The organism is Bacillus sp. DE0042 (genome assembly GCF_007680225.1).
Classification (GTDB): domain Bacteria; phylum Bacillota; class Bacilli; order Bacillales; family Bacillaceae_G; genus Bacillus_A; species Bacillus_A wiedmannii.
Genome location: NZ_VEJP01000004.1, coordinates 186737 through 244407, shown reverse-complemented (window position 1 = coordinate 244407; position 57671 = coordinate 186737). Strand labels below are relative to the sequence as shown.

49 protein-coding genes and 5 pseudogenes are annotated in these 57671 nt (G+C 33.8%); 10 read left to right on the top strand and 44 right to left on the bottom strand.

Annotation, left to right across the window (positions count from 1 at the left end):
- Positions 1-40 precede the first annotated feature (40 nt).
- On the top strand, positions 41-2026 hold the full coding sequence (locus FS802_RS17620) for a peptidase G2 autoproteolytic cleavage domain-containing protein (RefSeq protein ID WP_144525281.1): 1986 nt from the start codon (positions 41-43) through the stop codon (positions 2024-2026).
- Between the two features lie 168 nt (positions 2027-2194).
- Here FS802_RS17620 and FS802_RS31640 read toward each other — a convergent pair.
- A pseudogene (locus FS802_RS31640) lies at positions 2195-2335 on the bottom strand (ArpU family transcriptional regulator); the annotation flags it as partial.
- A 383-nt stretch (positions 2336-2718) separates the two neighbouring features.
- Between FS802_RS31640 and FS802_RS17610 the strand changes: the two are divergent.
- Positions 2719-3345 (top strand): annotated as a pseudogene (locus FS802_RS17610) (Rpn family recombination-promoting nuclease/putative transposase); the annotation flags it as partial.
- 47 nt (positions 3346-3392) lie between these two features.
- Here the strand turns inward: FS802_RS17610 and FS802_RS31635 are convergent.
- The 3 genes from FS802_RS31635 to tnpB all read right to left on the bottom strand — a co-directional run bounded on the left by FS802_RS31635 (position 3393) and on the right by tnpB (position 5288).
- Complete coding sequence (locus FS802_RS31635) at positions 3393-3521, bottom strand: hypothetical protein (RefSeq protein WP_260989088.1); 129 nt, start codon at positions 3519-3521, stop codon at positions 3393-3395.
- Positions 3522-3600: 79 nt separating this feature from the next.
- A complete protein-coding gene (locus FS802_RS17605; RefSeq protein WP_098655078.1) occupies positions 3601-4053 on the bottom strand; it encodes a hypothetical protein in 453 nt (150 codons plus the stop codon).
- A 116-nt stretch (positions 4054-4169) separates the two neighbouring features.
- Positions 4170-5288, bottom strand: coding sequence for an IS200/IS605 family element RNA-guided endonuclease TnpB (gene tnpB, locus FS802_RS17600; protein ID WP_088610482.1), 1119 nt, complete (start codon positions 5286-5288; stop codon positions 4170-4172).
- Between the two features lie 924 nt (positions 5289-6212).
- On the opposite strand from tnpB, the gene FS802_RS17590 reads away from it, so the two are divergent.
- The 3 genes from FS802_RS17590 (at position 6213) to FS802_RS17580 (ending at position 8634) form a co-directional block, all read left to right on the top strand.
- The gene (locus FS802_RS17590) at positions 6213-6695 is read left to right on the top strand and encodes a thioredoxin family protein (protein ID WP_098655077.1); all 483 of its coding nucleotides are present in this window, start codon (positions 6213-6215) and stop codon (positions 6693-6695) included.
- Between the two features lie 39 nt (positions 6696-6734).
- Complete coding sequence (locus tag FS802_RS17585; protein ID WP_144525280.1) at positions 6735-7880, top strand: DUF418 domain-containing protein; 1146 nt, start codon at positions 6735-6737, stop codon at positions 7878-7880.
- A 229-nt stretch (positions 7881-8109) separates the two neighbouring features.
- The gene (locus FS802_RS17580) at positions 8110-8634 is read left to right on the top strand and encodes a GNAT family N-acetyltransferase (RefSeq protein WP_088610376.1); all 525 of its coding nucleotides are present in this window, start codon (positions 8110-8112) and stop codon (positions 8632-8634) included.
- Positions 8635-8744: 110 nt separating this feature from the next.
- Here FS802_RS17580 and FS802_RS17575 read toward each other — a convergent pair whose 3' ends face one another.
- The 16 genes and pseudogenes from FS802_RS17575 to FS802_RS31890 all read right to left on the bottom strand — a co-directional run.
- Positions 8745-9431: a CPBP family intramembrane glutamic endopeptidase gene (locus FS802_RS17575; RefSeq protein ID WP_098655075.1), complete on the bottom strand. Its 687-nt coding sequence runs from the start codon at positions 9429-9431 to the stop codon at positions 8745-8747.
- Positions 9432-9478: 47 nt separating this feature from the next.
- Positions 9479-9706, bottom strand: a complete 228-nt coding sequence (locus tag FS802_RS17570) for a hypothetical protein (protein ID WP_000391816.1) — start codon at positions 9704-9706, stop codon at positions 9479-9481.
- Positions 9707-10006: 300 nt separating this feature from the next.
- The gene (locus FS802_RS31175) at positions 10007-10180 is read right to left on the bottom strand and encodes a hypothetical protein (RefSeq protein WP_186367222.1); all 174 of its coding nucleotides are present in this window, start codon (positions 10178-10180) and stop codon (positions 10007-10009) included.
- Positions 10170-10385, bottom strand: a complete 216-nt coding sequence (locus FS802_RS17565; RefSeq protein ID WP_144525278.1) for a hypothetical protein — start codon at positions 10383-10385, stop codon at positions 10170-10172. Before FS802_RS17565 ends, FS802_RS31175 begins: the two co-directional genes overlap by 11 nt.
- A gap of 128 nt (positions 10386-10513) precedes the next feature.
- A pseudogene (locus FS802_RS17560) lies at positions 10514-10812 on the bottom strand (DUF2325 domain-containing protein).
- Positions 10809-11192, bottom strand: a complete 384-nt coding sequence (locus tag FS802_RS17555; RefSeq protein ID WP_098655074.1) for a hypothetical protein — start codon at positions 11190-11192, stop codon at positions 10809-10811. The pseudogene FS802_RS17560 and the gene FS802_RS17555 overlap by 4 nt, the downstream one beginning before the upstream one ends.
- A gap of 165 nt (positions 11193-11357) precedes the next feature.
- Positions 11358-11933: a hypothetical protein gene (locus tag FS802_RS17550; RefSeq protein WP_098655073.1), complete on the bottom strand. Its 576-nt coding sequence runs from the start codon at positions 11931-11933 to the stop codon at positions 11358-11360.
- 16 nt (positions 11934-11949) lie between these two features.
- Complete coding sequence (locus FS802_RS17545) at positions 11950-14160, bottom strand: lysozyme family protein (protein WP_144525276.1); 2211 nt, start codon at positions 14158-14160, stop codon at positions 11950-11952.
- Complete coding sequence (locus FS802_RS17540) at positions 14157-18173, bottom strand: type IV secretion system protein (RefSeq protein WP_144525274.1); 4017 nt, start codon at positions 18171-18173, stop codon at positions 14157-14159. The genes FS802_RS17545 and FS802_RS17540 overlap by 4 nt, the downstream gene beginning before the upstream one ends.
- A 30-nt stretch (positions 18174-18203) precedes the next feature.
- The gene (locus FS802_RS17535; RefSeq protein WP_144525272.1) at positions 18204-20303 is read right to left on the bottom strand and encodes a VirB4 family type IV secretion system protein; all 2100 of its coding nucleotides are present in this window, start codon (positions 20301-20303) and stop codon (positions 18204-18206) included.
- A 2-nt stretch (positions 20304-20305) separates the two neighbouring features.
- Positions 20306-21220, bottom strand: a complete 915-nt coding sequence (locus FS802_RS17530; protein WP_098708040.1) for a hypothetical protein — start codon at positions 21218-21220, stop codon at positions 20306-20308.
- A complete protein-coding gene (locus FS802_RS17525; protein ID WP_098655068.1) occupies positions 21221-21571 on the bottom strand; it encodes a PrgI family protein in 351 nt (116 codons plus the stop codon).
- 59 nt (positions 21572-21630) lie between these two features.
- Positions 21631-22050, bottom strand: a complete 420-nt coding sequence (locus FS802_RS17520) for a hypothetical protein (RefSeq protein ID WP_048563135.1) — start codon at positions 22048-22050, stop codon at positions 21631-21633.
- A gap of 960 nt (positions 22051-23010) precedes the next feature.
- On the bottom strand, positions 23011-23922 hold the full coding sequence (locus FS802_RS17515) for an Rpn family recombination-promoting nuclease/putative transposase (protein WP_098822961.1): 912 nt from the start codon (positions 23920-23922) through the stop codon (positions 23011-23013).
- A 129-nt stretch (positions 23923-24051) separates the two neighbouring features.
- Complete coding sequence (locus tag FS802_RS17510) at positions 24052-25365, bottom strand: DUF3854 domain-containing protein (protein ID WP_098654902.1); 1314 nt, start codon at positions 25363-25365, stop codon at positions 24052-24054.
- A gap of 13 nt (positions 25366-25378) precedes the next feature.
- A pseudogene (locus FS802_RS31890) lies at positions 25379-25635 on the bottom strand (LPD1 domain-containing protein); the annotation flags it as partial.
- A gap of 610 nt (positions 25636-26245) precedes the next feature.
- On the opposite strand from FS802_RS31890, the gene FS802_RS17500 reads away from it, so the two are divergent.
- Positions 26246-26383, top strand: coding sequence for a DUF3956 domain-containing protein (locus tag FS802_RS17500; protein ID WP_080377444.1), 138 nt, complete (start codon positions 26246-26248; stop codon positions 26381-26383).
- Between the two features lie 149 nt (positions 26384-26532).
- On the opposite strand, the gene FS802_RS17495 is transcribed toward FS802_RS17500, so the two are convergent.
- Together FS802_RS17495 and FS802_RS17490 are read right to left on the bottom strand one after the other, a co-directional pair.
- On the bottom strand, positions 26533-26724 hold the full coding sequence (locus FS802_RS17495; protein ID WP_048563546.1) for a hypothetical protein: 192 nt from the start codon (positions 26722-26724) through the stop codon (positions 26533-26535).
- 605 nt (positions 26725-27329) lie between these two features.
- Positions 27330-27608 (bottom strand): hypothetical protein, encoded by a 279-nt coding sequence (locus FS802_RS17490; protein WP_016135680.1) that lies wholly within the window; start codon positions 27606-27608, stop codon positions 27330-27332.
- 719 nt (positions 27609-28327) lie between these two features.
- Between FS802_RS17490 and FS802_RS31165 the strand changes: the two genes are divergently transcribed.
- A complete protein-coding gene (locus tag FS802_RS31165) occupies positions 28328-28516 on the top strand; it encodes a hypothetical protein (RefSeq protein ID WP_186367227.1) in 189 nt (62 codons plus the stop codon).
- Between the two features lie 1221 nt (positions 28517-29737).
- Here FS802_RS31165 and FS802_RS31630 read toward each other — a convergent pair.
- Positions 29738-30019 (bottom strand): annotated as a pseudogene (locus FS802_RS31630) (hypothetical protein).
- A 727-nt stretch (positions 30020-30746) separates the two neighbouring features.
- Here FS802_RS31630 and FS802_RS17480 point away from each other — a divergent pair.
- Positions 30747-31220 carry a CDI toxin immunity protein gene (locus FS802_RS17480; protein WP_144525270.1) on the top strand — a complete coding sequence of 158 codons (474 nt, stop codon included), beginning with the start codon at positions 30747-30749 and terminating at the stop codon, positions 31218-31220.
- An 867-nt stretch (positions 31221-32087) separates the two neighbouring features.
- Here FS802_RS17480 and FS802_RS17470 read toward each other — a convergent pair.
- The 12 genes from FS802_RS17470 to cpaB form a co-directional block, all read right to left on the bottom strand.
- A complete protein-coding gene (locus tag FS802_RS17470) occupies positions 32088-32834 on the bottom strand; it encodes a YrrS family protein (protein ID WP_144525268.1) in 747 nt (248 codons plus the stop codon).
- Positions 32835-33070: 236 nt separating this feature from the next.
- Positions 33071-33505, bottom strand: coding sequence for a sodium:proton symporter (locus tag FS802_RS17465; RefSeq protein WP_098654898.1), 435 nt, complete (start codon positions 33503-33505; stop codon positions 33071-33073).
- 2256 nt (positions 33506-35761) lie between these two features.
- Complete coding sequence (locus tag FS802_RS17455) at positions 35762-36385, bottom strand: hypothetical protein (RefSeq protein WP_098654897.1); 624 nt, start codon at positions 36383-36385, stop codon at positions 35762-35764.
- Complete coding sequence (locus FS802_RS17450) at positions 36382-36927, bottom strand: hypothetical protein (RefSeq protein WP_098707770.1); 546 nt, start codon at positions 36925-36927, stop codon at positions 36382-36384. Before FS802_RS17450 ends, FS802_RS17455 begins: the two co-directional genes overlap by 4 nt.
- A gap of 98 nt (positions 36928-37025) precedes the next feature.
- The gene (locus tag FS802_RS17445; RefSeq protein ID WP_098707769.1) at positions 37026-37226 is read right to left on the bottom strand and encodes a hypothetical protein; all 201 of its coding nucleotides are present in this window, start codon (positions 37224-37226) and stop codon (positions 37026-37028) included.
- Positions 37227-37298: 72 nt separating this feature from the next.
- Positions 37299-37502 carry a hypothetical protein gene (locus FS802_RS17440; RefSeq protein ID WP_046956595.1) on the bottom strand — a complete coding sequence of 68 codons (204 nt, stop codon included), beginning with the start codon at positions 37500-37502 and terminating at the stop codon, positions 37299-37301.
- Positions 37503-37568: 66 nt separating this feature from the next.
- Entirely contained in the window at positions 37569-37772 is a 204-nt protein-coding gene (locus tag FS802_RS17435) for a hypothetical protein (RefSeq protein ID WP_087983662.1), read from the bottom strand.
- Positions 37773-37813: 41 nt separating this feature from the next.
- Complete coding sequence (locus FS802_RS17430; RefSeq protein ID WP_098654152.1) at positions 37814-38680, bottom strand: hypothetical protein; 867 nt, start codon at positions 38678-38680, stop codon at positions 37814-37816.
- Position 38681: 1 nt separating this feature from the next.
- Positions 38682-39614, bottom strand: a complete 933-nt coding sequence (locus FS802_RS17425; RefSeq protein ID WP_098654151.1) for a type II secretion system F family protein — start codon at positions 39612-39614, stop codon at positions 38682-38684.
- On the bottom strand, positions 39607-41040 hold the full coding sequence (locus tag FS802_RS17420; protein WP_144525266.1) for a TadA family conjugal transfer-associated ATPase: 1434 nt from the start codon (positions 41038-41040) through the stop codon (positions 39607-39609). The genes FS802_RS17425 and FS802_RS17420 overlap by 8 nt, the downstream gene beginning before the upstream one ends.
- Before the next feature lie 16 nt (positions 41041-41056).
- Positions 41057-41878 (bottom strand): CpaE/TadZ family protein, encoded by an 822-nt coding sequence (locus FS802_RS17415; RefSeq protein ID WP_098720713.1) that lies wholly within the window; start codon positions 41876-41878, stop codon positions 41057-41059.
- 16 nt (positions 41879-41894) lie between these two features.
- Positions 41895-42755 (bottom strand): Flp pilus assembly protein CpaB, encoded by an 861-nt coding sequence (gene cpaB / locus FS802_RS17410; protein ID WP_144525264.1) that lies wholly within the window; start codon positions 42753-42755, stop codon positions 41895-41897.
- Positions 42756-43128: 373 nt separating this feature from the next.
- Here cpaB and FS802_RS17405 point away from each other — a divergent pair, with 373 nt between their 5' ends.
- On the top strand, positions 43129-43320 hold the full coding sequence (locus tag FS802_RS17405; RefSeq protein WP_088112865.1) for a hypothetical protein: 192 nt from the start codon (positions 43129-43131) through the stop codon (positions 43318-43320).
- Between the two features lie 185 nt (positions 43321-43505).
- On the opposite strand, the gene FS802_RS31155 is transcribed toward FS802_RS17405, so the two are convergent.
- The 7 genes from FS802_RS31155 to FS802_RS17370 form a co-directional block, all read right to left on the bottom strand.
- Positions 43506-43667: a hypothetical protein gene (locus tag FS802_RS31155; protein ID WP_000358424.1), complete on the bottom strand. Its 162-nt coding sequence runs from the start codon at positions 43665-43667 to the stop codon at positions 43506-43508.
- A gap of 130 nt (positions 43668-43797) precedes the next feature.
- A complete protein-coding gene (locus FS802_RS17400) occupies positions 43798-46143 on the bottom strand; it encodes a hypothetical protein (RefSeq protein ID WP_144525262.1) in 2346 nt (781 codons plus the stop codon).
- Positions 46144-46266: 123 nt separating this feature from the next.
- Positions 46267-47529 (bottom strand): S-layer homology domain-containing protein, encoded by a 1263-nt coding sequence (locus FS802_RS17395; RefSeq protein ID WP_144525260.1) that lies wholly within the window; start codon positions 47527-47529, stop codon positions 46267-46269.
- A 224-nt stretch (positions 47530-47753) separates the two neighbouring features.
- On the bottom strand, positions 47754-48149 hold the full coding sequence (locus tag FS802_RS17385; RefSeq protein WP_144525258.1) for a DUF4320 family protein: 396 nt from the start codon (positions 48147-48149) through the stop codon (positions 47754-47756).
- A gap of 25 nt (positions 48150-48174) precedes the next feature.
- A complete protein-coding gene (locus tag FS802_RS17380; protein WP_098654144.1) occupies positions 48175-48624 on the bottom strand; it encodes a hypothetical protein in 450 nt (149 codons plus the stop codon).
- A 16-nt stretch (positions 48625-48640) separates the two neighbouring features.
- Positions 48641-50140 carry a hypothetical protein gene (locus tag FS802_RS17375; protein WP_098654143.1) on the bottom strand — a complete coding sequence of 500 codons (1500 nt, stop codon included), beginning with the start codon at positions 50138-50140 and terminating at the stop codon, positions 48641-48643.
- Positions 50141-50159: 19 nt separating this feature from the next.
- Positions 50160-51113, bottom strand: coding sequence for a hypothetical protein (locus FS802_RS17370; protein ID WP_098654142.1), 954 nt, complete (start codon positions 51111-51113; stop codon positions 50160-50162).
- 2778 nt (positions 51114-53891) lie between these two features.
- On the opposite strand from FS802_RS17370, the gene FS802_RS17365 reads away from it, so the two are divergent.
- Positions 53892-54632 carry a MerR family transcriptional regulator gene (locus FS802_RS17365; protein ID WP_098654141.1) on the top strand — a complete coding sequence of 247 codons (741 nt, stop codon included), beginning with the start codon at positions 53892-53894 and terminating at the stop codon, positions 54630-54632.
- A 34-nt stretch (positions 54633-54666) separates the two neighbouring features.
- Here FS802_RS17365 and FS802_RS17360 read toward each other — a convergent pair whose 3' ends face one another.
- Both FS802_RS17360 and FS802_RS17355 read right to left on the bottom strand, forming a co-directional pair.
- Complete coding sequence (locus tag FS802_RS17360) at positions 54667-56121, bottom strand: FtsZ/tubulin family protein (RefSeq protein ID WP_088610522.1); 1455 nt, start codon at positions 56119-56121, stop codon at positions 54667-54669.
- A 14-nt stretch (positions 56122-56135) separates the two neighbouring features.
- On the bottom strand, positions 56136-56549 hold the full coding sequence (locus FS802_RS17355) for a hypothetical protein (RefSeq protein ID WP_046956052.1): 414 nt from the start codon (positions 56547-56549) through the stop codon (positions 56136-56138).
- Positions 56550-57671: the final 1122 nt, after the last annotated feature.

Sequence of the window (57671 nt, the reverse complement as noted above, 5' to 3'; positions counted from 1 at the left end):
ATTCATTATATATGATTGGTGATTTCTTGGAGGTGAAGATGTGTCAAATAAAAAAGATAATGACGAATTAACGTCTAATCAACATTTATCTGCTGCCGCATTTGATCCGAATCTTATTGGACCTACACTACCACCTACTCCAACATTTACAGTACCAACTGGACCTACCGGCGTTACCGGACCTACCGGTGATACCGGACTGACCGGCAATACCGGACCTACCGGTGATACCGGACTGACCGGCGTTACCGGACCTACCGGTGATACCGGACTGACCGGCGTTACTGGACCTACTGGCAATACCGGTCCTACCGGCATTACTGGACCTACTGGTGATACCGGTCCTACCGGCGTTACTGGGCCTACTGGTGATACCGGTCCTACCGGCGTTACTGGACCTACTGGTGATACCGGTCCTACCGGCGTTACTGGACCTACTGGTGATACCGGTCCTACCGGCGTTACTGGACCTACTGGTGATACCGGACCTATCGGCGTTACTGGACCTACTGGTGATACCGGACCTACCGGCGTTACTGGACCTACTGGTGATACCGGTCCTACCGGACCTCCTGCCCCACCACTAGTTTGTGAATTAACTGGTACTATTGGCGGATGCTCCTTTGAAGGAAGCCCTATAGAGAATGGAGATTGTGCATTCGCAGAAGGATGTGGTACAACTGCAAATGGAGATTCCTCACACGCGGAAGGATGCGGTACAGAAACAAATGGTGATTGTTCTCATGCTGAAGGTTGTTGTTCGGTTGCTAATGGAGATTGCTCACATGCCGAAGGGGGGGAAACTGTAGCAAACGGAGATTACTCACATGCCGAAGGAAATGGCACAACAGCAGGTGGATTTGCCTCACATGCCGAAGGTCAGAATACAACTGCAATTGGATTTGACTCACATGCCGAAGGAAGTGGCACAAAAACAAATGGATTTGCCTCACATGCCGAAGGTCAGAATACAACTGCAATTGGAGATTCCTCACATGCCGAAGGAAATGGCACAACAGCAGGTGAGTTTGCCTCACATGCCGAAGGATTTAACACAACAGCAAGTGCTGGTGCCTCACATGTTGAAGGATTTTTCACAACAGCAAGTGGATTTGCCTCACATGCCGAAGGTCAGAATACAACTGCAATTGGAGATTCCTCACATGCCGAAGGAAGTGGCACAACAGCAAGTGCTGGTGCCTCACATGTTGAAGGATTTTTCACAACAGCAAGTGGATTTGCCTCACATGCCGAAGGATTTTCCACAACAGTAAGTGGATTTACCTCCCATACAGAGGGCTTTCAGACATGTGATAATGGCTTAATAGGCGTCCATGTTATGGGTCAAAATGGTGGACCCAATCCTGCAGTAGATCTTCCATTTTCTTGGTATCTAGTCAATGGAGCAGCTCAATGTGATATCACTGGTGTAGTTGCAAAAATTTCAAATGATGGATCTGCTTGCTTTGATAGTAATGTAACAGCTAGCGCATATATAACATCTGCTGGTGCTTGTGATTATGCTGAAATGTTTGAAACAATTGATGGTCAACCAATAGATGTTGGATACTTTGTTACGCTAGATGGCGAGAAGATACGAAAAGCAAATGCGAATGATGATTATATTTTAGGAGTTACGAGTTCTCGTCCTGGCATATTAGCAGATACTCAAGATCCTACATGTTCTAAATACTTACTAGATGAATGGAATCGGGAGATATATGAAGAGGTTGTAAAAGAAGCGATAAAAGATGGTAAAGGAAATATAATTGTGCCAGAACACGTAGAAACCAGAAAAAAAGTCAATCCAAATTGGAACCCTGATATCCCCTGTAGCTCAAGGCTGACTAGACCTGAATGGGTAGCTGTTGGTTTAGTTGGGAAGCTACTTGTTCGTGATGATGGTACCTGTCAAGTAAATGATTATTGTAAATCCAATGATGAGGGGACTGCCACAGCATCAAATAACGGATATCGTGTTATGAAACGGACAGGACCAAATCAAATAATGATTTTAGTTCGGTAAAAATTAGAATGATATCTTAATCGTGTAAACTGTACATTCAGCAATCTATTTTAAACAAACAAGCCCTACCATAGGCAGAGCAAGTAAGATGAGTTACATGTATCATATAAAATCTACCTTAACGTTACAAAAAATCATAATTTCATTTTCACTATAATTAAACCGAGGTTATATAATCCCTAAAGCAGTAGCTATCAAACGGATAGCTACTTTTTTATTCTCATAAAAGTTATCACGTCTCATCATCAACTCGTTATAAACATAGGAATCTTTCACTTTCTCATTCCCTAAATACTTTAACTCAATAATGATGCCCCCACTCGAGCCTGTTCTTCTTGATTTTTCATCCGAACGCATAATGCTTTGTGTAGTTTTAAAATAAAGTTTGATTAAAAATACCTATTACCACTTTTACTCTACGGAATGTAAAAAGAATCTAATTTGAAAAAAACTAACCAAAATAGATTCTTTTTCAGTATATTTAAGATTGTCTTTATAAAAATGGTTGATTAAAATTACACATATTAACCTTACTAGTTGATTCTCTGATTAATAAAACGTATAAAAAGTTTGGAAATTGTTACACCTATACGTTATTTTCCCCCTTTTTTATAAGTATCGTTTGAAATTTTATCTATATTATTTAGTCTAAATGTCCAGGTTCTATCTGTTATATGCACCTTCTATAAACCCAGCTAAATAATAATCATGATATGATTAAGAGAAGTTTATATTATTGGGGAAGGCTATATACATCCCAACTTCAAAAAGGAATGCCATACAGCTCTCTTCATAAAACAATTACAATCAATTTGTTAAATTTCGTTATGTTTCCTGAATACGAGGCATTCCATACAACAGGAATCCTATGGAATCAGCAACAACAGAAAATCTTAAGTGATGATATCGAAGTTCATATCGTGGAGATTCCAAAGCTCATACAACAGTGGCGTAACGAACAAGTAAATCCCTGGGAAGATTCGTTTGTTCGCTGGTTATTACTACTTTCAGCGAATGAAGATGAAAAATTAGCCCAAACATTGGAGGATATTGCGATGAACCAAGACCCGATTTTACAAAAAGCCATGAATAAATGGGAACGTATGAGTCAAGATTCTTCTTTCCGACAAGCGTATGAAGCAAGGGAAAAAGCATTGATGGATGAAGCTGCAAAGTTTGCTTATGCAGAACAAAAAGGGATTGAAAAAGGGAAAATGCAACTAATACGTGGTATGCACAAAAACGGGATGCCAATAGAAGATATTGCAAAATTTACAAATTTACGTATTGAAGAAATACAAGGAATTTTACAATCCTAAATAAATTAACAAATAACACCTACAGATATATCTGTAGGTGTTATTTGTTAATGATCACCCCCGCCTGGAAGGTGATGCCCACCAGCATTTCCATGTGCATATTTCCAACTTACACCTGGTTCATCAATATAATAACCAATGTTTCCATCTGCGTATTTATAAATCATATATTTCATTTAAATTTCTCCCCCTTTTGGTTAATACTTATATAGTCGTTTAGATCAAAATTAAGTGTCTTATCTCTTGAGGATTATTTTAGTGTTTTCGTTGTTTAGCCATGTTGATAAATGGTTCATATGTACTCGTTATATTAAAAGGAGGTCCGAAACCATATTTACCTTCTTCTGCATGATGACCGTATGTTACAATGCCTACCCCTTTCGTGTTGCTTTCAGGAAAATAGATAAGGACTTTAGCTTCTTCGGAGTTAGATAGGTGTAGAGAAGTATATATTTTGTCTATTAAGTGTTTATTAATTCTATTGACCGCACTTGTTCCTCTTGTGACCCAACCAATATCATCATAAATATGTAATAAATTATTTTTTATATCAACATATAACTCAAAATAATTACATCCCATATTGTAAAAGTTTTCTATAATTAAATGGAATCGATTATCACTAATATTGGGAAATAAAAATACATCATAAGTTTCACTAGCAGTAATAACAATAGCTTGTTCATTATTTGGTGATTTTTTAAACATGATAAATTCCTCCTCAAGAATATTTTCATATTTTGAACTACTCACCACTTAACGTCCTTATGGACTGTTTGAAGTGGGAGATTCCTAAGTACAGAAGCCTAGTGGCTTCTAATTCATTAGGCTATCCCCGTAGTTCCTACGGTTAGAAGCCTTAAAGCTTCATTTTCAAGATTGATACTTGCGTTAATATCTCTATCGTGATGACTATTGCACTCAGGACAATCCCATTCACGAAGATTTAGATTCTTAACGTCTTTATTTTGATACCCACAACAAGAACATAATTGGCTTGAAGCAAATGTTTTGGATACCGGAATGACTTGTTTTCCATACCATTTTGCCTTGTATTCTAGCAACGTTCTAAATTGTGACCAAGATACTTCACTAATCGCTTTTGCTAACTTATGATTTTTTAACATATTCGATACTTGCAAATCTTCTATACCGATAACATCGTGGTTTTTGATGATTTCAGTTGAGATTTTGTCCAAGTAATCTTTTCTAGCATGAGCTATGTATTCATGAATTCTAGCTACCCTTACTCGTTGTTTATTCCAGCGAGAAGATCCTTTCATTCTTCTAGAAAGAACACGCTGTGCTTTTGCCAACTTCTCTTCCAATGAGCGAAAAAATTTAGGATTTTTATAGATTGTTCCATCTGACAAAATGGCGAAATCTTTTAATCCTACATCCATTCCAATATAAGAATGTGTTTTCGGAAGTTCTTGCACTTCTGTTTCAACTAACAATGACACAAAGTATCTGCCAGAAGGGTTCCGTCTAACCGTAGCATTTAAAATACGTCCCTTTACTTCACGACTTTTGGCAAATCGAACAAGACCTAGTTTTGGCAATTTCATTTTGTTTCCCACAACAGCAATGTTTTCATTTGTTTGTTTTGTGGTATAAGATTGTACGTTGTTCTTTTTAGATTTGAAACGCGGGGCACTGTTTTGTTTTTTAAAAAAGCGTGTATAAGCATCCGCAAGGTTGCGAACAGACGATTGAATAGCAATACTATCCACTTCTTTTAGCCAAACAAACTCTTTCTTCATGGCAGGAAGTTTGGCAGAGCATGTACCATATGTCAAACCTTTTCCTGTTTCTTTGTATGCATTATCCCATAGAGATAGGAAGTGATTGAATACAAAACGAGAACAACCAATCGTTTTATTGATCAGGATCGCTTGTGCTTTATTTGGATAGATACGAAATTTATACGCTTTATTGATCATCCTTCGTTTCACCTCCATTTCGATATATATCTATTATATGCCAAACGTACATTCGATTGATAGTGAAGTGATTATGACAAATTGTCCGGTAACACTTTACATATGTCGAACAATTAAGATGACTTCCTGCCATCTCTTGTTCGAAGCCAATTCATCTCCCACCTACTCGCTGGGCTACGTCCTTCACGCTCCTTGAGGAAGGAGTCTTCTTGGCTAAATTGATAAATAAATTGTAATAACGGTAAGTTATTGTTTAATTATATTTTATTTTACATAATATTTATAATATTTAAATTTATATATTTTGAGATAGAAAAATATTTAGTTTTACAAAATATACAAAATGTTAAACTTATAAAACCCAGTGATATCAGTATGTGTGCATGAAGTCACTGGGTTTTTATTGGGATATTTAATGGTGTGTTTTACAAATTATAAAAAGATAAAAACTTAGCTTTACTTTTTAAATATTATCCGTCTTAAAAAATGACCAATGCTCATAAAGGTACACTATAAGATAAAGCATATTTTTACAGCACAAACCACTTCAAAAGGTATCAATATGTAATTAAGATATACTTCATAAATATACACACTTTTTGAGAGGTTGTTTGTTGCATAATTTTACGCTTAATAATGGTGTATATTGTCCCTATAATTTGGATAAACAAGGAGAATCCCCTTATTGTTATGGGTATTAATTTTTTATTGTTAATCTGGTACGTAAAATTATATAAACTAAGTTATTCCTTTGCTTTTCTTTTAATATTCTTATAGCATTCTATATGAATCTTATGTTATTATATGGATAGAAAATTTGTTTCCATTGTTTATACTCTATTGTACGTAGCGTGAAGGACAAACCTTACGCCCTGTTAACTCGGGCGAGGTTTGTCCTTTTTTTACTTTAAGGAGGAATTTACTATGAAAAAAATCTACAAAATCGGAGCAGTTATAACAACTTTATGTGTTATTGGTATCGCAATCTTTACTTTAACTAAAAATGAATCAGTCAAAACAGAAACTATATCGCCAGAAAAAACAATTGTATCTGCTGCAGATGTAAAAGAAGCACCTGAAAATATAAAAGATATTTCAAAAGTAGAATTAAAGCAAAAAATACAATCCCATGAAGAGTTCATTGCTTATTACTATCAACCAACCTGTCATTTTTGTAAAAAAGCTGCACCAGATATCAATAGTATGTCAAAAAAGCATGAGAGAACCATCTATCGTATTGATATCTCTACACCAGAAAATCAAAGTGCCTTTCAAGAGTTCGACATTCCAGGTACTCCAGTTGTTGTAGCTTATAACAGAGGTGAAGAAGTTGAACGTTTAGAAGGAGCAGTGTCAGCTGCTACATATGATGGATTCTTTGCAAGACGTAACTCGAGTGCTATCTAGTATAGTGCTCGTTTTTCTTTGTACGAAAGGAGAATTAACATGCAACAAAACGCCCGTATTCAATCTTTAGACATAATAAGAGGTATAGCCATACTATGTATCCTTTTTGCGAATCTACCCACTATGACGGGACTAGATCCCTTTAATCATGCAGGTTACTCCGGTACAAATAAAGCGATTCGTTTTTTAGTAGATTTGTTTATACAAGCAAAGTTCTACACTATTTTCGCATTCTTATTTGGAGTAGGATTTTACATTTTTATGAAAAATACAGAAGCAAAAGGATATCACATGTATAAGTTGTTTATTCGTAGACTGTGTATTTTACTAGTCTTCGGTTTACTCCACTTCACCTTTCTATGGTATGGAGATATTCTACATGCGTATGCTATAGCAGGATTTATTCTATTGTTCTTTTATAAGCGATCTACTAAGCTTATTTTTATAGCTGGTTGTAGTTTCCTAACGGTTAGTTATGTATTACATATTATTATATTTTTACAAGCAGGTTCTTCTATTCCTGAAGTACCAACTTACTATCAATATATGTTTACTGGCAACACTACCAACCACACGGTAAATCTATTTACACATTATTTATATCAAGTAAAAGCACGTTTGTTTTTTCTGATGATAGAGGAACCCCAACAACTACTAATTGAGATTCCGGAATATATAGGCTTATTGTTAATCGGTTTATGGGCTGGTAAGAAAGATATTTTTAAAAGGGTTCCGGAATTAATACAGCACATTATATTTTTACAGTGGAGCTCGTTATGCATTTCATGTCTTCTCTCTTGCCCTATTATCTACTACTTTATAAAAACGGATGTCTATTACTCTCACGATATACAAATATGGATTCTATTTGGAGGGAAAATGCTAGCTATATTCTATATTTGTACCCTACTTAGAGTTTGTGAGAATAAAAAATATATAGAGTGGCTGTACCCCTTTATGAACGTAGGTAAGTATGCTTTAACGAATTACATTAGCCAAAGTATACTAACGCTTGTCATTCTTTCGTTGTATTTTAAAGATGTCTCACACATATATTACTGGCAACTATGTATCTTCGGGATTTTAATTATCCTTGCTCAAATTATATTCAGCACAATTTGGAGTACATATTTCCGCTATGGTCCTATTGAGTGGATATGGAGAAAAGGAATTTACAAAAAATAGCATATTTTTCTCCATTCACATGCAATTAACTGGAAAAAATGATAAAATATTATATGAAAGATTAAAGATATATTTGTGGTTGTAAAATGATGTTATTAAAATTAAAGTAGATTAAGTCAGAGTAAGGCACCTTTTGGTGCCTTACTCTGACTTGATCCTATATTTCTCTTAAAATCAATTTAACCTAATATAAAGTATTAATAATTTAATTATAAAGATAGGTGATAACATGTTTAGTATTAACAATAACCCTCGAAAAAGTAAAATACACAAAGTTAAATTACAAGTACCTGGTGATGTGAAATATGAACTTCAATCTACATATAACCTGTTATTAAAGGAAGGATATCAAGTTTTATCTGTACTCAATATTAAAAATGGTGGTATTATTGTGTACCGTCATTTATATGAAAATACCAATTTATACGAAGAAAACTCAATTGTGTTAAAAATTCGATTGATTACAAATAAAGGAACGGTTTTCCCCGAACCATATCTGGACGCACATTATATATCGGCAAGAACCACTATAGACCTTGCTGATATATTTATTGAAGAACCGATACGTAACTTGGGATTGGGAAGCATATTAATGAAACATTTACTACAAATAGCAGTAGACTCACAGGTAGACAAAATAACCGGTCTTATTGTTAGTGATGATAGTCATCATAAAGCCAAACAAATTAATTTTTATACGAAACATGGATTCGAGATATCTGGTAATCGTCTTTTATGGAAGCAACGTACATAAAAATCAAAAATGTTAAATTTACAAAAAAGAGGATACTATACCTTTTATTGGGTATAGTATCCTCTTTTAAAACATCCTATTTCAATGTAATATGTGCTAGCACCACACTTTTATGAAGAAATCTGAAGTGTGACAACAATTAAGTTCATACTAGCATGTACAACAAATGATACTAGTAACCTATTAGTACGCACATATACTAGAGCAAGTACAAGTCCAATTAGAAAGTATCCAAATATAAATGGAAAGTCAAAATGCATAATGGAAAATAACAATGAGCTTATTAATATACTCCAAGTTTGTTTAAACTTTTGAGTTAAGATATTTATGGCCGCATAACGAAAAACAAACTCTTCTACTAAAGGTGCAAGAAGAACAATTGAAATAAGTGCAATAGGAGATATTGCTGCAGCAGCGACTGTATTAGACGTATTTGCTGATTGATTAGTTAACTGAAATATACTTTTATCTAACATACTACCTATTATCTGCCCAAGAAATACTAATATGATTCCAACTAAAATCCATACAAATGAGCTTCTTGATAATTTAATCGATAACTTTGTATCTTTCATTAACTCTTTTCTATATATAAGAAAAAAGATTATCAACGTAAGTGAAAACCCAGTTAGTTCCCAATGCACTAGAAGTTGTTGGATTGCTTGCTGTTGGTTTCCCTGAATATCATACCAGCCCGTCTTCGCTAGCAATTGTACACCTACAATCCCAACAAATTGAGTCATTAAAAAATATATAAGTATGATATAACCTGATTTATGTATATTACTATTATTCATGTTTATGTATTTACCCTTCACTTTTTTTATTTAATTAACGATTTTATTTAAATCTGGTTTTCCAACTGATCTTTTGCCCACACCAATGCATCTGATAATACATTTGGAAGGACTTTACCTGACGTCTCAAATACACACTCAAATTCTGGGCAAGGCTGAATATCATAATCATTCGGACAAACATCTAAATCAAACAATTGGATACACCAATTTCCGTCTACCGAATAAATATTTATTTGGTGTAACTCCCGAAGCTCTTTTATTAACTCTTCCATTCTTAATCTCCCCTTTTCTACAAGATAACTATTTTGTTTAAATTTACCTTAATTCACATCTAGTTTTCTTAACATTCGAATTAATAACTGTATAATATAATTAAATTATTTGTATGAGAGGTGATTATTATGAACTGGAAACAAAAATACAATCCAAAATATCTCTTTTACCGCATGTATAGTTATATTTATAAAGCCCTTGATGATATATCATGGTCCTTAAAATAATTTAGTTTGTTATGAGTACACATTTTCTGTGTGCTCTTTTCACATTTCTATAAAATAACGCTTTTGTTTAAATTACAATCGACCGTGTTTTGTTAAAAATTTTGCTAATTCATCCAAATATTCATTAGCAAAATCTGATGGTTCTTCATTAATATGACTAAGGATTGAAGCCAAGTTGTGATATACAGTTTCCGCTTCATCCAACTGCCCTTCTAAATAACCTTTTTTGTACTCTTTACTTTCCATCCTTCATTCCACCTTTACTGTTATTACAGTGTTTTTGATTTAATAAATGTCGGCCAACTTTTTTTACCCATCTTGTTCCACAAGTTAAATGAGAACCATCATCTAACTCCATTGTTAAAGCTAATCCATCGTACAGAAACTCAATAATTTCACCTTCATGCCTTACACCATCTTCGTCATAAACAACTCTATCTTCGACAACCATTTATTCACCCTGTTTCTCAATAAAATTCAAATTTTAGTAAGTTAAGTAATTACTAATTTGATATAAAATTATATATAATAATTAAGTGATTTAATGCCCAAACAGTTATCTCAGACTACCTACTAAAATCAAGCCGCTTGCAGATGCTTTAAACCCATTTCTAATGCACCGGTTCCACCAAATCCTTGATTAAATAAAAGTGGGACATCATACTTCTTTGCGTATTCTTTTGCTACATCAATAGATACATGGCCACATGCACCTTTCTGCACTACAATAACATCGCATTTTTTATAACACTTCGAAACGTTTTCTTTACGCCTCCGTGATTTTTCCCATCACGGAAGATAACCTGGCAGTCTCTTTTTTTGGCCAATTTCTCTAACGTCCTTCCATTTGATCCACCTAAAACTAGAATTGTACTCATTCCCACTCACTCTCCTTATCTTTCTTCTTTATGTATGTACTTGGTGATGTTAATAAAACAAGTGTACAAGCAACAATATTCATTAACACGAAACAAATCATTAATAAAATAACGAAAATCGGTGACAACAAGATGAGAATAAAGCCACTTACTACCAAACAGATGAAAATAAAGCCATTGCTCATATCTTCATAACCATCTAATCCTTGTACAATATTCAAACTATGCATCCATACTGTGATACTATCCCAATTTTCTAGTAACAGATAGCCACCACCCAACAGAAAAGCCCATCCAAGCAACGTTCCTAACAAGCCGGAATTTCGTCCTATATAATATCCCGAAACAAAATTCGCAGCTGTTCCAATTAACATCCTCATTTGTATCCCTCCATATTTATCTCATTTTAGCGCTATATACAAATTTCGTTTAACCATGGTTTTATTATATTAGAAAATTAGGAATATTCAATAAATAATTTTAGGTACTCTTTATTTTTTTTATAAAAGGGTTGTGTTTTTTCTTCCACAACCCTCATTTCCTTCTTAATCCACAGGTACTTCTTCTTGGCCATGTGGAATTTGTTCGATTGGCGTTACAATTTGTGCATATTGGTTTACCTGCACTTTAAATTGTCGTGGTTCTAAGAAATTTACCTGTTGAATTAAAACTTCAATATGAAACGTGTCTACTTTTTTCCCACGGTCAATTTTGGTAATTCGCGCATTGTAAAACTTATCCCCATTTAGGAAATATCGTTGTACAGCTTCTGTAGCAAGCATACGCTCATTGCTTGTCATTTTCATTGGTTCAATACCAAATCCAGCCTTTGTAAACAAATACGGGACATCATAACTACTATTAGAAATTTTTCGTAGTAAATCCTCTACTGTTTTTGTTTTCGCAACATATTCCTCTTCTTTTGTATCAAATCCTTTTGGTTTATCTCCAAGCATCTCTATTTCATCTTGATTTACCTGCTCTTCCTCTTGTACTTGTGATTTCATCATATAACGATGAATAGTATTATAGGTAGCAACGCCTACTACTAACACAATAATCCCCAATATAACTAAGTACTTACGAGGCAGATTCGCTAGCACATTTATGACTTTCTTCATTTCTTCACATCCCAAATCAGTCTATAACATTACGAATTTGCGTCATATGTTGACCTCTTGCCGTATAGTTTAGACCTGTTATTAGTACACCTTTGTTATCGCCAATATGAATCATTTTTTGATTCCCCATGTAAATTGCAACGTGCCTTGGGTTTTCATAGAAAATAAGGTCACCTGGTTGTGCATGATTGATGTCTGGTACTTGTTTACCTTGTCCGACTTGAGCACCTGTCCAATCTCCAAGTTGTACACCTATACTTGTTCTAAAGACATACTGTGTAAATCCTGAGCAATCTGACGTGCCACCTGGTGGATTACGATCCCCTAGTACATATCTCACTTTCCCTTGTCCTAGCCATTTTTTCGCTTCTTCCAATACCTTTTGTCGTTTAGCATTTGTCATTGTAGGAGAACCACCTGATGATAATCCTGGGTCATCATTTTTCTTAAAGAACTTCATTGGATCCGTTGGTTGGTCGTTAATACGAATTTGGAAATCTAAATGGACAGCATAACCTGCCATATTAAGAATCCCAGTATTTTTATCATAGTTAGAGCCACCCATTTCTCCAATGATTTGTCCTTTTGTTACCATGGTTCCTGGTGCAACTGATATTTTACTCAAATGTAAGTAACGGGATACAATACCATTTCCATGCTCTACATAGACTCCTAGACCACCACCGTTTACATTTCCTGTTTGGGCTGTTACAATACCTGCTTCCATCGACCACACTGGGTCTCCAGCTTTTCCGGCGGTCATGGCCCCAATATCTACAGCATTATGCTGCTTTCCACCACGAACCGCATCGAATGTATCTGTAATACGACCTGATTTTGTTGGCCATTTCCAACCTTTATCAGAAATCCATTCTCCATCTCCAGACGCAACACAACCTAAATCCTTGTAAAATTTCAAAACTTTGGATACGTAGGTGTAATCCCCATAGCACGCTCCAACTTTGGTTCGGAAGTTATTTGGATCAGAGCAACCAGCCGGGTTTAAATTTGCCTTACTTCTTGAGAACTCAATAGCTGTTTCCTCTGAATAGCCACCCTTTGCTAAAGCATAGCTAATGAAGCCTGAGCCAAAATTATAGGACTGTAAGGCAAGGGCTATATCTCCATTCGCCTGTCCTAACACATCTTTAAATTCCAATACACCTGCTTCAATAGAAATATTTGGATCTTTAATGCACCCCATACGCGCATTTCCTTTTATACCTATACAAGATGAACTTAAATCTCCATAATGCCCCTCTGATGCTTGCATTGGGTCACTTCCTGCTCCGGCTGACTCCTGCATCATTTGAGCTGCGAGAATACCAACATATTCAGTAACACCATGTTTTTCCGCCATCTCTTTAATTTTAGGAAGATACCCTGTTACCTTTTCATTAAGATTGACAGGCTCCCCGCCAGGACTAACAGAGCCTACACACATACCACCAACAAATCCACCAGTACGTGCAAGGTGTCCATACATACCTTCTAACATTCCTGCTGCTAATATCTCACGTGCACGTTCTTTTTGACTTTCACTGAATTTTGCCAGTTCCATTGCCTTCTCTATCCCGTGAGAGGATGTAGTTACTTTCTTATTCCCACTCGCATTAATCTCATCTATTTTTTTCTTAAAATCTGTATCTCCTAAAATCTTTTTTACATCTGGTCCAGAATGACTCTCAGATTTTGTTTTTTGCATCTCCTTTTTCTTTTTTTCGCAAGGTCCATTTGGTCCTGCCTCGTATACCTCTTTTTCCGTATATTCTTCATATTGGATATCCAAAAAATATGATATAGCATCATGCGGATCTTTACCAGTCAAATCATTATCATATCGCGCCATGTCAAAAGCGACAATCTCTTTCCAATCCACATTCAGGGCCATTGAGACTTCCATATATTTTTTGACTTGTTCCTCTGTTTTACTGTCATCTTTTGTAATCGGTACAAAAGATGCTAAAATGACACACACCACAATAATCAACGACATAATGATAGCCGCGGGTAATCCAATCACGGCTATTACTGACCCTACGATTTTTAACGTCGCCTTTTTTAGCAGTTTGGCAGCAACTTTCGCTGCTGCCCTCCCTGCTTTTCCTGCCAATTTTGCCATCTTCCCGCGAGCTTGCATCCCTTTCTTCTTAATAAAGTGAGAAGCTACATCTTTTAAGGGATTACTTTTTTTCGGTTCATTTGGATCGTTTGGGTTCTGACTCATAGACTTGTCACACCATACTTTCCATGCTCATGATTTCGTCTTTTTCGCTGTGCTAAACGTGGGTTTGGCGCAAATGGAATCAGATTTTGCGGGTCATGTTCTGATAAATTCAGGTGTGTCTCTGCACGTACGATTTCGTCTTGTGTGTGTGTAACCAAGACTTCTTCTCTTGGTTTAATGCTACTATCTTTTACTTCACAATTTCTTTCAATTCTTTGGTTTGTTTGTAGACGTGTATCACCTTTTCCAAATGGAGAAACACGTGAAACCGTACCATCTGTTGTGGTAGCTACCATATAGCTACGATCTCTTTCTACGACCATTTGTACATTCTTATATCCACCCTGATCCAAATCGGACATGTAGAAATTCCCATTGTCTACTTTATGATTCACAGTTAGTGGCGGTTTACTAAATGCTGGTTTCTGTTGTAATGGTCTTGGATTTTGATTTCCTACCAATTGATTTGGATTTACATTAATCGAGCGATTAATACTGATTTTCCCACCACTTTCATCTTGTATATACGCTGGAGAAGCTTTCGTACCATTTCGGTACTGTGTTAACTGCCCATCCGTAATATTTAAATCTTGATATACCATTTGTCCGGAACGAATGCTACTATCTCCACTACCATAACGAGATACAACTTGTGTCATCCCACTGGAATCTTTTGCTTCAATCCATGATTTGTTATTCGTCGTAACTAAACGTACAGCCCCTTTAGCAACAGATTGCGTTCCTGTATGGTCTGTGGTTGTTGGTACCATTCTCTGAATCTCTTGAATTTCTTTTGCTTCTGTTTGAACAGCTTTGTTATAAGGATTATATTTACTTACCATACGTGAAGTTGCTTGGTAAGCACCTGCACCACCAATAACACCTGCGGCGTAACTTAAGCCTTTTGTCACATTGTAATGGCGTTCTGCTGCATCCCCACCTAATGAAGTATTAACAGCAGCATTAGTCCCACTTATCACTCTTTGTACTGCATTCCCTCCGGATTGTTGTACAGCACTCGCGGCACTAAAGTATGCATTTGATACGTTTTCTAATCCCTGTATATGCGCAAGGTGTTTGGCACCTTCCATCATACTTATACCTACCATCTTACTTTGCTGTGTCATACGTCCCACTGCGGAAGTTGGGATAGACATTTTACCAGCACTTTGTGCAATATTTGCTACACTTGTTGATGCATCGGCATAAGAGCGTTCAATTTCCGCAACAGAAAGATCTCCTGCACGTGCGATACTCGCTTGCGTTTGTGTCGCTGCGTATACAGCTTTATTAATCGCGCCACCTGTCGCAACGCCATGTGAACGAACACCTTGAATCGCACTAGTAATTCCAGAACCTACTTGTTGGCTCACCGTTCCAAGAGTTGCATGATTTTGTAGACCTTTCGTTAATTCAGAAGCAAAGGTACCCTTATTAATATACGATTGATTATGTAGACTCTCACCCCTCGTATCTTTTGCCTGTACGGGCATCGCTCCCGCTTGTACTGCCGCTTGCTGAGCGACTGTTTTAAATTCATTTCCTTTTTCATTCAAGTGTGCCTGCCACGCTTCTAATTTTTGCTTTGGATACATAGTTGGAGACAAGTTTTTCATAAAGTTTTCCTTGTTCTCAGCTGCATAGCCTTGTTTAAAGGATTCTGTAGAGGCTTGTACCAGGTTCCCAACATTACTTACTTGTTTCGTTTTCTGGCTTCCTGTTCCACTTGTCAAACCGTGCGTTTTCACACCGTTGACTGCCTTCTGAATGCCTGCTGCACTAGATACACCCATAGCATTTAAGCCAGGATTTTTTTGTAACTGTTGTGATAAATGAGAAGCGAAAGCTTCTTTATTCGCATAGTTTGTACCGTCTTTTTGCTGTACAATACCAGCTGATTCCGCCGCTTGTTGTGCATAATTTTTAAATCCTTGTACTTTTTGATCTAAATGCTTATTCCATGCTGCTTCTTTTTCTTGTTGCGGCATATCTGCAGGGAACTGTTTCATGAATCCAGCCTTATGGTCTGCACTATACGCTTTCTTAAATGCAGCAGTAGAAGCACCGACAAGAGCACCTACTTGTCCCATATTTTGATGGCCACTTTCTAACGTTTCTCCTTTTACACCCTCGACTGCTTTTCCAACTTTCCCTAATGCAAGTCGAGAAGCAAACGCATCTTTATTCACATAGGACTTATCAAACAGATTATTTCCTTGCTTATCCTTCGCATTAACTGGCATGGCACCTGCTTTTGTCGCCGCCTGTTCTGCGTGGTTTCTAAATCCTTGTACTTTTGTGTTCAGATGGTCGTTCCAGTGTTTCTCTTTCTCTTCCGCTGACATATTTTCTGGTAACTGACTCATAAACGTATCTTTATGGTCTGCCTCATACCCCTTTTGGAATGCATTCGTTGCAGCGTTAACTAAATCTCTAGCGTTTCCATATGGAGTAGCGTTCTTCTTCATACCCTGTAAAACTTGTTTACGCTGATTTTTGAAATGAGACATTTGATCACTATTTGTTTTCTCTACTTTTTTAGCAATCTCTGCATCGGAAGCATTAGGGAATGCTTGTTTTAAGCGGCTTGCAACTGCAGAATCAGGATTATCCGCTTTCCAATTTTCAAAATCTTTTGTAGCTAAATCCTGTGCGATATCTTCATCGGTTAGTTCCGGATACGATTCGCCATTTAGATTTGAGTACGTGTCCGCACCCTTCTTTACACTCGAACCAATATGTTTTCCTAAGGCTACAGCCCCTTCGCCGACTGCAGCAACACTTCTACCAGCCACTGCACCAGGAGCACCACCTAATGCACTTCCAACTTGCGAGCCTACTACCATCGCTCCCGGTCCAAAACCAGCTCCCGCTGCCATACCCGCAATTCCTGTCGCTGCTTTACCAATTGAACTTCCAATTTGGCCTGCTTTTAACATACGAGCTGCACGAGATGTTGTACCAACATCTGTCCCTAAGTTCGCTCCTAATGCATCTTTCGGGTTATCAGCATCTTCTTTTGTCTTTTCTTTATCCCCTTTATCATCCGGTTTTACTTTTGAATTACGGTAGTCATCTCGAACACCTTTAACCAGTCCAGCCACACTTGCCAAAGCACCCATCCCCATCATCGTACCCGCTCTATGAATACCACCTGATGCATTGGTGCTAAGGCCAATAAAGCTTTTTACAATCTCACCAACTGGGATAAACATGGCAAGCAATACTAATTTTATAATAGGATTTTGTGCACCCCCAATAAGCGTAATGACTAACCATAAGGTAATTGCGTGAATCGCTTGAATTAATACTGCCCCCATAAACTCACGAATCCAATATAACGTCTGTTGTTTCTTTTGTGGGAACAACCACATTCCTACCATTACAGGGCCTAGTAACATTAATACGTACAGTGTCACCGCACGCATTAAATAATAAAAGTTTGCCCATATCATTAATCCAGCTTCAATAAATAGTCCGAATATGATAAACATATAATCGTTTTCATGACCTTTCATTGAGAGCTCTGTAATTGTCTTATAGTCAGACAGCCCCGACTTTAACAAAGGTATTTGTTGATCCGGGTTGAAATTCCCGTTATTTACTCCATTTATCGCCTCTTTAAATTCCGATGTAATCCAATTGTTTAGATTAAATACAAAATTATAAAAGAAATCTAAATGCCAGAGGCAAATCGAGATAATCATTAAGTCTTTTGCATATTCAATTAATGCCGTCCGATTATTTGGATTTATAGCCGTTGCGGAATATTTTGCTGCTGTAACAACTACACTGACGAGGACACAAAAAGCAACAAATTTAAACATGACAGGCATACCGGTATCTAATACATTGGTAACCGCATTCTTTTCATATAAAAAATCTAGATTAGCATTATCTCCACCAAAGACTAGAACTGGAATAGTATCCATAAATCCATAAATAGGCGCTAGGAGGGTCTTTACCATATGGATAATAAGGCCACCCACCCAATCTATTATTTTCTCAAGCATAATTTCACCTTCCTTTTCAAAGGTACGCTATTATCCTGCGTACCCTTGTCCTTTCTTCATATTATTTAAAAGCTCTTGTAGTACCGCTTCATTCGATTCAATGAACATCATTTCTTTGTCTGATGGATCTGTTTGAATCCAAACCGAACTATCCCCTACACGGAAGATTCCTTCTCCTTTTCCTGGGTTGTTTAGGATAATATCTAATTCCCCAGCAGTTAAGTTAAAGTTCTCTTGGATTTTTTTCTTATCAATCTTATTTTGCTCTAAGAAGAAATAAGAGAAAGTAGATTGCAAGATACCACGTGCTTTCACATTTTCTAAAATACGAACAAAGTCCTGACTCGCCCAACACATACCAGCATTTCTTTTACGTGAACGACGTGCTACTTTTTCTAAGAAGTTAACCGTTTGTTCATAATCAATAAACTGCCACATCTCATCCACATATAATACTTTTCGTTTGATAGCATGTTCTGGACTCTTAATCCAATGCTCCCAAATATAGTTCAAGATAACGTGGAAAGCGATTGGTTTTAAGAATCCTTCTTCTAAATGACTAATATTAAAGTTAACAACACGTGATTCATTTAATTGTGTTTCTACACCACGACCAAAATGACTTTGTCCATCAAATAATGGTTTTGAACCATCACGTAAGAACGGACGAATCGCGGCGATTAACTCTTCTGCCTTCACATCGTCTCCATGATTTTCTACTATAACATCGTAGATTTCTTTTAACTCTGGCTCTGGCTTTCTCACTTGTGACTGAATTAATTGGCCATCCACTTTCTTCACTTCATCTGTATATAAAGATGAAGTGTGGGAAGTAATGCCATGTCTCTCAAACACTTCACGAATTGCATCTTCTAGCATTGTACGCTGGAATACATTTAATCCTGGTTGATCAAAATCTTGTCCTCGAATAATAATGTCCAAGAATCCTAGTATTTCATTGATTTTCTCTAAAATCGGTACAAATCTTACATACTTGACGCCATCACGCTCTACGAGTTCCTTCTTATCGTATTGTTCAAGCGCTTCTAGCTCTTCATCTTTATCTGTAATCTGAAGTTCTGTCACTGCAATTGCACAAGGGTTAATAATGATATTACTTTCTGGTGAAATATTTAAGTTAATACCACCTAGACGTTTTGTAATTTTTACGAATTCTCCCTCTGGATCAATAATCATTGCATGCGTATCTGCAAGTGAAGTTTCACGAGCTAATTTCATTTTTAAAAGTAAACTTTTCCCCGAACCCGAAATCCCGGTCACACCAATGTTATAGTTTGGCGGGCGATAATCTGCATTACCAAATGAATTCAAAAATTCTACTTGCCCAGTAATTTTATTCTTTCCTATTGGTATTCCACCATTAAATCTCCCGGATCCTGATACAAATGGTGCAAACGTACATAACGCACGTCTATCGATATTTCGATAGGTATCTTGCAGCGTATTCGGTGCCCCTAGTGGCATAGTAGCTTTCAAACCACTTTTCACACGGTTCCAAGTACTTGCTATCTTAAAGTGAGATGCTTGCATTTCATCTTCAATATACTCACATAAAACGTCCAATTCTTTCTTTGATTCCGCGTAAGCAACACCCATTGTACTCACCATATAGGAGTCATTTTCATTGAACTGGATTTCATCCATTAAATTGTTTGTATCTTGAATTTTTGCATCTAAGTCTTTTTCTTGGTCAATGTTTCCTCGTGTACGTTGGAAAGAAAGATTGGAACGTAGCATCGTAAGCTGCATATCTAATGATCGCATTGCTTTGGTTTTTGGTTCTTTATGAATATCGATCATTACATCTACTTCCCCAGCTGAAGTTAACATGTTGAGCCAATTGGTTTGCATCATACGCGGGTATCCATCACGTGGAATATAAAACGGACGGAAGAACGTATTACTTCCTAAAGATTGTTTAATTACCCCATAATCTTCTGCATCAATTTTCATTCCTTCTGGAGCAATAACATCAAACACTGTTGTTTGATTTTCTAATTGCGTCGGTACTTCCTCTTCTTCCAACTCTTCCTCCTCTAGCTCCAATTCATCCTTCTCTTCTGCTTCTATTTTTTTCTTTTCCTTTTTCTTTTTTCCGAATAACCTCATGTTTACGCCACCCCGTTATTAGATTTTTCTGCTTTTTCTTCCGCTAGCACTTTCTTCATTAACTCTAGTTTTCTTTCATTTGTTTCCCCTGTTGAATAGAGGGAGAAATTCTCGTTTTCAATTAAGTCCTGGAAACGCGCTTTTACAGCTTTACGACGATTAAACGCTACGTATAAAAGTTCTATTAATTTATCTTTCGTTAACATTTCTACATTAATTTTTGCTTTTGATAGTAGATTTCGAGAAGCGTTATAACGACGATATAATTCGTTAAATGCCTTATCTACAATCTTTTCTTCTAGCTCGTCCTCTGTATCAGCAGTAATCGTACTAATATCAACTTTGTATGGATAAATTAAATAACGCTTTTGTTCATATCGAGGTTGCGAACGTTGCCAGTACTCTAAGTTATCGATAACTTCTTGACCATATAGTACTGTCTCTGGTGTAAGGTCCTTCGCACCTTTCATCGTTTCTGTCATTTTTCGTACAGGATCTGTTAAATCTACAAACTTACTTTGAATATATACTTTTGTATTAAACTCTAATGTGGTTAACCATGATTCAATTTTGATATCAATCGCTTCTTGTTCCATATTGGAGAGCAAGTAATAATTAACTGGATGCGCTTCCGCAATCAAGATAAATGTGTCATCATGATAACGAATCATATGATTGTCAATTTCCTTAATGTCTTCTACAAAAGCGTTAAAGAAATCAACATTATCCTCATCAACTTCTGATGCAGCAGGCATATTCTTTTTATTTTTCTTTCCACTTTTTTCAGCAGTGTGTTTCTCTACTCCGCCTTGCTTTTTCCCCTTTTTCTTAGACCCAAACAGCGGTTTTCCGTTCATTTTCCGATAAAAGAAAAATCCTACAATGGCTATCGCCGCAAAATATATCATTTCCAACATCTATAAATTCTCCTTTGCCCATGTAGTTGGCTCGTACCCTTTTCTCCACTTCCCTCTTTCGGAACGGCTACGCATTCTGATAAGTAAAAATCTATCTAGATACATGTGTTGTTTTTCTTTATAAATAAAAGCAAACGCTATTACACCTACTACCGTTGGTAGTGCTAAAATTAAGCAAATAAAAAACGCTACTACCGCATCAATAAGTGCAAATAGCCGCCATAAAAATGGTACATATAAATAAAGGGATGCCCCGCCACCCAATAGATAAATCAATTGGCGTTTGCTCAGCACACCTAATAGTGTTTTTTGTTCCGAAGTCATATCAACAGGAACTGTTACTTTTCTCATTCTTTTTCCTCCTTTGTATAAGAGAAGCTCTCCCCAAATAGAGGAAAGCTTCTCTTATATTAGATTGTCGTAACCCAAGCAGCGATGTCGTACGCTTTGATCATGACAAAGCCTCCAATTGCTGCGCAAGCTAAACCAATCATAGCTTGTGTACGGTTTTCAGGATTCTTCCCTTGTGCACCAGATAGTTTAATAGCTGCAAATACAACGCAAGCTGCCACCCAAATTCCCCCAAAACCAATTAAGGTTTTCACCAAAGTGTTCATACTTTTTTGAACGGTTTCAGCATTGCCACCACCACCATTACCACCAAGCCCCTTCGAAAAACTACTTTTTGCCAGTAAGAAATCTCCTACTGATGTTGTCATAAGTTTTGCAGACAACCAATTCAACATAATTCCTGCACCTCCGGATGTTTTTGCTCGCAAAACGCAAAAAGACCCCAATACACGCACACGTCCCCTAAGGACATGGCGCATATTGAGGTCTTCTCTTATATGCGAACTGATTAATTTTTATTTTAAAATCTAATTACTTTAATATTATATCTATACGATTTTAAAAATACAAGCCCTAATTTACACTTAAAAAATAGACTTTTCGTGTTCCATTTTTATTTAATTTCTTTGTCCTCTTTGCTTGGATAGTACCCTATCATTTAAATTTGAAAAATATCACTGTTCTTAAGACATAGAACATTCAGTTCTTCTGAATAAAACTCAATATTCCGTCAATACTGTAGTCAACCCATTTCTTAACCATATTCCATGATTGGAGCAGTTTGCTTTTGCTAACTGCTCTTTTATTTGTAAAAGGCATTCATTTAATATTCTGCGTTCCTTTCTATATAAAATAGTCGTTACAAAATGAATCTCGTCACGAGAGCACTTTATTTAGTGCTCTTTTTTACATATGCTTACCAGATAGCATTTTTGTTTTAAATAATAGTTTCAAACCACTTGGACACATTTACCAATTTATTTACCGCTAAATCCATGTTAAAATCACCTGTGAGTACGACATAACTCAGTCTTATGAAGCCCTGCAATATTTTCTGCGAGGCTTCTTTTTTTCAACAAGCCGTTAGTTAATTATGCTGAGTACCTTGATTTATAAAATCACTTTTTTGATACATTTATGAAACATTCATGTGTTATCTTCAGTACGTTCTTTTCTTTTTATAATGTCGTGTGAGATATACCATGACTTGAAGCCCTAGCCCCCTAATCCTAGGGCTTCTTCATTTAAATAAGGATTCTGTTTAAATTCACCTTAATTTCTATCATTATTTCCCGATATATAAATTCTGTTATAGATTAGAGGGAATTCTAAAACAAGAAAAGATATAATTAAAATCACAAAATGGACAACAATCAAAAAGAATAAAAAAACAGGTAATTGTTTGTAATAACAATTACCTGTTTTTTTATCCCTTATATCTATTCTTTATTTATTAAAATTTCATTAACCTCTTCCACACTTAATTCAGTAGCTTCCGATATCTTCTCTATAGGTACACCTACTTTAATTAAATTGTGAATCATCTCTATCTTAGTGGCTGTTCTAGCTTCTTTTGCAGCTTTTTTCGCGGCTTTCTCTTCTGCCGTCTCTATTTCTGATATTCTATCTTTGATTGCCTTCTCTCTAGCCTCATATAAGCGTAAAAAGTCCTTATCACTACTTAAACGCTCCCAATCTTCTATTGCCTTTTTCAAAACTGGATCTTTTTCCATCGCGATTCCCTCCAGGATTGTTGTTAATTTCTCATCTTCATATGCAGGAAATAGTAATAGACAACGTGCTAATATAGCATCCCATGGATCCATTCGATCTTCTTGCCATTCTCGAATTACTTTTGGAATCTCAAGAAAGTGCAATTGCATATTCTCTGAAATTATGTGTTCTGATTTTTTGTTCATGACTACACCGACATTATGAAAGTCTTCTTCTTCTGAAAACAGAATAAAATCCACTATATTAATACAAATGGTTGGTCTTAATTCTGTGTACTTCATTCCCTGAATCATTTGAGAATAATACATGCCAGCCCAGTAGAACAAAGATCGCTCGATCATGTCTTTTTTGTCGCGAACCTGTATCTCTATATTTATTTTTATACCATTATTAAGAGTAGCTCGCAAATCTAAAATAGACAATTTATCATCCTTTTGCTCCCTTGGGAGATGTGGATCATCTAAATACAACGAAATGATTTCCTCATCTAAAGAGGATTGTAATACCGCATTAAGAAAACCAATGAGGATATCTTCATTTCCCTCTACTCCAAACAAGCGCTTGAAAGCAAAATCAACTCGTAAATTTACTAGATTTTTTTTCATAGATGTATTCATATTCTCTTTTACCTATCTTTTTGTTAATTTAAAACCTTTGTAGTAATTGGATATAAAAAAAGATAGAATTATAAACTCTATCTTTTTCAACCTACCTATTTATGAAAATATCAACCTAATTTATGACTATTACAGTCCCTTAAACACAGGTTTAAATCCCGCTTGCATTGTATCATCCAGACCTTTTCCTTGTACTGGGTTCCATGCTGCAATAATTACGTTATAACCCTCTTTCTTTAACTTTGTCGCAAAGTCTATAAGAGCTTTTCTTACTTTCTTATTCTCTACTAAATCAGCATCAAACGCTAAATAGACATTTTCTACCCCCATATCCTTTAATACAGGCATAGTAATTCTCCAAGCATTTACACCAGGAATCGCAAGAACCGTTGTTCCTACTTCAGAAAGTTCCACTTTATTAAACCTCTCTGGAATCAAATCAGCAATCAGATCTGCTTTTATAGCCCCCTCTGTTATCATCACTGATTTAGTTTGATGAAGTGTACCAGAATTCCAATGTTTCAAATGAGAACTCGGTACTGCTACATGCACAGGCAGTGGATTGTCACTACCTCCTGCACCAGTTCCTTGATTTTTGTTTGCTGATGAGATCCATAAATATTTTTGCCCTTTATGAATCTTTATAACAATTCGTTCCTCTTGAGATGGAATTTCTACCTTTTTGCTCACTTCTAGTTCACCTTCAAATATACAATCACCATTCTTAGTTATCTTTACAACATTAGGTTGTTCAATTAATTCTGCTTGAACTCCAGTAGGTGCCGATTTCACATGAACTGAGTTTTTCACTTCATCCACACGAATCTGCCATCCAACGATTTGATTATACTGGTTTCGAAAAGGAATCAACATACCAGGGAATCCTGACATTAAACGAAGAGAAAGCTGACTTTTCTTCATCTCATAAAATCCCGGAATGCCCTGCCAGCAACTTTTTCTCCCAATCTGTTCAAATAGTTTCTCCCAAACGGTCGTATACGTATTATCCTCTTCTAACACAATTTGTTGCTTTAAGAAAGAACGATATTGACGTACTTGTATTTGTTCCTCGCTCATTTTTCTATCTCTTATTAAATGTGCATGGTGATGCACTTGCAATGGTATGAAATCTATTAACTTACGATTAAACACATTTAATTCCTCATTGCTTTTCTTATCATGGATCTGAACTTCATCCACCTCAGGCAATTGATACTTATCTTTTCCATTTATGTAGTGAATGTAGCTTGGATTGCCCGTGTTTTTTCCATAGATCCATTTACTTTCTACACGCGTACACGCTACCTTCTCTTGCGAAACATGCAGCATGCAATTGCCTGTATCATGACAAATTGGACACGGAACACGATAAAACTCCCACCAGCTACCTCTTGGATAAGCACTTGTTAAACGGAACTGTCCTTTTTGAATGTTATAATGCATAATCCCCCACCCCTTATATATTGTTTATTATGTATAGAACAACTACCTCCATTAAACTCCTTATACTTCTATTTAGATGCTTTCTTTGTTCTCCTAACAGATATCTACAAAAGAATATATATCACAAACTAAATAATCATTTTTATGTTCTTGTTCTAGCAAAGCGGATGCTATATATACTTCAAATGCTCTAGCAAATATCTCGTGATTTGTAGACTAATATTTTTTGATTCTCTTTTTATCTAATTTGATTTTTGTATCAAAGTATAGATACCTCAAAACTAGTATTCATTTTATATCTGCCTAAATAATAATTTTTGCCTCATGTAATAATGGGTTTTACCAGTCAAACAGACTTTAAAACAACACAAAAAGGGATTCTTCAAGTCGATTAAAAATGTGCACAGCTAATTAAATAAGCTTTATATACACTAATCGGCTCAAAGAAGCCCTTTCAGAATTGAAGCAAGACGTAAATTGCTTCTACAACTCAACCACAACGCATAAGGTGTGGGAATAAACGGAATCAAATAAACAATAAATATAGTTCCATGTTAATAAATTCATACAAAAATTTCAACAACTTTATGTTTCCTTAATCCACTCCTTTCTACCTTTCAGTGAATATTTTTGTACAACCATATGTTTCTACCGTTTCAAATTGCAATCCTAGATCTTGCTCTCTTATAATAGCTCATGCATATCCCACCAATCCCATTAATTGTCCCCTTAACACTATCTAAAAGAACTTTTCTCTTTCTGTGTGTTCATTTGTTTAAATAGGTTAATCTATTAATTCTATTAAATTCATTAATTCAACTATTACATATTAATGTTTCATTCATATACTATATTATATTGCTAGAAAGGAGGCGTAACCATGGATAGTTGCGTTTTGTTTGTAAATGGACAGCCTTTTTTAGTTCTTTCAGTCGCTGGTATCGAAATTGCTAGATTAGAGATTTCCCTCCAAGTAGCATTAGCTTTAAGAGTGCTCGGAATACCAATCTGCGATTAATTAACGTACCGCTAAAGAAGAGGGCATTAGCTCTCTTTTTTTATTTTCCCCTTATCTTTCTTTTCTTAACAATAAACAAGACGCCACCCAGATCACGGCAGCGCCTACAATAATTGCAATAAACTTAATCAAACTTATTTATCCTCACACTATTTATTTTTTTGCTTCCATACCCCATTCTCTTTATAATAAGTATTCTTGCCATCCATAAAGTCAGCTGTTTTACCAGGAATGCTATATTTCTTATTCTTTTTCTTAGCCTTCTTCTTCAGCCTTTTCTCTTCTTGAATAGCTTGCAAATCCGCCTTCCATTGTTTCAACAAATCCTTTTCACGTCGCATAGAATTTGTACCTCTTGGATTAAAATGTGAACCATATAACTAGATTCTACCTATTTATACAGATATTCTCTAGTCCGAATATTCATTTTGTTCAAATTCAAGTTAAACTTTTACCAATTTGTGGTTATCCTTCTAAATAGACCAATAATATATTAAAATTCCTTATATACCCTTAGGAGGTCTAAAATGCTCAACTTTCGTGCAATACTACTTATCTTAGGATTCTTTTTGCTTTTATATGGATTCATCGCTCTAGCGTTATTCTTTACGGCGTAATAGCAATTCAAAAAATGTGCCCATCTTATTCAACAAAAAAGAGCATCCACGTCAGTAGATGCTAGAATATGTTAAGGGAAATTCCCCAATGAGCATTGAATAGGATATAAGCGGTTAGCTTGTCCTACACTATACTATATGATTTCTATATTAAAATGGTTCATCAAAAAGGCACCTTATACAGGTACCCTTTCATGAATGCAGGGGTAACACTAAAACGCTACAATACACTAGAAGAGATGATTGTTTGGTTATATCATTTCTATGCCCCCCTAATATTTAATGTGTGATTTCTACATAACAAAGAAAAAGGCATCCGTATTGGATGCTTAATGTATACTAATATTAATATTGAATAACTTCATTGATAGGCTTTCTAGAACAATAAATATACTAGCTGAAACTGATCTATATCCGATATTCTTTCCTGTAACATTAATAGTAATCTCCTCTAAATGGGTTTTCACATCATCTTTTTCAAAAATTTTGTCTTCAACCTTTTCAACTATTGCTACATTATCGACTTCTTTAAAAGTTTTCAGTAATTTTGCTTCTAATAAAATAAAATCAAAATTTTCATCTTTAACCACATTAAATTTAATTTTCATTTTTCTTTCCCCATTTTTAACTAGTTAATATATTAACATCGATATAATTATATATATTTGTATTAAATAATTCAAAAAATATGTTTTATTAACTTACTCATTGTTTTCCTATCTAATAGAGAGAGAGAGAGAGAAAAATAAAAACAATCAGAAAAACTTCTTCTTCCAAGGTCACTCGCAACCTTCTCCAAACCACCGCATCATGTAATTTTTCAGCTCATATTAGCTACGCGCTTTACGTTCGGTACTTGGGAAAAGACTAAGAATCTTCTCGTTTATATTCTGTAGAGTCGGTCAATACTTCAGCTGGCCGATCTTGTGCTGACCAATCACGTTTGCATAATGTTTAATTTATATCCAAGAGGTATATCTTTCTTCCGATGCCTTATTTGAAGCAATACACATGGAGAACTGAGGGAGCTTTGTCTATATTAGCTCAAACAAAGAGCGAAACCCCTTGCCCAACGAAAAATGTGAGTAATTCATTAAAAGTGTAAATCACATCGTCCAAATTGATGAAGTGAAGCCTATTTTAATATTTGTTTATTATCCAGAAACGCGTAACCATTCAATCATGAACGACCACCCCATTCCATTTCCAGAAACAAATGACAAAGAATAATAGAATTGTATTCACTTAAAAGGATTATTTCATTAAGTTTCTATAAAACAGTAATTAATATATAATTAAATTATTCAAATATTAGGTGGTGATGCAAATGATTGAAACAATCCGAATTGCTCTTTTCACTCTTGTAGGAATAAGTGCCATATTTTCTGTAATCAAAGAATTTCAAAAACCAGAAAAAAAAGTTTTGGATTACATTCGAAACTTTGATTCTGATCGGGGCAGCCTGGATGTTAATAGGACTTCTCGTGTAACCTACATAATTAGTACACTCCCTTGAATAAAACTTAATATTACGTCAATACTATATATGACATTAGATTTTCTCCTTGTTCCCCCTTGGAGAACTGAGCAGTTAGCATCTGCTAGCTGTTCTTTTTTGATTCATCGTCACATTATGATGAAATGGTCATATATTATCTCGAAGCAAAAAACCCTAATTTATTTTTTAACTTCTCACTTTTCCCTTAAAGAGCTCTTTTTAAAGGTGCTCTTTTAAGGTTCACTGGAATAAATTTAAATATTTTGTCAATAATATAGATAGGTGATGACCATAACTCATTTAATAAAGTCCCTAACCTTTCTCCTTTCCCCCTTGGAGAACCAGCCGAGCAGTTAGTTTTTTAGCTGCTCTTTTATTTATGAAAAAAGATAAAATCCTTTATAATGATTCTTCTTTATTTCTCAATATAAAGCTCTTTGGATTTTTGTTAACAATCTTGTAGTGTATGAACAAAGAGTAAGGCAAGAGTTACTCTTTGCCATTTTAGGAAAGGTCCTGTTGTAGACAACGGGGCCTTTTTACATATATAGATAGTTTTTTAAAATTTTTCACCATTAACCACAAAAATATCTTATAATCGTTATATAATAAATTAATTAACGGATTAGGAGTAGATCAAATGCCAGTTACACTAGAACTTATTCTTTTCATTCTTCTAGCAATTAGTGCTGTTGGCTATTTAGTAAAAGAATTTCAAAAAACTAGGAAAAGAACACTTGGAATTTCACTAGAATTCTTGGTCCTTTTCTGGTCAATATGGAGAATTTCGACTATCATAATCTGATTTGTAAAACATGAATTCCTTCGAATAATAATCAATATTATGTCCATAATGTTGATAGGCTTGTATGCCAAAGTCCATTTAGTTTTCTCTGTATCTCCTTGTATTGAGCAGTTAGTTTTTGCTAGCTGCTCTTTTATTTATGAAAAAAGATAAATTTTTTATAATGATACTTCTTTATTTCTCGATATAAAGAATCTTATAGTATATAAATAAAGGGAAAGGTGAGAGTTATTCTTTGCCGTTTTAGGAAAGGTTCTGTTGGAAACAGCAAAACCTTTTTTCGTGATTTAAAGGTACTAAGGCAAAATGAAATTTTTACCATAAAGATAATTATTAAATATTTTACGCCCATACATTATAATGGAATAGTTATTGTATATTGGCATTAAGAGGAGTGACCTGATTAAGGGCTTCTCTTTTTTTATAAAATAGCATTATTGCAATCTCCCTCTGTATATCTTCTTGATCTGCGCTTCAGTGAATCCCTCGTACACAGCAAATACTTCTGGGAACTGACTCAAACACATTTCAATAATTATGTCATCTATAATTCTAATAAAGAACTACTTAACTTTACGCATGTAATCGTTTTGTAGGTAATAATTCCTAATCTTGCAATGGCGAGCATTTGCTTTTAAGACTTCATACAGCTTAATTTTTGTTTCATCTATATCAAATATTGATAACTGCCCTTCGATCTCAACCTGTTCAATCATTTTCCCATTCCCCTTTCAAATCAAATGACATTTTATTAGGCCTACTACGCCAATCATGTATACACAACCATATATCAAGATGTTAAAATATTATTGCGATTCTAATATAGTGTCATTTACGACTTTTTCTTTGTTCATGGGGCTCTTACGTAGTAGTAAGAGCCATTTTTTATATAAATAACCTATCAATTCATTGATTCGTATATACAGTTGTGAAATTATTAGTTAAGTGTTAAAATTCCTTATATGCTCCTTAGGGAGTTATCATGTAAATAACAAGAGTTTAAAAATTCTCGAATCTTAGCCCCTTAGAGCGCCCTCTAAGGGGCTACAACAATTAAAATAATGTTTTTATTTATGAGACATTCATGTGTTATCTTCAATACGTTTTTTCTTTTTTTTATGTCGTGTGAGAGATATATACCAATCCTAAAAGCCCTAACCCCTTATCCTAGTTCTTCTTCATTTCAATAATAGTTTTATACATTTTTATTCTTTTCAAAAACTATATATTATTTATACTTAATATTAAAATTATGTTATAATATTTTTGTGAAACATCACGTGTTTCAAATACAACATTTTTTGATAGCCTCTTATCTTTCCGTAAGAGGTCCTTTTTTCAAATAAAGCTTTTGTTTAATTTATATTATAAAAATTCATTTTCATAAGAGCTTCCCTTACATGCTATACTCATTCATAAATAATTGTATAAGGAATGTTAAAAATGAATGATAGATCGTCAAGACAATGGAAAATGAGACAAAAGTTAAGGGAACTGAAAACCAAAAACAGAAATGATACAAACCCTTTGTTTAATGAATGCCTTGAATCCCTAGGAAACGAAACTCTCATTTTCTCTCAGAAAAAAAGCCAACAGATTGCTACTACTTTAATAGATTTATTTCCTATAACGGTCTCTGGAAGAATTGATTGGGAACAGATAGACAATCAATTCATAGCTTTGAACAAAAAACAACTAATTTCCCTTATTAGAGCAAACCAACTTGATTTTGATGAACAGATTTTTATAATATGGGATAATTTTAAAATCCCTGTAGTAAGTACAAATCTTGATAAAGTATTCCAATCACTAGTTGACGTAGAGGCAGTCAGTTTTTATTACTGGCTATTAGATAAAGAATATAGATTCGTAATTGAAATAAACGATGAAGAATTGATTAGGGTTGGGTTTCGCTAATACCCTAAGCATATTTCCTTAGTCTACAGTTCTACAAAATTCAAACTTTGTTTTAATCAAATACTTCAATCAGTTGTAAAAGTTACGTAAAGATTGTTATAGTTCAATCTTCCTACCCCAGGAACCTGTCTATTTGGCGGGGTATTCTATTCGATTCCTGAATTTACGACATGCAAGAGCTTGTCCTATTAATACTATAAAGACGCTATTAATAACATAATCCCTTATGAATTCTTTGGATTATCAACCTTTTTCATAATTTTTATCTTAGTTTTTTATATTCATAATTCTGTAGCATCCTTATATAATGTTTAAATGAATCATATGTTAAACTTATAATATTCCAAAAATCACTTTACTTTTAGAATCGACAATTCTTCAATACCCTTAGTCTTACCCTTAGTCTTGCCCTGTATCCCCTGCAGGGTTTTTATCATTTGGCCGCCAGGGGGATATACTTTTTATCTGCTTCCTCAACCTTATCTGCGCTGTTATGTATCCCTCTAGCTCTCAAATCCTTTATGATCCACAAGATTTTCTTTCGTTTGTATTCATCTCGCCGTCGTTTTCTAATAATGTTACAAATTATTTTTGAGACAGTATTTTATTACAGCTAGTAAAACCGTTAGGATATTTCATATTTTCAAATATAAAACGTAACAAAAACGGACGTTTATGTTACAAATATCAACGAAAAACAAAGTTTAGTAAAAAATGTATTGATATAACCTAATTTCACACATATCTCGGCGAAAAAAATAACAGAAATTTTATAAATATATAACAAAAAGAGTCTTGATTGATACGGACTCTTTTTTGAGTTTTTACAAAAGTAAACTTTTAAACACATAATTACATTTCTATTATTTATTTTACCACCTGAACAGATACTGGTTTCCATCCCTGATTCTCTACCCAATCAATATCAACCTTATATTTTTTATTACTTTGCTTATCTCGTACATTACCGTAGGCTTTATTATTACCATTATTCCCAATAAAATCGAAAATCAATTGGCTCTCTGGAACATCAACAGCATAAGAAATTGCTTTTTTCATCTCACTCCAATCTACTGTTCCTTCTTTAAATTTCATTTCAGGTTTTGCTCCTTGCTCTGTACCAATTGGCTTCCAAGAAGAATTAGTTTGAGAACCTTTTTCTTGAGATACCGTTTTTTCTCCCTCTTTATTTTCATTTTCGTTTTCATTCGTTTTTACCGATTTTTCTGCTTTTAGTTTCCCTTCTAACTGTGCTGCTTCTTTATCTTCACTTTTCTTCTCTTCTATCTTTGTTGCTTCTTTATCTTCATTCTTCTCCTCTTCTATATTTGATGTTTCTTTATCTTCATTTTTCTTCTCTTCTATCTTTGATGTTTCTTTATCTTCACTTTTCTTCTCTTCTATCTTTGATGTTTCTTTATCTTCACTTTTCTTCTCTTCTATCTTTGTTGCTTTCTTTTCTTGAGCAATTGCTTTCTTTGATGCATCAGAAGGGGTAAACAACTGGTATGTCACTATACCAACTGTCACTAATATCAAAGTAAATGCAATATTAAAAATCGCCTTTTGACGACGATTCTGTTGTTTTTCTTGAAACCTGCTTGCTTGTCCCATTCTTTAAACCTCCGTGTTTATTTTCTTCTCTACTCTTTATGTATTATCCCTATAATTCTTAATATTTTTATTAAATAATAGAAATGAACTACACTTTCCATACAGGATTTCATATCATAATAAAATTTGTTTTTTTCAAGCATCTGACATATGTTATTCAAAATAGTTTAATACATTAAAAATTGATAAGCTTCGGCACTTAAGAAACCTTTAATTTTATTCAAAGGTGATTCCAATTACGTCCATATTAGATCCTCTGTAGAAAGCTTTTTAACAATTAAACCTCTTCTTCCCTTATTTATAATTTTTAAATTAAATTTCCCTCTATGGTATAATAAAGATGTTTCGTTTTCTAATGGGGTATGTCGTAAAATCAAAAGGGATTTTATCTCTTTTGCCTTCTTTTCAGAGTAACTTTCACCACTAGGAAATTCTATTATTCCTAATGTAATCTTTAATTCGCTATCATCATAAAGCCACTCCTTATTAAGTTCCCTTATCTTTTGTATAAAGCTTCTTTTGGTTTTTCCTATATAGAGCAATGTTATATTCTTAGCATCTACTCTAGAGATTGTAAATATTCCCTTTTTAGAAGCTTCTTCTCTATTATAAAAATCATTTATACTATACAATCCATACCATTTAATATGTACTGTTTCTATGAATCTCACCTCGTTTTTAGAAAATATTATAATTTCTGAATGTTCAAATTATTATAGGTACATAGTCTTGATTACTTGAATTATAAATTGTGCTTTTCAATAATACATTTTATTATTATTAATTTCAATATATAGTTTAATTACAAATCTATATAAAAAACAAAGTGATGTCGTACCTAATATTTTATTTTTCACGATATTAAACTATCGTGAAAAAAGATAGAGCGTTATGGAATAAAATGTAATGTGTATGTACGTACATTTTTTTAAAAAGAAGTTTTGTAGTTAGCAACTGAATTACAAAAAATATAGATTTTTGGAAACTAAATTGTTAAAAAAGACTACATAGTTTAGTAGCCCTTTTTAAATCCAGAACTCTGTATGATTGATGTGTTTACCTGTTAACCACCGTAATGCATTAATAAGCTTGTTTGGATTTTTAAATGAACAAAAAATATTTCTTACAAATAATGTAACAACTATTTAAGTACAGCCTCAGTTTTAGGACTCCTGATCGGTATTTTTGTTAGTGGTATTATTATATTTTAAGATATGATTCCACATTAAATGGGATTGTAGCAGGAGCAATGGGAGGATTAATGGCATAATGATTGGTATTATGATATCTCAATCCGAATTGTATATCATTGTAATACTATTAATGATATTGTTTACAGCCACTTTGGTTACCATGAGTCGATGAATTCGAAGTCAACCTGTAAGAATCTACTTCCTTATTTTTAGGCGTCTTCACTACAATCATTCTCTTGTTAATCGTATTTCTCAATTGCCACTGTGCATCAGCTTGATACAATTATATTAGATGGGGTCCAATACATATTATTAAAATTAAGATGGTTCAATTCGGAGGAAGGATACTCAATGAGTGTCTTTTCTTTATTTCTCAATACAAGAACTTAAAAATAAACTATTATTTAAATGCAAAATTCCTTTTATGCAATGACATAATAATACCCAACAAAAAAACCACCTATTTCCGTTGGTGATTCTTTTCTTTATTACACAATACCCAATTATACTCTCTTTTTTATAAACCTTATGCAATTATACATATTCGTGAAAATTACACCAAATAAATATTACATATAGTAAAATAAAAAATGTGGATACATTCTATAAAACAGATTCTTTTGATAGGCGTAACATATCAATTATTATAGAAGGTGTGGCGTCACTCTAATACTGATTTCAAATCTCTTGTATTTTGTAAACTAACAATCTGGTGTATATAGACGATTCTGTTTTATAGGATGTGTTTATACGTATAACAAAGTGATAATACGGATAAGTTTATACTAAATGAATGTGGTTCAATTCGGAGGAAGGCACCTTAGGGTGTCTTTTCAATGAAAAACATCTACAAAAAAAAACGGTCTAAATCTAGACCATTTTTATCTTATAATTACTTAAATTCAAATGTAATTCCGTTATATTTTTTCTCGATCTGCATCATCTGCTATCAGCCAAATTAATTGTTCCTTATGACCTTTAGCCAGTAACCATTTCAAGTTCTTTTAAACTATTACATATGTTTGTACCATGCTTTGTTAATTCGTTTAAACTCCATAGGTTTTGAAGTTTTAGACTTTTCCCTTAGTGAACTCAAATTATTAGAACATCCTACAATATTTAGACAGAATGTAGCCAATAAACAAAATATTATTAAATTCTTCAAATAGCCACTTCTAACTCTCTTTCGTATAAAATAAACGCCTTCGAAATTATTCATATGAAAATCAAAAGAAACTTTAAATCAAAATAATTTTATATTAGATTAGATGGTAGAAAATATTCTTATACTCATAAATTGTTACATTTGAGCCTGCCAGTGGTACAAAAAGACGCTATCATCTATTAAATAAAATTCAACTTTGTGTAAAGGTCAATACAATCCTCTATTTTTTCAATTGATAGCCTGCACCATTTTTTTCCATACTCCTATTTTACAACTTTATAACTCTTCTCTCTATTGATTAATTCGTTAGAGAATGCAAAAGACATCTAATGCACCTCATAAACTATTCCCTCTTCATCTCCTAAAATATTTCATTCTAGTAAAAATATATTTTTCAGCTTTAATTGTTCCGTTAATTTTTTCCGCTTCGATAAAATGACTATTTAACTTCTGTAGCAAACAACCTACGTAATTAATCCATTCAATAAAGGATATGCCAATACAAACAGTATATTAATAAGTTTCCCTACAATAACTGAACTACTTAGTTTTTTCTTCTGTCTTTTTATTTACCTTAAAGTAATCCATTCATAGCTTGCCCACTCTTTTGGTTTCTTATCGTACTTGATACGACCAGTCGTACCGAATGAAGCAATCATCCATTGTATAAGGTTCATCTTTGCATACGGATCAATACAATCCTCTATTTTTTTCAAATGATAACCTGTACTATTTTTCTGCCAAATTGTATATAAACGAAGATGTGTTGTTGTAACAAGCCTAGCCTTTGTTGTAACTTGCCACTTTGAAATTTTTGTTAAATCTTCTTTTACTTTTCTTTCATACTCTTGTTTTACTACTTTATAACCCTTCTCCTTATTGATTAGTCCATTTGAGAATGCAAAAGGCATTTGATGCACCTCATAGACGGTTTCCTCTTCATCTCCTAAAATATCTGATTCTACCAGGAATATATTTTTTAGTTTTAACTGTTCTGTTAATTCTTTTCCATTCCGATAAAATGATTTTTTTATCTTCTGTAGTAAGATAACCTGCACAATTAATCCAAATAATAAAGGATATGCTAATACCAATAACATATTAATAAACATGTTTAGAATGAGAACTCCTATAAGCACAAATATTGTAAAGTAAATATATTTTTCTCTTTGATGAATGATTCTACTGTTCAAGCCAAGATACCTCCGTTGTGATATATAGTAAACGCAACATAAACTAGTGCTCCTAATAAAATAGAACAAGCACCTGGAAAGCTCTGTATCAGCTGTATTTCTTTCCTAGGTAGTTTTGCACCAAACATAGAAGCAGCATGCTCTAATTGGTCTTTAATTGCTCCTATAAACCCTAAAATCTTAATTAATCGATACATACTAGCAATCCAAAAGAATAGTAAATGGAACGCTGTTAGTGTAATTGCAGTAAACACAGCCGATTCTTCTACTACATTGCTAACATATAAAGCTACCACCACAAGCATTTTCGTATCACCAGGTGAAGAAAATTTAAAGGTCTCTAACAATAGACCACATGCTAAGGCCATGCCTAGTACAATCGCAATCTCTTTCCCTGTTCTTATTCCAGCAAAATACGTGATTCCTATCCCAAAAATTAAGAATAGTAGATGCCATACATTCTTCGTTTTTCTATATTTCAAATCAGTAAATACATTTAGGATCATGTAACTTAGTAGTAACCCCATAATATATAAAAACACTCTCTTCTCTCCTTTTCTGAATCCAAATACAATATGTTTTCTAAAAAAGGGAACTACTTCTAGTAGTAGTCCCCTTATGTTTACTATTAAATTTATATTTAGTTCCAAGAATCTACATCTGCATTTTTTGATGCTTTTGTGAATCGAGCTAGAATTGTATCATAGCCACCTTGAATTGCTTTCCATACAAATGGCCCAATCACTAATACGATAATTACCGCCAAGGCGATTAACATACCGTTTTCTGATGATAATTGTGAGTCTTCATTTTTTAACCATTTCTTCATTTTTGCTAGCATATTATTTTATCTCCTTCATATATTAATTTTAAGAATCTAGTAAAATAAGAACTTCTCTATCTAAACCTTCTATTACTTATTCCACGAATTTACGTCTGCATTGCTTGATGCTTTTGTGAATCGAGCTAGAATTGTATCATAGCCACCTTGAATTGCTTTCCATACAAATGGCCCAATCACTAATACGATAATTACCGCCAGAGCGATTAACATACCGTTTTCTGATGATAACTGTGAATCTTCATTCTTTAACCAATTGTTCATTTTTGCTAACATGATTAGAACTCCCTTATCTATTTATTTGAGCTATACGTAATAAACATCATTATTTTAAAACTTCTATTATTTGTTCCAAGTATTCACATCTGCATTGCTTGATGCTTTTGTAAATCGAGCTAGAATTGTGTCATACCCGCCTTGAATTGCTTTCCATACAAACGGGCCAATCACTAATACAATAATTACTGCCAAGGCAATTAACATACCGTTTTCTGATGATAATTGTGAGTCTTCATTTTTTAACCATTTCTTCATTTTTGTTAACATGTGTATTACTCCTTTTCTTATTCCATTTTTGATAATGTCTTCTATAAACTTGCAAATCCTTGCATTAAGGATTGAATAACAATCACCATTGGATAAATTACAATACAACCAATTACAGCAACGTTAAATTTATTCATTTCCATTGGCTTATTTTGAATGAGACGGTTATAGTTCTCATGTTTTAATTCACACATCATTTTAATTTGTGCGTCCATAATACGAAGACTTTGTACCTTGTCCGTTTTTTGCGCTTGTTGCAATGCAATCGTAAAGGTATTTACTTCTGGACTATTTAAAGCTGCTGCAAAGTTTCTAAATGGTTGATCCGAACCCGCATACATTTCTAATTCCGCTGTAAGTTTAGATACATACGGTCGAAGGTGCCTCCCAGCATATATCTGCGCCTTTTTTACTGCCTCTAATGTTGTATGTGTTTTTAACAACTGCAGCATCGGAATTAGATACTCTGGTAATTCGAACTTCCTTGCTTCTATCGCCTGCTTGATTCTTTTCTTTAATAAATAATCAGGATAGAAATAAAGCAGTGGTGAAATCAAAACGCCCACTTTAAATAGGTAGTAATCATGAAACACCGTACATATCAAGAAAACAGAGGTAAAAATGATGGGATATGCAACCTTCATTTTCAAATATTCTTCTGGTTTCGTATCCAAACCAGCTTCTTCTAATTTTTTTTGGATCAGCTCTTTCTTTTCTTCTGTCAGATACTTATGTGACAATGACTGGAAAGGAGCGAGCATCATTTGATTTAAATTCTTTTTTTCAATTCGTTTTGCATTTTTTACATAGTTTGTCAGTAGGCTACCACTATCTTTTTTACTTTGTAGAAAGGTAGAGAATACCCAATACATGACAACGAATACCACTACAGCTAAAATCGCAGCCACTTTATTCCCCTCTTTCTGTTGGATTATAATTTGCAATCTTTTCTACACGGATTGCTAAGAAAAATACAATGAACATATTTACCGCTAATGCGATTTTTCCCATCATAGAACCTGCTAAAAATCCATATGCTTCTTTTGACATCAACATAATAACAATCGGCATGGCAATGACGATTAAGCAGTTCTGTACAAAGGCACGTTGTGCTTGCGATAAACTAGAACGTAATCTTGCCAGGTATAGCTTTTGTTTTTCGAAATCTTCTGCAATATCTAGTAAGACTTGCACTGAATTCGCGCCACCTTCTCGACTACACACTTCCAACATTTCATGGAAGAAAACCAATTCTCTAAAATTAAAAGTTTCATTGAATCCTCTAAATGCACGGTGCATTGTAGTTCCACCTTCTAATAAAAGAGAAACTTTTTCTATTTCTTCTTGAATGCTCTCGTGCATCATTGGCTTCACTTGTACTAACACGCGTTTTGCGTTATTAGTAATTTGAAGTGCATTCGCTACAGCCTTCATATAAATAGAAAGACGGTCAATGACAACCAAGTAGTAACGTTTTTTTCTTCGATAGAGGAGAAATCTCGGAACTAAAAATCCACATAAAACGAAAACCAGTGTAAAAAGATCTCTTCCAAAAGAAAAATAGAACACCGCTGCAATACTCATTCCGGAAAGAATCATATATGCCCAGTACATGCTGTTCGTCAATTTCCACTCGTACTTTTGCGCTTCTTGTATAACGGATTGTGGTAGATACACTCGTATCCCCTTAATATTCCTTAATTCCAAGCGCCTTTCTTCTTTTTCGTTTTCTTGTACAAATTGGGAAAGAGCAGAACCTTTAGATTTTGCAAAAAGTAAAACGAGAAATACTATACTAATAAAGATTAAAAATATACATCCATAAGCCAACAAACTATGCATACTGCACCTCCCGTTGTGAAAGGAATGGCGCATAAAGAGCTGGTTTTACAGTGGAAGAACGGAATTTCTTCTCCATTTCAGCTGACATTTTTGCTGTAATAATATGGTCTCCATGAATCTTTCCTACTCTCTCATTCATTTCATCGTATTCCTCACCTGATAGAATAAATTGAGAAAGCTGATTGAACTGTATATCATCTTGATAATCCAATAATTCAATCATCTCTGTAATATAGCGATTTCCATCGTCTTTCTTTTCTAAAAAGACAATCACATCAAATGTCTGTGAGATTAATTCATATAAATACTGAGCATCGATATTTGCACCACTTTGCAAACACATAAGCATTAAACGTCTTACTGCTTCTTTCGCACTCCTTGCATGGACAGAGGTAAAACCAGGATGTCCTGTTTGGAAGAAGTTAATCATTTTTAACGCTTCTTTCCCCCTCGATTCACCTACAATTAATCTCTTAGGCCCTTGCCGTAAAGCATTTGTTAACAATCTATCAAAGTCGATTGCATTTTCTTCTACTTCGGATGCCCTACACTGCATCGGAACAAAATGATGTTCCGGAAAAATGCGATGCAAATATAATTCAGGGTTATCTTCTACTACCAGAGTACGTTCTTTTTTCTTTCCTTTCGGAATGTGAGAGGCAAGATATTTCATAAACTCTGATTTTCCGGTACCTGTAGCTCCAGCAACTAGAATATTCATTTTGGCTTTCACAGCTGCAGCTAAGAAATCTAGCATTTCTTTTGTTGCTTGATTCGTAGATAACATACGCTCTTCAGAAGCACGAAGATGATCAGCATTTTTACGAATTGTTATTGTTGTACCCAATCCCCCAAGTTCATCTAATGCAATATTGATACGTATATAGGGAAATACGCAGTCTACATAGGGTTTAGCTGTATTTAAGGATTCTGAAGTACTGTTTACCATCTTGTAGGCTAAAGCTTTGACTTCTTCTTCCGTTTCGAATCGGTAAGGGAATGTACATTCTCCCTCCCCAATTTTTTCGTATATTATCTCTTTTGTACCATTTATATAAATATCGGTTACGTTCTTATCCTGTTTCAAAGTCTCTATAATTCCAAATCCAACAATATCGTCACACACCATATTTAGTAACTGTTCAGAAGGTACATCTGAAACAACGACTTGATTGCTTAGTAAAAAGCTTTTAATGATTTGCTCTACAGCTTTCCTCTTCTCTTTATTCATAAAGGATTCGCTTAAGATATTACGATGGTCTTTTACTAAAAACGCACGAATCTCATCCGTTATATTTTTAATTTGTTGAGCTGTAGTTGTTCCTAACCTTCGAGCCGATTTGGAACGAATCATATAACCAAAGTGATATAAATCAACTCGATTTCGCTTTAAGGTGACTTGTTTTTCCTGTAAATAGCCCCACATACTACTTGCCTCCTTTTTAATTTCTTAAACCAAAGAGACCCTTTTTCATAGAGGATGTATGCTGTTTTGGGATATCAAGACCAGCTGCTTCCATAATGTGATGGACCTTTGTATTAATTTGTGGGGAACCAAATTGCATCCCCCATTCGTAACTCGTACGATCTCTGTCAAACGGAATTGTCACCGCAATTTTTCGGGAAGAAAGCTTTTCAATATCTTCTACATAATCCTCATCTCCCATATTCAAAATATGAATCATACGAGGCATTGTTAGCTTTGCTTCTTCTATTAGTTGTAATTCTCTCTTAATTGCTATTGCACCACGAGGATTGCCATTTAACACATGAACAACAAGGTCTGATTGGTATAGGATCGGATAACTCAGCACCTCGGATAATTCAGTTGGTACCGATAGAATGATATAATCGTATTCTGTATCTACAAGTGATTCTATAAATGTCGTTACAAACAGTTCTTTGTTTTGAATCTCCGGGAATTGAGCTATGCTATAACCTGATGGAAATACCAGAAAATCCATCTTATCTTGCAATTTTTGCATCAACCTTGGATTCCCTTTTTTCTCTAACAAATCTTGCTTGGTACAAATATACTGCGAGAGATTGTATTCATTTTCTTTTCTAACAAGCTCTAAGATGTTTTTACTCTCATGACTAAGACCGGTTCCAACTGCAAAACTTGGCCTTACTTGGTCTGCTTCTACATAAAGTACCTTTTTCCCTAAATGAGCTAACTCATTTGCCATTGCGATACTTAACGTACTTTTTCCTACGTTTTCGTTTGTCGCATAAAAGGCAACTATCCTTACTTGCCCCTCCATCTTAATAACCCCTTTCTTATTTGGATTCATTCAGATACTGTGCAACATATTCTTTTACATTTTTAGAAATAGGATTTGTTGAATGTTTCTCTACATAATCTAAAATGTTCTTCTGATCTGATATTTGTGTGAACCCTTCTGCTGGTTGTATCTCTTTCCCTGTTTGTTCAATCTTTTGCCCGACTGCAACAGGGATTACATCTCCAAGAGTTTTCGCACGGTTTAGATATTGAAGTTGTTCTGGTGAAACGGCCAATGTATATAAGCGGGTTACCTTCGGCTTTTGTTTTCCTTCTTGTTCCTCTTTTGATTCTTTCTTTTCTATCACAAATGCATCTTCTGTATTACTATCTTTTGCAGCTGTCACACGTACACGTTGGAACAGACCACCGAAGATAACCTTCTCATTGTCCCCTTCTTTCACAACCTGTTTAAAATACAAGTCCACATACGTGTTTGGAATAATACTATTCCCTGAACTTGTTTCCAAATCAACGAGTAATGGGAAAGCAACTTCTCCATCTTTCAAATTTAAAATGGCACAGTCCGGTAACTCTTCTTTCTTTACTACTTTTTTTTGAAAGAGATAGCTATTTTCAGAAATGGGTTGCCCATCATTTGTCCACTTCCCTACAACATCTTTTTTGCTTACACGTAATGCATTTGGTGGAATGGCATCACCAGGTAATGTTCGTTCCACTAGCATGTCTTCTTTAATCTCTGTATGCGCAGGTATATCCTTTGCGGCTACAACAATCTTGGTTGGTTTTACCGCATTTTCTACTGCAAAATGATTGTATTCATAAATACCCGCTACTGTTGCAGTAGCTAAACCTACCGCTACAATCTGCTTCTTTTGAAACTTAGATGGCTTCAATATTTGTATTCCTCCTTATGTAGCCTTTAAACGCAAAAAAGGACACACCTATGGCATAATGCGCCTTAGGTGTGTCCTTTTAGCTAATCTAAAGTCTATATGAAAATGTTGGATTTGATTTCTTTAATATTACAATTTCAATATTATGATATATAGCATTTTATGTCAATCATTTCTAAAAAAATATTATTTTTACCATTCTAAAATTCTAATTTTAAAAATAAAAAACAGCCTTAAAATGCCGTCACATCAAGGTTTACAAGCTATAAAACATCTCATAAATATGGTATAAGTAATCTAACGTAACTGAATATTTCAGGGTGGCCAGTTGCTATCTTTTCTCTTTCATTTTATGGAGAAAGGAGGTGACCTGATGGACATTCTTTTCATGATAGCAATTGAAATTGTAAAAGTTATTGCTAGAGAAGTCGCTGTATTTGTTGCAAAACGAGTAGGGAAATCCCTATCAACGTCTTGGAAACAAACACAAAAAAAGCGACAAAAGACGAAAAGAACCACCCTCAATGCCAGCAAGCGTCTGAAGGGCGGTTCTAAGAAAAAATAAACTTTTTTTAGCAACCATCCACCTTGCGGTAACAGTTACATAAGGCGAAGTGTTACCAGCACTTCGTCTTCTTTAGTTTATGCAAAAACTATCTTTGTAATACTTCTACACATATTATAACACCAACTATCGTACATGTCATGTGTATTCATCTATTACAGTTAGCGAGATAAAACAAAGTATTTTTAAAATGAAATCAATTTCGTTCCTGTTTCAAAATACTTTGCAGGAGCATAACTTTTTCCATTTCGATCCTGAAATTCGTTTCCAATGTATAGCGATACAATCATTGCGATTACTCCAATAAAAATTACTCGTCTCACACGCTGCTTTTTCTTTTTATCCACTCAAAATTCCCCTTTCTACGAAAAAAGGCACACCCCATTAAGGGGTGTGCCTTTGGTTTATCCATTCAGCTACTAGTTTCAGATGGATATATTATTGTGTCGATTCAACCTATTATACAATGCTACTTAACTAATTTCTATTCTTCATATAATACCAGTTTGATAAATCAGTAATAATATGTTCCTTTCCCGCCCAGTTCCAGCCTGGTGTTTGTACAGGGAATGGAAGATCTGCAAGCACCCTTCTCTTTTTAAAGTCATCGTATGCGACCCCTTTAATTTCTACCTCACTTGTCAGGCACAAGCTCATTTCATTTACACCTGCTGGTTTTGTTTCAACATTGAACGCATATTTCCCATCTTTCGTTTTTAATGGAGCATACCATTTGCGTTGGCCATCAATAATTTTTTCTTGACCATCCCAATATAGAGACTTAGTTGGTCTTTTACTATCGAAAACATGTCCTGTTATTTCAGACAAATACATATTTTTAGGTAGGAATTTTGATGTTAAACCAGTATTAGTAACACCCTCTAATTCTTGTGTAGTTTTTAATCCTTCATCAGCAAAAGGATATTGTGCCGTTGCTTTTGCAAATACACCAGGATAATTTGCATTCCAGTCATTTTTGTATTTTCCGTTTACTTCATAGGAAAACCCATAGCCAGAATGAAGCTTAGATGGTGCTAAATTATCTATACTTCCACTTAATGTTTCATAGAACATTTCTCCCACTGTGTCCTCTTTTGATACACGTTCACTTACTGTCTCTACTACACCTTTCACACTCGTTACACCACACATTGCCTTTTCTTTTGAAGGCTCATAGATAGCGGTTTTAATAGGATTATTTTTATACGTAGTTTCCTCTATGTCTATGCGATTACCAGCAGGGTTAATTTCTGCCTGAATTGTTCCTTTTCCTTTATGTTTCCAGTCAAGGTTCAAAGTTTTCTTTTCTCCCTCAGTTAATCTTACCTTTTGTAATGATACTTGTTGTCCGTTATGCTTTAGCACGACTACTGTTTCAGGATTTGCATATTTCGCTTCTAGTACATCTAACTTTTTAATTTTATTCTTCTCTTTTTCTAGTTTTTGTCTTGCTGTATCTAGCCTACTTGCAGCATCATCTAATCTATTTTCTTCCCAAGAGCAGTCTCTATCAATATAGTAGTCATGGCCTTCTTCGTCTTTCTCATGAATTGGATTACGACGACAATAACTTAAACTAGACTGTGCACTGTCTCTACCTGATTCAGCACTATATACTTCTTGTTGAGATTTATTAATAGTATTATTTACCTTTATTCTATATTGGTCACGCTCTGGTTTAAAATTATCACGTGATACATCTATTCTTGTTTTTATATTCTTTCCTTCTCTTGCTGTCTCTCCTTCAATTCGGTCAGCAGAGAAATCAATTTTATATTTAAAATCATCTTCATCACCTGAATCTGGATTAGGTGTTACTTCTGTACCACAGTTACCATCTACAATAAAATCTACTTTCTTCTCATTTGAATCCCTTTGTACAGCATCTGCTACTTTAATTTCCGCAGTATATCGCCCACACATTTGCGGCTGCCAAGTTACATCTTCTTTTTTAAATTGCCCTGAATCGCCTTCATTTGTTTTTTGATTATCTTTTTGTGGAGTTGAACGTAAGTAATTTTCCTGGTGATGCACCGTTTCGCCATCTTTTGTAATATCTAGTATCCACTTCACTCGATTTCGTTCCCCAGCAGCTTTTTGATAAGGGTTTACTGTTGTTCCATTTGGATCTCGGTCATTGTATCCCTTATTTTTACTTACATACTCAAAACCGTTAAATATAAATTTCACAGGTATATCTTTTTTTCCGCTCATAGCTTGAAAGTCTTTTACTTGAGGTTTACTGGTACGTACATACCACAAGCTATACCTATTTACATTATCTACACCACTAGCACCAGCGTATCCACCAGAAAGATATGCAATGTCACGAATCCAATAAAACTGTCCAAGTTCTCTAAAACTTTCATAAGTTTGTATCATATGTTTATCCATATTTTCTAAAACGAATCCTGGGTTTCCCCAATATTTACTAGAAATAACAGAATTATTTACCCTTTCTATTTCAGTCACCATACGGTCACCCGCTGGTACTTTACCATTTAAGTAACCTTCATTTGCAATTCGAATATATGGCTCTGAAGTATCTTCAGCATGTACTAAATTCTCCCTTGGGTTCTCCCAATTAAAAGAACCGTTATATACTGCAGGAAAGTGCACATCGGCCTTATATAAAGATTCTTTAGCTGCATATCCACTTCCAGGTCTATAATATTTTCCTGGCAACTGTAAGTTAAGTGAAGTCAAAAACGAATCATTTTGACCGTTATAGAATGGGACATCGTTGTTTTTAGCACTTGCCATACTAGGTATAGCAAGCATAGTTGAAGTACAAATAAATAGTAAACCTCTTTTAAATTTCATTTTTTTCTCCTCCCGAAACATAAAAAAGGACACACCTGTACCATTGGGATGGTACGTAAGGTGTGTCCTTTACGTATGCTTAATTAAATATTATATTCATATTTTATAATACTTAGTATATCATTATTTTGTTTCAATTTGAATATACATTGTATCAAAAGCTGCAGTTTGACCAATACGGACTTTATAATTACCTTTTTGATAATTGTTAATAGAGTCTTGCGCAATAGTTTCATCAATTTCTTGCTCTAAATTCAATCCACTTAAGAAGGTAACCCATCGTTTAGCTAATTCTACAGTTGCTGGATTATTATCTAAAAAATAGATTTTATAATTACTATTTACAGAACCTTCAATTGCAAATTGTGCACCTATTGAACCAGCTGGAAGATACATATCTTTATCCAAAATACGTACTCCTCCTCTTAAATCTTTATATTTAAGATTTGTATTGTACTTTTTATTAATATCTTTTACTATATTTTGTGCTTCTGTTGATAATTGTTTTTGCACACTTTCATTTTTCAAAGCTTCAGGGTTATAATCAAAGTCAGGTTGTGCAATCTCAACGTCTAATCCCTCAGGCACTTTAGGCTGTTCCGGTTTCACTTCTAGTTTTTCTTCTGGTTTTGTTTCAGGTTTTGGGTCTGGCTTCACTTCTGGTTTTTCTTCTGGTTTCGTTTCAGGCTTTGGATCTGGCTTCACTTCTGGTTTAGTCTCTTTTTCTATAACATTAATAGAGTTATATAAGAACTGGCTATATTGTTCACGAGTTACATGTGCATATGGTGAATACATCTTACCGCCTGTACCAATAGTAACGCCATTTTCTTCTAATGCATTAATTGCATTATATGCCCAAGAGTTTTTATCCACGTCAGTGAATGATGTTGTTTTAGTAGCTTTGAATTTAAAAGCATTTGTAAGTACTTGTGCCATCTGTTCACGAGTTAAAATATCGTCTGGACCATATTTCCCTTCACCATAACCTGCAACAAGACCCTCTTTAGCAAGTGCTCTGATTTCTTTTTCAAACATATGTCCTTTAATATCTGTAAATGGATTTTTGAAGCTAGCATCTGCATCTGCCGGTTTTACATATGCATATATCATACGAGCGACTTGTCCACGAGTTACATTGTCACCAAAACCAAAAACATTATTTCCGTATCCTGCTACTACTTTACGGTTTGCTAGATCATAGATAGCTTTTGTAGACCAATGATTTGCTGGAACATCATTGAACTTTAATGAGTCTGTGTTATCAGCCTTAGCAGTAAATGCTCCTGCTCCTAGTAATGATGTACCCATAATTGTTAATGCTGTTGCTGTTTTTAAAAATTTATTTGCCATTGTTTGTTCCTCCAAATATATTAGTTTTTTCATAGATTCCTTTATTGTACCGAATTTAAATATAAAATCCAGATACTTTAACATACAAATTAATGAATTAATGTTTTTTTATAACCGTTGTTCTATATGGAAAATTTCACCATATAGAAATAGGCTTGTAAAATATTTTTATATATTTATTTATAAATATATTTTCCTAGTAAAAAAACACACTTTTCAGTATAGTTTTTCACCTCTTTTTAAACCTATTGATATTTTCAACGGAAATAGATTTGTCCCATTCCATCTTTGTTAGCCCATATCGGAGCATTCACACTGTCTATCCCTATCATTTTAAAAATAAAGAAGTGATGTTCAGCTTTTATCTTGAAATTTAATGGCTGATTATGATCTACGCGCCCTTTTGTATATTCATATTTCCATCCATCCATATTCTGCTCTTTCATTTTCTTCTCTATATCAGGAATTAGATTTACGTTTTTCCCTTCATATGTGTACTGAAAACCACCTGTTTGTTCTGCTAACTCTACTGTACTAGAAGCAAAATCATGTGCCTTTACTAACTGCATTCCATACAGTACACCTTCTGGTATAAGAGTTATCAATAATAAAGAAAGCGTTAGAAAAAGCGCTGTTGTTACTGTATTTTGCATTTCTTACACACCTACTTTTTCTTATTTATTTCACGTTTCCTCCAGCTTTTTTATTGTCAGAATCTGCTTCATAAATAAATATGTGTTTCGCGTTACTCTTAATGTTGCCTTTCTTTTCATCAAATTGTTTAGTATAACTAGCAGCTTCCGCCTCTCCTTCAACCGCAATCATTGCAGGTTGTTCTTGTACAGCATGTACAGAAAACTCTCGTTTTGATGCCGGATCCTTAAATGTTGCATTTTGTTTATAAGACTTTTCAAATTCTTTCTTTGCGATTTCTGGTTCAATTGCAATTACTTCTTGTGCTCGTAAAACACCAACCTTTACAGCTTTATCCATTGCTGTACTTCCAGCACGTTCTAATGCAGACTTATTATCGGTATGTGTTGTATCTCCAATAATCATATCTGTCATAAAGAATAGACAGCCAACAAATAATAATAGTGAGGCAGCACCTATAATAAATTTTTGCATCTCTCTTCACCCTTCCTTAATTTTCGGACTTCCGAAATCGAAATCCACTTAAAATGAAACCTTTCTTTTGATTCAACAATTGATTTGGTAGCAGTAGCTCAGCTATTTCCTTCAGTATTCCTTCTAGCTCTTTATAATAATTCCGACTAGATAGCAACGTACTACTATTTAATTGAGATTCAAATACATCTTCTATCTCATATGATAGTAAAGCAGTTAATAACTTATCTCCAAAACATTCCTCTACTACCTCATGCTTTAAAAGTGCAGAAGAAAACTTATTCCCAATGATTCTCGTTTTCTCTAAAGCTAAGTAAGAAACGAGCTTTCTCTCTTTTTGTGTAAGAGGATGCGCTATCTTTAGCAATTGATGCAGATCTGGTTCCGCTACAAAGAAGATATAATCTGCCATTTCGCATACTTCATGGTATAAATCTTTATCCCAATCGTACCCCGCATCAATAATAGATATAGGTGCTTCTTGGTTACCCAATAAAACCTTAATAAAATGGTCAAAGTCCTGCTCTGTATCATTTTTTAACTCTTGGTCCACTATAGGATTCTTTACAATATAATTTATCCTTCCTTGCTTCCATTTTGGAATTGATAATATATCGGATTCCTTCTGCAACATCTCTTTATATCGCTGTAACATAAATTCACTACGATAGTTTTCTGGTGCTTCTGTGTATCCCTTTAGTAACGGATATGTATAGCCATCATCATATAGATTCTCTATATAATTCACATCAATCTGTAGTTCATTTAAATACGCAGCTAAAAGGTGTGAAACAAAAGTAGCACCACTTCTTCTACTCATACTGGCCACAACAATTGTTTTTCTTGGAATGGCAATACCAATTTGTTTCTCATATACCGGCTCAAAAGCCAATTTATACTGTTTTTTTATAATAGGTGCTTTTGGCGTCTCCTCTGAGATAGTCTTACGCTTTTGTTTGTTTTTAAATAGTTTGTTGGAACTAAAAGCTGGTTCACTTTTACCACCTTCCTCTAATTCACTTGATACTTCCTCTTCTTCCTTATCAACAGGAACCTCAGGCAACTTCGTTTGTTGCGGCGCCTGACTTGCTCCTACGATTTCTGCTACATTTTTAATATCCGATTCCTGCAGCAGCTGTGGAATGACCTTATTATCAATATCAATTTTACGAGAGTTAAAAATGTCATAGATACCTAGATAAATCAATTTCGCCAAAAACTCATCATCATTTTCACACTCTGTAAATACCACAATACGAATATCCCGATTAAAGCGAATATCTCTTAGTTTTTGTAAGATAATTAATTCACGTTTCTCTTCATGTCCCGCATCAATATTTAATCGTTTGTCATTAATACATAGAATATTGGGTTGTTCCATATCTAGAATTTCATCTAGGTACTTGATGTGCATCACATCACTATCAGCTACTTCAAATCCCGCACCAATAAAATCCTCACGTAAATATGCCGTATATACAGTATCACTAATAGCTAAAACGATTTTTTTCAACATAGTTAACCTCCTACAAACTCTAACGTTGGATTAAAATCATATTTTCAATTGGAATCTGTGCCTGAAGATGAACCTTCCCAATAATCTCATTCCGAATATACTCGATTTCAACTTGTTCCATTGGACGTGGAGCCCCAAAATCAGAATTTAGTTTTACTCGTATTTCTAATCGATCTTGTATCTCATGTAAAGGTGTATCAAGATAAAGAATGCTGTAGTATAAAACACCATCTTCAATATTTTTTTGAATCATATCCTTTGTTTGATAAATAAATGTAACCTCAGCAACCTCAATAAAAGGGTCGTCAATTGTTACTTTACTATTCCAATTTAGATTCCAGATTTCACAATGCTCTTCTGCATGCACAACAACTCCATTAATTGAAGGCGTAATAGCAAAAAGACGATCTACAGGAGCTTTGGTTAACGAGGTAATCTCACCTTTCTCTAATTCAAAACCTTTTTCCAATCGCTCATGTTCAAAAGCACATTCAGCACCAGCGAATGCGATTTCACAGAATACTTGTTCTAGTAATGGATGAACCCCCTCATATGTTCGTACGGCAAACACACAAAACTCCTGTGTTTCATCTGTTCGAATGATTTCGTATAATTCAAATTCAGATGCATTTGCTAAGGCAAAAGGAATATCTTTTATAAAGTTAGGATCAGTATATAAAGTGTCTGGAATTTGTGTTTCAGGATGATGTATAAACTCTAGGCAAAGTTGATACCCTTTTAAAAACGCATTCTTAGCTGCTGCTGGGAATAAAGTTTCAAAACGTTTTACATTATTTTTAAATTTTTGTTCTTCAACTTCGTTATTAAATTTTCTTTCTTGTAAAATATTCGTTCTATTACCTAACTGCAAAAAGTAATGATTAATCATTCGATTAATACTTTCCTCAAATGTTGTATTATCCTCACAATACTTTGTAAATCTCTTTTTACTCAGGTTTATTATTTCATTCATAGCCTGGATTCTCCCTCTCAAATGTTATATATACAAAAAAAGACACACCAATGGCAGGTTATGTGCCTTCGGTGTGTCCGTTTAGCTAGAAATTAAATCTATTAATTTGTATATTAATCTTGAATAATTGTCATTCACACATAAGAATAAAGCTATAATTTTTAAAAGTCAATAGCTTTATTGCATCCTTGTGCATATATAACTATTCCTCTTTCTCTATACTTCCATGTATCTAAACTCAAAGATACAGTTAATTACACAAACTTCTATATTAATCAAACAATTTTTAGAATAATACAATGTATAGAAAATTATTTACTAGAAATCTGCAATTATTATAACAAAATCTCGTAATTTTATTTACGATTAAATTTTTAAAACTACTTAACATACAATCGCCCCCATATTAATATTATGTAAACAATAAAAGCCCATTTTATTAAGTACACTCACATTCATATATAAACTGACATTAATATGTAAAGAAAAATTCAAGGGGAATTGTTAATTTCATATCAACATTTTGATAGAATAAGTATATATATTAGATATCATTAACATCTTATAAGATACATTTCTTAATAGGAAAAATTATAAATAACCATCTGTTAATAGCAATATACATTTAGATTTTTATCATCTTCATGTAGAAAAACTATTACATTTCAATAAATTCTCTTAACAAACCACTATATTCAAAAGATTACTCCAAGAGATCTGGAGCTTTCGTAAAAAACACTATAATCTTAATGCATTATTCAACTTTCGAAACTCCATTATCTCTGTTATTGATATCATATAAACAAGAAAAACCCATTTCGCACCCTAAACTCACATCGACATATCAACTGACATTGATATGTCGAACGAAAACCGAAAAGAAATGTTAATTTTATATCAACAGTTTTTATGCAATAAATACAAATACTCATTAATAATTTAAAAATGTGTTTTACGGTAATATTATTCATAGCTATTAATGCTGTAATATAAACATTTAATAAATAAATTTATTACTTATTAACTAAATATAAAACTTCTCATCAAATGCAAATCTCAATCTATTAATATACTATCACATTAACATTTTATCCTTTTGGTTAACATGAAGTTGACAATAGAATATAGTAAAGTATTTAAATTCAATTTTATGTTAATAATAGTGGTGCAGTTATTTGCAACAGATTCAACCAATCTTTGTTTACATGTTAATTATACACACGAAATCAAGCAATTATACATTTAGATCCTTGTAATTTTCATTTAAACTAACTTTTACATGTCATTCAAATCTTTTAATGTATCACTTATTTAAATGATTACTTCAAGAGGCCTGGAGATTTTGTACAAAATACCATAATGTTTATATACAATTGAACTCTCAAAGCTACATTATCTCTGTTATCGATGTTATATGAACAAGAAACAACCTCTTCATAACACGTACTCACATTGACATATCAACCAACATTGACATGTAATGTCAAAACTCAAAATATCGTGTTAATTTCATATCAACACCTTTCATGCAATAAGTATAAATACTCATTAATAACTCTATTAAAAACAATTTATAATAGGGTATTGCTAATAGCTATTAATTCTGTAATTTGAACTTCTAATAAATTAATTACTAACAAGATATAACACTTCTAACCATGTAAAAAGTTCAATTTATCAATAACCTATATACAACTACCGTATTTACATTTCATCCTTTTGGTTAACATGAAATTGACAACAAACTATAGTAATGTGTTTAAATATCAATCTCATGTTAATAATAGAAGTTTAAATATTTGCAACAGAATCAGTCAATAATTAATAATATGTTAGTTCATCCGCTAAATTAAGCATTATTACAGAGGTGTTAAAAGACTTATTCGGTTAATTTGAATAAGTCTTTCTTATATTTGATCCCATATAAATAAGAACATCACCAATACAACGATTGCTAATGATAGTTTAGTTGACAAGACATTGATATTTATCCGCCAAAAATCCTTTCTATGTCAATCTCACATCTCGTGTTAATGTCAGTAGGGGTGGGATTTCATCCAAAATGAGTGATTTCAACCTTTAACAATAGCTATCCTGTTGAAAATTAAACAAATGACATCTTGGAATTATTTGAAAATCACAAATGTTAACACAGCGACATAAATCTATCTCAAATATTCCATACACTATTAAAATACTCGTAAATATCATATTGATCGTGACATAGAGTGGACATTGAACCTCAATGTCGATTCACATTAATTCTAATCCTATATCCCTAGCTATATTTGCTCTTATAAAAACTACTAATTTGGTAATATTATTACCTTTTTTTCTAGCTATTATACATTACAATTTAAATTCCCTAGCTTACGTCGGCTTATTTTTCCGCACTATCATTGATTATCTCCTCATAACTTGTTTACAAAATACCTATATTTCCTTATCATTAGTATTAAGTAACGTGTTTTGTTAATCTCATGGCAACTATCAGTAATCTTGCTAACATAAAAGATAACGGTATCCATTGATAGAACATTGCCATTTATATACTTTGAGGTAACAATAGCATCAACAAATCAAGCGTATTCTATATCAATAATCAATGTTCTGTTAACAAACATTCAATTACATGTTAGTTTTATATTTCATGTGAGTTACTGAATACATAGGGATTTTCATACATATTAGCGAAATAATACCTAACATGTTAATCTCAGTTCACATGTTAATTTCAAATTGAATGTTCATGAGTTGATTTTTAAGGAGGTTGTTACTATGATTGAACAAAAAACCGAATCACAAGACCATCAAATTAACGATGATGACATATTAGATGATAATATTTTTGAAAAGGCATGGCGAATAACTGAATTCTCTAAACTAGTTGGACGTCATCACAATACCGTTTATAATTGGTTCAATATTTTAGAGGAAAAAGGGCTCCACGAAACGTTAAGAACCCAAAATACAAATGAAAAACTCTATAATACATTAGATCTTGAAATTGCTCTATTTATTAAGCAGAAAAGGGATGAGAAATGGTCTTTAGATGCAATTATTGACCTATTACCACACCAATTCGATTTAAGACCTGTATCACTAGAAAATCAATCAAATGAAGTGTCTACTGAATTAAACCTTCAGGCTACTGCAGAAATCATTGAAAAAATGGTAGCTAAACAGTTAGAAGAAAAAATAAAACATATTGAGTCTCGTTACGAAGAGAGGGTAGACAGTATACTTAAACAGTTACCTCAACCCGAAGATGCAGAAACCATAAAATTACGACAGCGCCAAGATAGACTTGATAATTTCATTATTGAGCATAGGGCACGTCAGGAGTTAAGAAAGCAGGCAGAAGGCCTCTGGAATAGTAAAGCTGCAGAGGAACGTACTAGAAAGGTAGGATGGTTTAAAAAAGAGGAAGATTTGGGTAAAAAACAACTCTTCATTGAACAGTATATACAGGATAATATAATTGATTATATAAAATCTCTTATGAATTCTGTGGAATAATAAAAAAGTCTGGAACTTAGTCCAGACTTTTTTATTATTTTGTAGTACCAAACATCTTATCTGGATCTAGAAAATCTGCTAAATCTTCATCTTCATTTGCTCCAGCATTATTATTTTCTTCGTCACTACCCATATCGATAAAATCTCCAAATGCAAAACCTAAATCCTCATCCTCATCAATACTCTCGATAGTACTAATTTGAGACTTTGTAAACTGAATTTGACTTTGTCTTTCTTTAAACTCATTAAATTCTTCAACTAATCCTTTAGATAATCTCGATGGTAATGCATCAGTTTTATAGAACGTATATACACTTCCTAAGAAATCATTTTTACTTACCAAATATCCATTAAAAACTGTACCGTTTATAGGTAGATTATTTGAAACTTCTACCTTAGCATCATCCATAAAGGAATCATTAATGTTTTTTTGCTCATCTAAGATAGCAAGCATACCAAAATGATGTACTTTTGACGCTTCTACAGAACCGTCGTTATTCTTCTTCATCAAATCAATTGGGGGATGGAAAGAGCTACCTCTTAATGATTCTTGGAACATCTCGATAATTGCATGGCTATTTTCTATCTGGTTCATATTACGTGAAACCTTATTAATTACTAAACAGCCCGTTTTCTCAAGTAAAATACGCTTAAAGTCTTGAGAATCAAGTATTACAGATGTACCAGATCCATTGGCAGCGGTATTTAACTCATGAATGATTTCACTAATGCGTTGATTTGCATAATCTCGTGAATTGGCGATACCTTTTTTCTCATTTTCATTTAATTCCTTAAATTCATCGTAGAAGTGCTGGTTATCAGCAAATACTACAAAGGCTACACCTTTGGATTTATCATTTGCTAATTTCCAAATCTCCTGTGAAAATTTATTTACTTGTCGTAATACATCCGGCCCATCTGCTCGGACAGGAAGTGTTACAACAATCCCCATTTTAATAAAATCTTTGCGCTCAATAGCATTTTCAAAGGCAATTCTCGCAAACTTTGCTTGATTTGCTTTGATTTCAGACATTGGATATTGCTGAGCAACTTTTTGTAATTCTTGTCTGATTACTGGTTTATTATGAAAAGCCGAAAATTCTTCAATAGCTTTAATGATTGTAGAAGTTCCTGTTCCTCCACCTAAACCTGCAAAGAATAAAACAAGTTCATCAGAAGGTCTTACACGTTCAGTAATAAATTCTTTTAATTTATCTTTTGCTTCCTCATTTGAATCAAGAACTTTTAACGCACGCTCAGGGTTCTTACCTAAACCACCTAATTTAAGTGAAACTTGATTACTTTTTGGTACATTTTTTAATTCAGCTAGATCTCCATCATTACTATTTAGTGCTAAGCAATTATATACTGCTGTGCCATCTGTATGTGTATATTCCGCAAATTTATCTACCATTCTAGTACCGGCTTGACCAAATCCAACCATTGTCATTTTAACTGCCACTTCATTTTTCAAGAAGTTTTTTGCCATTATTTTATCTCTCCTTATTTACCTTTTTTTCTTTTCCCTAACTCAATAAGTACTTGTTGCCCTCTATAAGTTGAGATTAAAAATTTATATGGATGCATAGTCTTTTCATAGATTAAAGACATTGATGATAGCGTACTCACACTTATTTCTGCTGAACGTCTAGATATATTCGTACGTTCAACTTCTAATGAATAGGATTTACCTTTTTTCTTCTTTACTCTCCTATCAATAACTACATTTTCCACTATTTCATTAATCGATATGCCTCTCATGTACTTTGTCTCTTGAAATTGTTTATTTACTACGTTTCCTATGTATAGAAATACACTGTAGAGTATCTCATCTTGTTCAAGTATATCAGCAAACATGTTTACTACTTCATCTGCAAACTTGATTGTTTGATATTTTTCACTTAAAACCTCGTTCAAGTTGTCCCCCCCCTTAAAGCATTGGTTAATTATTCCTAGAAACATAATACATCATTACACGTCGTATATCAAGTCATTATAAATAAAACTTATATATAGGTCTTATATATAAGACTTATATTAATAAATTCATAAATAATCTATGTTTTATAAGGGTTTATATATACAGCGTATATATAACGCGTATACATGTTATATCAATCTTAAATTTCATGTGATTTACATTTTAATTAATTGTAATAAAACACTGTAGAAAAAACTGATAAAAACACAGGAAAAATCACTCGTTTTTATTAACATGATACTCACAAAAATATGTATACAACTTATATATAAGTTTTATATATAAGTTGTATACATAAACACTGTTATAACAACAATAAATCAAATTTAATTTACAACAATTATATGATATTATTTTATATAAGCTGTATAAATAAGTTTCATATATAACTCTTACTTATACAGTTTATATAAATCGCATCTAAAATATTCAATATCCAAGCACCTACTATCATACGCGTGTATATATTTTACTAAAGAGATTTCATGAAGATCTTATAACAATTCACACTAAGTTTTTTTATTACTTAATTGGTCTGAAGGGATCTATCTCTTATAAGGACGATAATTGTTAATGTTATGTTAATGCGTTGTTCTTTACCTAGTACTTGTTAGTTCACATGAATGTATATGTTGACAGAAAAAATATGCTCTGTGCCTCATTTGAATACAATTCCATGTCAATTTCAGTCACTCTTAGAAAGCCATTAGAAGAGGCTGTTAATTTCATATGAACAACAGAAATCATCTCAGATTATAATTAACATGTTAAAAAGAGAGCCAGCGGTTAAGCTGACTAATGCAATAGTCCTTAAAATTCCTGTAAATAATCTCTTACACTAAGACATTCAAATAGTATAATGCTAAAAATTTGCATCATCGCTATGAAAAAGGAACATTTCTGTAAATTGAATTATTAACAGTAAATTCTTATCTTATTAACATCAAAGTGATACTTACATTACACTAAAAGTATTATTAATTTAGTAGAAATAATGATAGCAATTAGAACTTCACATAAAATTAACAACTAATTAATTTCATGTGAATGGAACCTTT

Excerpts from the sequence above, each read along its gene's own strand:
- FS802_RS31635 (WP_260989088.1), bottom strand. The coding sequence starts at position 3,521 with ATGAAATATATGATTTATAAATACGCAGATGGAAACATTGGTTATTAT.
- FS802_RS17605 (WP_098655078.1), bottom strand. The coding sequence starts at position 4,053 with ATGTTTAAAAAATCACCAAATAATGAACAAGCTATTGTTATTACTGCT.
- tnpB (WP_088610482.1), bottom strand. The coding sequence starts at position 5,288 with ATGATCAATAAAGCGTATAAATTTCGTATCTATCCAAATAAAGCACAA.
- FS802_RS17590 (WP_098655077.1), top strand. The coding sequence starts at position 6,213 with ATGAAAAAAATCTACAAAATCGGAGCAGTTATAACAACTTTATGTGTT.
- FS802_RS17585 (WP_144525280.1), top strand. The coding sequence starts at position 6,735 with ATGCAACAAAACGCCCGTATTCAATCTTTAGACATAATAAGAGGTATA.
- FS802_RS17580 (WP_088610376.1), top strand. The coding sequence starts at position 8,110 with ATGTTTAGTATTAACAATAACCCTCGAAAAAGTAAAATACACAAAGTT.
- FS802_RS17575 (WP_098655075.1), bottom strand. The coding sequence starts at position 9,431 with ATGAATAATAGTAATATACATAAATCAGGTTATATCATACTTATATAT.
- FS802_RS17570 (WP_000391816.1), bottom strand. The coding sequence starts at position 9,706 with ATGGAAGAGTTAATAAAAGAGCTTCGGGAGTTACACCAAATAAATATT.
- FS802_RS31175 (WP_186367222.1), bottom strand. The coding sequence starts at position 10,180 with ATGGAAAGTAAAGAGTACAAAAAAGGTTATTTAGAAGGGCAGTTGGAT.
- FS802_RS17565 (WP_144525278.1), bottom strand. The coding sequence starts at position 10,385 with ATGGTTGTCGAAGATAGAGTTGTTTATGACGAAGATGGTGTAAGGCAT.
- FS802_RS17555 (WP_098655074.1), bottom strand. The coding sequence starts at position 11,192 with ATGAGGATGTTAATTGGAACAGCTGCGAATTTTGTTTCGGGATATTAT.
- FS802_RS17550 (WP_098655073.1), bottom strand. The coding sequence starts at position 11,933 with ATGAAGAAAGTCATAAATGTGCTAGCGAATCTGCCTCGTAAGTACTTA.
- FS802_RS17545 (WP_144525276.1), bottom strand. The coding sequence starts at position 14,160 with ATGAGTCAGAACCCAAACGATCCAAATGAACCGAAAAAAAGTAATCCC.
- FS802_RS17540 (WP_144525274.1), bottom strand. The coding sequence starts at position 18,173 with ATGCTTGAGAAAATAATAGATTGGGTGGGTGGCCTTATTATCCATATG.
- FS802_RS17535 (WP_144525272.1), bottom strand. The coding sequence starts at position 20,303 with ATGAGGTTATTCGGAAAAAAGAAAAAGGAAAAGAAAAAAATAGAAGCA.
- FS802_RS17530 (WP_098708040.1), bottom strand. The coding sequence starts at position 21,220 with ATGTTGGAAATGATATATTTTGCGGCGATAGCCATTGTAGGATTTTTC.
- FS802_RS17525 (WP_098655068.1), bottom strand. The coding sequence starts at position 21,571 with ATGAGAAAAGTAACAGTTCCTGTTGATATGACTTCGGAACAAAAAACA.
- FS802_RS17520 (WP_048563135.1), bottom strand. The coding sequence starts at position 22,050 with ATGCGCCATGTCCTTAGGGGACGTGTGCGTGTATTGGGGTCTTTTTGC.
- FS802_RS17515 (WP_098822961.1), bottom strand. The coding sequence starts at position 23,922 with ATGAATACATCTATGAAAAAAAATCTAGTAAATTTACGAGTTGATTTT.
- FS802_RS17510 (WP_098654902.1), bottom strand. The coding sequence starts at position 25,365 with ATGCATTATAACATTCAAAAAGGACAGTTCCGTTTAACAAGTGCTTAT.
- FS802_RS17500 (WP_080377444.1), top strand. The coding sequence starts at position 26,246 with ATGGATAGTTGCGTTTTGTTTGTAAATGGACAGCCTTTTTTAGTTCTT.
- FS802_RS17495 (WP_048563546.1), bottom strand. The coding sequence starts at position 26,724 with ATGCGACGTGAAAAGGATTTGTTGAAACAATGGAAGGCGGATTTGCAA.
- FS802_RS17490 (WP_016135680.1), bottom strand. The coding sequence starts at position 27,608 with ATGAAAATTAAATTTAATGTGGTTAAAGATGAAAATTTTGATTTTATT.
- FS802_RS31165 (WP_186367227.1), top strand. The coding sequence starts at position 28,328 with ATGATTGAAACAATCCGAATTGCTCTTTTCACTCTTGTAGGAATAAGT.
- FS802_RS17480 (WP_144525270.1), top strand. The coding sequence starts at position 30,747 with ATGAATGATAGATCGTCAAGACAATGGAAAATGAGACAAAAGTTAAGG.
- FS802_RS17470 (WP_144525268.1), bottom strand. The coding sequence starts at position 32,834 with ATGGGACAAGCAAGCAGGTTTCAAGAAAAACAACAGAATCGTCGTCAA.
- FS802_RS17445 (WP_098707769.1), bottom strand. The coding sequence starts at position 37,226 with ATGCTAGCAAAAATGAAGAAATGGTTAAAAAATGAAGACTCACAATTA.
- FS802_RS17440 (WP_046956595.1), bottom strand. The coding sequence starts at position 37,502 with ATGTTAGCAAAAATGAACAATTGGTTAAAGAATGAAGATTCACAGTTA.
- FS802_RS17435 (WP_087983662.1), bottom strand. The coding sequence starts at position 37,772 with ATGTTAACAAAAATGAAGAAATGGTTAAAAAATGAAGACTCACAATTA.
- FS802_RS17425 (WP_098654151.1), bottom strand. The coding sequence starts at position 39,614 with ATGCATAGTTTGTTGGCTTATGGATGTATATTTTTAATCTTTATTAGT.
- FS802_RS17420 (WP_144525266.1), bottom strand. The coding sequence starts at position 41,040 with ATGTGGGGCTATTTACAGGAAAAACAAGTCACCTTAAAGCGAAATCGA.
- FS802_RS17415 (WP_098720713.1), bottom strand. The coding sequence starts at position 41,878 with ATGGAGGGGCAAGTAAGGATAGTTGCCTTTTATGCGACAAACGAAAAC.
- FS802_RS17405 (WP_088112865.1), top strand. The coding sequence starts at position 43,129 with ATGGACATTCTTTTCATGATAGCAATTGAAATTGTAAAAGTTATTGCT.
- FS802_RS17400 (WP_144525262.1), bottom strand. The coding sequence starts at position 46,143 with ATGAAATTTAAAAGAGGTTTACTATTTATTTGTACTTCAACTATGCTT.
- FS802_RS17395 (WP_144525260.1), bottom strand. The coding sequence starts at position 47,529 with ATGAAAAAACTAATATATTTGGAGGAACAAACAATGGCAAATAAATTT.
- FS802_RS17385 (WP_144525258.1), bottom strand. The coding sequence starts at position 48,149 with ATGCAAAATACAGTAACAACAGCGCTTTTTCTAACGCTTTCTTTATTA.
- FS802_RS17380 (WP_098654144.1), bottom strand. The coding sequence starts at position 48,624 with ATGCAAAAATTTATTATAGGTGCTGCCTCACTATTATTATTTGTTGGC.
- FS802_RS17375 (WP_098654143.1), bottom strand. The coding sequence starts at position 50,140 with ATGTTGAAAAAAATCGTTTTAGCTATTAGTGATACTGTATATACGGCA.
- FS802_RS17370 (WP_098654142.1), bottom strand. The coding sequence starts at position 51,113 with ATGAATGAAATAATAAACCTGAGTAAAAAGAGATTTACAAAGTATTGT.
- FS802_RS17365 (WP_098654141.1), top strand. The coding sequence starts at position 53,892 with ATGATTGAACAAAAAACCGAATCACAAGACCATCAAATTAACGATGAT.
- FS802_RS17360 (WP_088610522.1), bottom strand. The coding sequence starts at position 56,121 with ATGGCAAAAAACTTCTTGAAAAATGAAGTGGCAGTTAAAATGACAATG.